General features: G+C 64.5%; 56 protein-coding genes (2 of these 56 only partly in view). 31 read left to right on the top strand and 25 right to left on the bottom strand.

All coding sequences use genetic code 11. The features are described from left to right. The 6 genes in view from lptM to FZZ93_RS12945 are tightly spaced (at most 36 nt apart) and all read left to right on the top strand, a layout consistent with a single transcriptional unit that may run on beyond the window. On the top strand, positions 1-64 hold the 3' end of the coding sequence (gene lptM, locus FZZ93_RS12970; protein ID WP_246146217.1) for an LPS translocon maturation chaperone LptM. 110 nt of this gene lie to the left of the window's left edge; the window shows 64 of its 174 coding nt (coding positions 111-174); its start codon lies off the left edge, out of view; it ends in the stop codon at positions 62-64. A 2-nt stretch (positions 65-66) separates the two neighbouring features. Continuing rightward, positions 67-1,356 carry a diaminopimelate decarboxylase gene (lysA, locus tag FZZ93_RS12965; RefSeq protein WP_149322740.1) on the top strand — a complete coding sequence of 430 codons (1,290 nt, stop codon included), beginning with the start codon at positions 67-69 and terminating at the stop codon, positions 1,354-1,356. Then, positions 1,356-2,189, top strand: coding sequence for a diaminopimelate epimerase (gene dapF, locus FZZ93_RS12960; RefSeq protein WP_149322739.1), 834 nt, complete (start codon positions 1,356-1,358; stop codon positions 2,187-2,189). The genes lysA and dapF overlap by 1 nt, the downstream gene beginning before the upstream one ends. 36 nt (positions 2,190-2,225) lie before the next feature. Continuing rightward, the gene (locus FZZ93_RS12955; protein WP_149322738.1) at positions 2,226-2,945 is read left to right on the top strand and encodes a DUF484 family protein; all 720 of its coding nucleotides are present in this window, start codon (positions 2,226-2,228) and stop codon (positions 2,943-2,945) included. Further along, entirely contained in the window at positions 2,938-3,864 is a 927-nt protein-coding gene (locus FZZ93_RS12950; RefSeq protein ID WP_149322737.1) for a tyrosine recombinase XerC, read from the top strand. Before FZZ93_RS12955 ends, FZZ93_RS12950 begins: the two co-directional genes overlap by 8 nt. Continuing rightward, complete coding sequence (locus FZZ93_RS12945) at positions 3,861-4,613, top strand: HAD family hydrolase (RefSeq protein ID WP_149322736.1); 753 nt, start codon at positions 3,861-3,863, stop codon at positions 4,611-4,613. The genes FZZ93_RS12950 and FZZ93_RS12945 overlap by 4 nt, the downstream gene beginning before the upstream one ends. Before the next feature lie 182 nt (positions 4,614-4,795). Here FZZ93_RS12945 and yihA read toward each other — a convergent pair whose 3' ends face one another. Further along, positions 4,796-5,416, bottom strand: coding sequence for a ribosome biogenesis GTP-binding protein YihA/YsxC (gene yihA / locus FZZ93_RS12940; protein WP_149322735.1), 621 nt, complete (start codon positions 5,414-5,416; stop codon positions 4,796-4,798). Positions 5,417-5,586: 170 nt separating this feature from the next. Here yihA and FZZ93_RS12935 point away from each other — a divergent pair, with 170 nt between their 5' ends. The 10 genes from FZZ93_RS12935 (at position 5,587) to FZZ93_RS12890 (ending at position 15,368) form a co-directional block, all read left to right on the top strand. Continuing rightward, a complete protein-coding gene (locus tag FZZ93_RS12935; RefSeq protein WP_149322734.1) occupies positions 5,587-6,207 on the top strand; it encodes a c-type cytochrome in 621 nt (206 codons plus the stop codon). A 136-nt stretch (positions 6,208-6,343) separates the two neighbouring features. Next, entirely contained in the window at positions 6,344-6,976 is a 633-nt protein-coding gene (locus FZZ93_RS12930; RefSeq protein ID WP_149322733.1) for a thiol:disulfide interchange protein DsbA/DsbL, read from the top strand. Position 6,977: 1 nt separating this feature from the next. Further along, on the top strand, positions 6,978-7,799 hold the full coding sequence (locus FZZ93_RS12925) for an endonuclease/exonuclease/phosphatase family protein (RefSeq protein ID WP_149322732.1): 822 nt from the start codon (positions 6,978-6,980) through the stop codon (positions 7,797-7,799). A gap of 167 nt (positions 7,800-7,966) precedes the next feature. Next, positions 7,967-8,527 (top strand): TRAP transporter small permease subunit, encoded by a 561-nt coding sequence (locus FZZ93_RS12920; protein ID WP_149322731.1) that lies wholly within the window; start codon positions 7,967-7,969, stop codon positions 8,525-8,527. Then, entirely contained in the window at positions 8,527-9,930 is a 1,404-nt protein-coding gene (locus FZZ93_RS12915) for a TRAP transporter large permease (protein WP_149322730.1), read from the top strand. Before FZZ93_RS12920 ends, FZZ93_RS12915 begins: the two co-directional genes overlap by 1 nt. Positions 9,931-10,164: 234 nt before the next feature. Next, positions 10,165-11,229: a TRAP transporter substrate-binding protein gene (locus FZZ93_RS12910; RefSeq protein ID WP_407650279.1), complete on the top strand. Its 1,065-nt coding sequence runs from the start codon at positions 10,165-10,167 to the stop codon at positions 11,227-11,229. A gap of 121 nt (positions 11,230-11,350) precedes the next feature. After that, positions 11,351-12,181 (top strand): bifunctional hydroxymethylpyrimidine kinase/phosphomethylpyrimidine kinase, encoded by an 831-nt coding sequence (gene thiD / locus FZZ93_RS12905; protein ID WP_149322728.1) that lies wholly within the window; start codon positions 11,351-11,353, stop codon positions 12,179-12,181. A 72-nt stretch (positions 12,182-12,253) separates the two neighbouring features. Next, positions 12,254-13,099, top strand: a complete 846-nt coding sequence (locus FZZ93_RS12900) for a universal stress protein (protein ID WP_149322727.1) — start codon at positions 12,254-12,256, stop codon at positions 13,097-13,099. 109 nt (positions 13,100-13,208) lie between these two features. Continuing rightward, the gene (dtd, locus tag FZZ93_RS12895; RefSeq protein WP_149322726.1) at positions 13,209-13,649 is read left to right on the top strand and encodes a D-aminoacyl-tRNA deacylase; all 441 of its coding nucleotides are present in this window, start codon (positions 13,209-13,211) and stop codon (positions 13,647-13,649) included. Positions 13,650-13,949: 300 nt separating this feature from the next. Next, complete coding sequence (locus FZZ93_RS12890) at positions 13,950-15,368, top strand: uracil-xanthine permease family protein (protein ID WP_149322725.1); 1,419 nt, start codon at positions 13,950-13,952, stop codon at positions 15,366-15,368. 21 nt (positions 15,369-15,389) lie between these two features. Here the strand turns inward: FZZ93_RS12890 and FZZ93_RS12885 are convergent, their stop codons facing one another. Next, the gene (locus tag FZZ93_RS12885; RefSeq protein WP_149322724.1) at positions 15,390-17,333 is read right to left on the bottom strand and encodes an ATP-binding cassette domain-containing protein; all 1,944 of its coding nucleotides are present in this window, start codon (positions 17,331-17,333) and stop codon (positions 15,390-15,392) included. A gap of 54 nt (positions 17,334-17,387) precedes the next feature. On the opposite strand from FZZ93_RS12885, the gene FZZ93_RS12880 reads away from it, so the two are divergent. The 6 genes from FZZ93_RS12880 (at position 17,388) to bamJ (ending at position 22,487) form a co-directional block, all read left to right on the top strand. Continuing rightward, positions 17,388-17,906 (top strand): TIGR02444 family protein, encoded by a 519-nt coding sequence (locus FZZ93_RS12880; RefSeq protein WP_246146219.1) that lies wholly within the window; start codon positions 17,388-17,390, stop codon positions 17,904-17,906. 114 nt (positions 17,907-18,020) lie between these two features. Then, entirely contained in the window at positions 18,021-19,064 is a 1,044-nt protein-coding gene (locus tag FZZ93_RS12875) for a TRAP transporter substrate-binding protein (RefSeq protein WP_149322722.1), read from the top strand. Positions 19,065-19,245: 181 nt separating this feature from the next. Continuing rightward, positions 19,246-19,827, top strand: a complete 582-nt coding sequence (locus FZZ93_RS12870) for a TRAP transporter small permease (protein ID WP_149322721.1) — start codon at positions 19,246-19,248, stop codon at positions 19,825-19,827. Positions 19,828-19,857: 30 nt separating this feature from the next. After that, complete coding sequence (locus FZZ93_RS12865; protein ID WP_149322720.1) at positions 19,858-21,141, top strand: TRAP transporter large permease; 1,284 nt, start codon at positions 19,858-19,860, stop codon at positions 21,139-21,141. A gap of 37 nt (positions 21,142-21,178) precedes the next feature. Next, positions 21,179-21,622, top strand: coding sequence for a universal stress protein (locus FZZ93_RS12860; RefSeq protein WP_149322719.1), 444 nt, complete (start codon positions 21,179-21,181; stop codon positions 21,620-21,622). A gap of 133 nt (positions 21,623-21,755) precedes the next feature. Further along, positions 21,756-22,487: a BamJ family beta-barrel-assembly machinery protein gene (bamJ, locus tag FZZ93_RS12855; RefSeq protein ID WP_149322718.1), complete on the top strand. Its 732-nt coding sequence runs from the start codon at positions 21,756-21,758 to the stop codon at positions 22,485-22,487. A 74-nt stretch (positions 22,488-22,561) separates the two neighbouring features. Here the strand turns inward: bamJ and FZZ93_RS12850 are convergent, their stop codons facing one another. Continuing rightward, positions 22,562-23,158: an SCO family protein gene (locus tag FZZ93_RS12850; protein WP_149322717.1), complete on the bottom strand. Its 597-nt coding sequence runs from the start codon at positions 23,156-23,158 to the stop codon at positions 22,562-22,564. A 181-nt stretch (positions 23,159-23,339) separates the two neighbouring features. On the opposite strand from FZZ93_RS12850, the gene FZZ93_RS12845 reads away from it, so the two are divergent. Further along, positions 23,340-24,254, top strand: a complete 915-nt coding sequence (locus FZZ93_RS12845) for an AEC family transporter (RefSeq protein WP_149322716.1) — start codon at positions 23,340-23,342, stop codon at positions 24,252-24,254. A gap of 237 nt (positions 24,255-24,491) precedes the next feature. On the opposite strand, the gene FZZ93_RS12840 is transcribed toward FZZ93_RS12845, so the two are convergent. Then, complete coding sequence (locus FZZ93_RS12840) at positions 24,492-25,376, bottom strand: LysR substrate-binding domain-containing protein (protein WP_149322715.1); 885 nt, start codon at positions 25,374-25,376, stop codon at positions 24,492-24,494. A gap of 136 nt (positions 25,377-25,512) precedes the next feature. On the opposite strand from FZZ93_RS12840, the gene FZZ93_RS12835 reads away from it, so the two are divergent. Then, positions 25,513-26,640 carry a DMT family transporter gene (locus tag FZZ93_RS12835; protein ID WP_149322714.1) on the top strand — a complete coding sequence of 376 codons (1,128 nt, stop codon included), beginning with the start codon at positions 25,513-25,515 and terminating at the stop codon, positions 26,638-26,640. Here FZZ93_RS12835 and trmB read toward each other — a convergent pair. From trmB to thiS, 3 genes are all read right to left on the bottom strand, one after another. Next, positions 26,564-27,295 carry a tRNA (guanosine(46)-N7)-methyltransferase TrmB gene (gene trmB, locus FZZ93_RS12830; RefSeq protein ID WP_149322713.1) on the bottom strand — a complete coding sequence of 244 codons (732 nt, stop codon included), beginning with the start codon at positions 27,293-27,295 and terminating at the stop codon, positions 26,564-26,566. The two genes, FZZ93_RS12835 and trmB, sit on opposite strands and share 77 nt — an antisense overlap. Positions 27,296-27,379: 84 nt before the next feature. Further along, on the bottom strand, positions 27,380-28,177 hold the full coding sequence (locus FZZ93_RS12825; RefSeq protein WP_149322712.1) for a thiazole synthase: 798 nt from the start codon (positions 28,175-28,177) through the stop codon (positions 27,380-27,382). A gap of 174 nt (positions 28,178-28,351) precedes the next feature. Continuing rightward, entirely contained in the window at positions 28,352-28,552 is a 201-nt protein-coding gene (thiS, locus tag FZZ93_RS12820) for a sulfur carrier protein ThiS (protein WP_149322711.1), read from the bottom strand. A gap of 101 nt (positions 28,553-28,653) precedes the next feature. On the opposite strand from thiS, the gene FZZ93_RS12815 reads away from it, so the two are divergent. Continuing rightward, positions 28,654-29,037 (top strand): DUF423 domain-containing protein, encoded by a 384-nt coding sequence (locus FZZ93_RS12815; RefSeq protein ID WP_149322710.1) that lies wholly within the window; start codon positions 28,654-28,656, stop codon positions 29,035-29,037. A 16-nt stretch (positions 29,038-29,053) separates the two neighbouring features. On the opposite strand, the gene FZZ93_RS12810 is transcribed toward FZZ93_RS12815, so the two are convergent. Together FZZ93_RS12810 and FZZ93_RS12805 are read right to left on the bottom strand one after the other, a co-directional pair. Next, positions 29,054-29,467, bottom strand: a complete 414-nt coding sequence (locus FZZ93_RS12810) for a PaaI family thioesterase (protein WP_013334041.1) — start codon at positions 29,465-29,467, stop codon at positions 29,054-29,056. A gap of 70 nt (positions 29,468-29,537) precedes the next feature. Then, the gene (locus tag FZZ93_RS12805) at positions 29,538-31,712 is read right to left on the bottom strand and encodes a malate synthase G (protein WP_149322709.1); all 2,175 of its coding nucleotides are present in this window, start codon (positions 31,710-31,712) and stop codon (positions 29,538-29,540) included. 239 nt (positions 31,713-31,951) lie between these two features. On the opposite strand from FZZ93_RS12805, the gene FZZ93_RS12800 reads away from it, so the two are divergent. Next, the gene (locus FZZ93_RS12800) at positions 31,952-32,932 is read left to right on the top strand and encodes an alpha/beta hydrolase (RefSeq protein WP_149322708.1); all 981 of its coding nucleotides are present in this window, start codon (positions 31,952-31,954) and stop codon (positions 32,930-32,932) included. Beyond that, entirely contained in the window at positions 32,929-33,411 is a 483-nt protein-coding gene (locus FZZ93_RS12795) for a hypothetical protein (RefSeq protein WP_149322707.1), read from the top strand. Before FZZ93_RS12800 ends, FZZ93_RS12795 begins: the two co-directional genes overlap by 4 nt. 76 nt (positions 33,412-33,487) lie before the next feature. On the opposite strand, the gene FZZ93_RS12790 is transcribed toward FZZ93_RS12795, so the two are convergent. Both FZZ93_RS12790 and FZZ93_RS12785 read right to left on the bottom strand, forming a co-directional pair. After that, positions 33,488-34,993, bottom strand: a complete 1,506-nt coding sequence (locus tag FZZ93_RS12790) for a YifB family Mg chelatase-like AAA ATPase (protein ID WP_149322706.1) — start codon at positions 34,991-34,993, stop codon at positions 33,488-33,490. A 92-nt stretch (positions 34,994-35,085) separates the two neighbouring features. After that, positions 35,086-35,430, bottom strand: a complete 345-nt coding sequence (locus FZZ93_RS12785; protein ID WP_149322705.1) for an accessory factor UbiK family protein — start codon at positions 35,428-35,430, stop codon at positions 35,086-35,088. A 292-nt stretch (positions 35,431-35,722) separates the two neighbouring features. On the opposite strand from FZZ93_RS12785, the gene FZZ93_RS12780 reads away from it, so the two are divergent. The 3 genes from FZZ93_RS12780 (at position 35,723) to glnK (ending at position 37,841) form a co-directional block, all read left to right on the top strand. Beyond that, positions 35,723-36,061: a P-II family nitrogen regulator gene (locus FZZ93_RS12780; protein WP_149322704.1), complete on the top strand. Its 339-nt coding sequence runs from the start codon at positions 35,723-35,725 to the stop codon at positions 36,059-36,061. Positions 36,062-36,106: 45 nt separating this feature from the next. Then, positions 36,107-37,348, top strand: coding sequence for an ammonium transporter (locus tag FZZ93_RS12775; protein WP_149322703.1), 1,242 nt, complete (start codon positions 36,107-36,109; stop codon positions 37,346-37,348). Positions 37,349-37,502: 154 nt separating this feature from the next. Further along, positions 37,503-37,841 carry a P-II family nitrogen regulator gene (glnK, locus tag FZZ93_RS12770; protein ID WP_013330856.1) on the top strand — a complete coding sequence of 113 codons (339 nt, stop codon included), beginning with the start codon at positions 37,503-37,505 and terminating at the stop codon, positions 37,839-37,841. Between the two features lie 208 nt (positions 37,842-38,049). On the opposite strand, the gene FZZ93_RS12765 is transcribed toward glnK, so the two are convergent. From FZZ93_RS12765 to FZZ93_RS12755, 3 genes are read right to left on the bottom strand one after another with little or no spacing between them, the layout of a single operon-like run. Beyond that, on the bottom strand, positions 38,050-40,419 hold the full coding sequence (locus FZZ93_RS12765) for a glycoside hydrolase family 31 protein (protein ID WP_149322702.1): 2,370 nt from the start codon (positions 40,417-40,419) through the stop codon (positions 38,050-38,052). A gap of 23 nt (positions 40,420-40,442) precedes the next feature. Further along, on the bottom strand, positions 40,443-41,741 hold the full coding sequence (locus tag FZZ93_RS12760) for a TRAP transporter large permease (RefSeq protein ID WP_149322701.1): 1,299 nt from the start codon (positions 41,739-41,741) through the stop codon (positions 40,443-40,445). Continuing rightward, entirely contained in the window at positions 41,738-42,262 is a 525-nt protein-coding gene (locus tag FZZ93_RS12755; RefSeq protein ID WP_149322700.1) for a TRAP transporter small permease, read from the bottom strand. The genes FZZ93_RS12760 and FZZ93_RS12755 overlap by 4 nt, the downstream gene beginning before the upstream one ends. Before the next feature lie 146 nt (positions 42,263-42,408). Here FZZ93_RS12755 and FZZ93_RS12750 point away from each other — a divergent pair, with 146 nt between their 5' ends. Further along, a complete protein-coding gene (locus tag FZZ93_RS12750; RefSeq protein WP_149322699.1) occupies positions 42,409-43,404 on the top strand; it encodes a TRAP transporter substrate-binding protein in 996 nt (331 codons plus the stop codon). Between the two features lie 210 nt (positions 43,405-43,614). Here the strand turns inward: FZZ93_RS12750 and FZZ93_RS12745 are convergent, their stop codons facing one another. The 11 genes from FZZ93_RS12745 to FZZ93_RS12695 all read right to left on the bottom strand — a co-directional run. Continuing rightward, entirely contained in the window at positions 43,615-44,829 is a 1,215-nt protein-coding gene (locus tag FZZ93_RS12745) for a DcaP family trimeric outer membrane transporter (RefSeq protein ID WP_149322698.1), read from the bottom strand. 171 nt (positions 44,830-45,000) lie between these two features. Next, complete coding sequence (locus FZZ93_RS12740) at positions 45,001-46,635, bottom strand: thiamine pyrophosphate-binding protein (protein WP_149322697.1); 1,635 nt, start codon at positions 46,633-46,635, stop codon at positions 45,001-45,003. 27 nt (positions 46,636-46,662) lie between these two features. Further along, positions 46,663-48,129: an aldehyde dehydrogenase gene (locus tag FZZ93_RS12735; protein WP_149322696.1), complete on the bottom strand. Its 1,467-nt coding sequence runs from the start codon at positions 48,127-48,129 to the stop codon at positions 46,663-46,665. Positions 48,130-48,142: 13 nt separating this feature from the next. Then, the gene (locus FZZ93_RS12730; protein WP_149322695.1) at positions 48,143-48,937 is read right to left on the bottom strand and encodes an aspartate dehydrogenase; all 795 of its coding nucleotides are present in this window, start codon (positions 48,935-48,937) and stop codon (positions 48,143-48,145) included. A gap of 17 nt (positions 48,938-48,954) precedes the next feature. After that, positions 48,955-49,749, bottom strand: coding sequence for an SDR family oxidoreductase (locus FZZ93_RS12725; protein WP_149322694.1), 795 nt, complete (start codon positions 49,747-49,749; stop codon positions 48,955-48,957). Next, entirely contained in the window at positions 49,746-50,594 is an 849-nt protein-coding gene (locus FZZ93_RS12720) for an alpha/beta fold hydrolase (RefSeq protein WP_246146213.1), read from the bottom strand. Before FZZ93_RS12720 ends, FZZ93_RS12725 begins: the two co-directional genes overlap by 4 nt. 14 nt (positions 50,595-50,608) lie before the next feature. Beyond that, a complete protein-coding gene (locus FZZ93_RS12715; protein ID WP_149322693.1) occupies positions 50,609-51,130 on the bottom strand; it encodes a cupin domain-containing protein in 522 nt (173 codons plus the stop codon). Between the two features lie 175 nt (positions 51,131-51,305). Beyond that, positions 51,306-52,235 (bottom strand): VOC family protein, encoded by a 930-nt coding sequence (locus FZZ93_RS12710; RefSeq protein ID WP_149322692.1) that lies wholly within the window; start codon positions 52,233-52,235, stop codon positions 51,306-51,308. 164 nt (positions 52,236-52,399) lie between these two features. Next, positions 52,400-53,212 carry an IclR family transcriptional regulator gene (locus tag FZZ93_RS12705; RefSeq protein ID WP_149322691.1) on the bottom strand — a complete coding sequence of 271 codons (813 nt, stop codon included), beginning with the start codon at positions 53,210-53,212 and terminating at the stop codon, positions 52,400-52,402. A 311-nt stretch (positions 53,213-53,523) separates the two neighbouring features. Further along, entirely contained in the window at positions 53,524-55,098 is a 1,575-nt protein-coding gene (locus FZZ93_RS12700) for a sulfatase family protein (protein WP_149322690.1), read from the bottom strand. A 57-nt stretch (positions 55,099-55,155) separates the two neighbouring features. Next, positions 55,156-55,757, bottom strand: partial view of a TRAP transporter large permease gene (locus FZZ93_RS12695; RefSeq protein WP_149322689.1) — the end only. 715 nt of this gene lie beyond the right edge of the window; only the last 602 of its 1,317 coding nucleotides appear in the window; its start codon lies beyond the right edge, outside the window; it ends in the stop codon at positions 55,156-55,158.

Below are 55,757 nucleotides of genomic sequence, written 5' to 3'. Positions count from 1 at the left end.
GGCCACCAGCGAACGCGACGACGCCACCCCGCCCGAAGGGGCCGCCGACGAGGAAGGCGACTAGACATGGATCATTTTGACTACCGGGACGGTGTCCTGCACGGCGAGGATGTCGACCTCACCAGCGTCGCCGACGCCTTCGGCACGCCCTGCTACGTCTATTCCAAAGCTACCCTGGCGCGCCACTTTCGCGCCTACACCGAAGCGCTGGGCGGCCACCCGCACCTGATCTGTTATGCGGTCAAGGCCAACGCCAACCTGGCGGTGCTGGGGCTGCTGGCCCGCCTCGGCGCCGGCTTCGACATCGTCTCGGTGGGCGAGCTGGAGCGCGTGCTGGTTGCCGGCGGTGATCCCGCCAAGATCGTTTTCTCCGGCGTCGCCAAGCAGGAAAACGAGATGGCTCGTGCCCTCGAGGTCGGCATCAAGTGCTTCAACGTCGAATCCCGCGCCGAGCTGGAGCGCCTCGATGCCGTGGCTCGGGGGCTCGGCAAGGTGGCGTCGGTGTCGCTGCGCGTCAACCCGGATGTCGATGCCGGCACCCACCCCTACATTTCCACCGGCCTGAAGGACAACAAGTTCGGCATCCCAGTGGACGAGGCCTTCGAGGTCTACCGCCAGGCCGCCGGCATGGACAACGTGCGCGTCGCCGGGCTGGATTGCCATATCGGCTCCCAGCTCACCGAGCTCTCGCCCTTCCTCGATGCCCTGGATCGCCTGCTGGCCCTGCTCGAGCAACTGCGCGACGCCGGCATCGAGGTCGAACATCTCGACCTGGGCGGCGGCCTGGGCGTTCCCTATCAGGACGAGAACCCGCCCCAGCCCTTCGACTACGCCACCGCGCTGCTCGAGCGGCTGTCGCGCTGGCCCGGCAGCGAGCGATTGACGCTGCTGTTCGAGCCGGGACGCTCCATCGCCGCCAACGCCGGTGTGCTGCTGACTCGCGTGGAATTTCTCAAGCCCGGTGAGACCAAGAACTTCGCCATTGTCGATGCCGCCATGAACGACCTGATTCGCCCGGCGCTCTACCAGGCCTGGCAGGCGATCCTCCCGGTGGATACCCGCCAACCTCGCGAGACCGATACCTACGACGTAGTCGGCCCGGTCTGCGAGACCGGCGACTTCCTCGGCAAGCAGCGCCGGCTCGCCATTGCCGCCGGCGACCTGCTGGCTGTACGCTCCGCCGGCGCCTACGGTTTCGTCATGGCCTCGAACTACAACAGCCGCCCGCGGCCTCCAGAGGTCATGGTCGACGGTGATCGCATGCATCTGGTACGTCGTCGCGAACGCCTCGAGGATCTGTGGGCGGGCGAGGCGACACTGCCGGACGACGCGATGGTCGGGGGAGATACGTCCTGATGTTGCTGCAGTTCACCAAGATGCACGGCCTGGGCAACGATTTCATGGTCGTCGACCTGGTCACCCAGCGCGCCAGGTTGCGCGACGAGCAGATCCGCGCCTTGGCCGACCGGCGCTTCGGCATCGGTTTCGACCAGTTGCTGGTGGTCGAGCCGCCCCGCGACCCGGACATGGACTTCCGCTACCGGATCTACAACGCTGATGGCAGCGAAGTGGAGAATTGCGGCAACGGCGCCCGCTGCTTTGCACGCTTCGTGCTCGACCAGCGCTTGACCCACAAGCGGGAGATTCACGTCGAGACCACCGGCGGCCCGCTGACCCTGACCGTCGGGGATGACGACCACGTCAGCGTGGACATGGGCAAGCCACGCTTCGCACCACAGGACCTGCCCTTCGAGGCTGACGGCGATCGCCCCCTGCACGATCTGGAAGTGAACGGACAGCAGCTCTCGGTCGGTGTGGCCTCGCTGGGCAACCCTCATGCCGTGCTGCGCGTGGATGACGTGGCGACCGCGCCGGTGGCGACCCTGGGGCCGGCCATCGAGGGCCACCCCCGCTTCCCCAGGCGCGTCAACGCCGGTTTCATGCAGATCGTGTCCGCGCACGAGATCCGCTTGAGGGTCTACGAACGTGGCGCTGGCGAAACCCTGGCCTGCGGCACCGGTGCCTGCGCCGCCGTGGCCTGCGGCATTCGCCAGGGCCTGCTCGAGAGCCCGGTGACCGTGCACCTGCCCGGCGGCAAGCTGAGGATCGACTGGCCGAACATCGAGGCTAACCTGATCATGACAGGCCCCGCCGAGCGCGTCTTCGAGGGACGCGTGGCCATCAACTGACACCCGGGCCCGACCGCCACATCAAGGAGACCAGCCATGACACGAGCCGCTCCCGAGCCGCGCAAGACCCTGGACCCGGATGTCGTGGCCCAGTGGCTGGCCCGGCATCCCGACTTCTTCGTCGGCCGTGAAGGCCTGCTGCAGCAACTCCGAGTGCCTCATCCCGAGGCCCGGGGCGCTACCTCCCTGCTCGAACGCCTGGTCGCGGACCTGCGCAGCCGCGCCGAACATGCCGAGGGCCGTCTCGAGCAGTTACTGGATTCCGCCCGCCACAACGAGGGCCAGTATCGTCGCACGCGCGAATTGATCCTGGCGCTGCTCGAAGCCGAGGACAGCGATGCCCTCGGCCAGGCGCTGGCCGCCCAGTTGAGCGAACACTTCCAGACACCGGCGGTGGCCCTCTGGTGTCCGCCCAGTCTGACCGACCGCGAACCCCGGCCGCCCCAGCCGCCGCGCCATATCCTCGACGAACACACGGCGCAGCGCCTGTCTGCCCTGCTCGACGACCGCACCAGCCGCTGCACCCGGCTGACGCGCTCCGACTGGCAACGCCTGCTGCCCCACACCACGCTGCCCGAGAAGAGCGGTTCCTGCGCACTGACACGACTCGCCGTGGGTGAGCCGCTGGGCTACCTGATACTGGCCAGCCCCTCTCCGGACCACTTCCGCGCCAGCATGGACACCCTGTTCACCGAATACGTTGGCGATGTGGTGGCCCGGCTGATGGTACGCCTGACGCCAACGGAACATGGCTAGGCTCATCGATACCGCGACGCCGTTCGGCCGCGAGGCGGATGCCTTTCTCGAGGCGCTCGCCCGCACCGCCAGTCCGGCCACGGTGGACGCCTACCGCCGCGACCTGACGGCGCTGCTCGACTTCCTCGACCGCCATGACATCGGCGACCCCGCCGCCCTGGACGCCGCGTTGCTGCGTCGCTTTCTCGGCGGCGAGCGTGCCCGGGGGTTGGCCCCGCGTAGCCTGGCCCGGCGCCGCGCGGCCCTGTCGCGTTTCGCCGAGCATCTGATGGCTCAAGGGTATCTGGACCACAATCCGGTCTCGCTGGTCCGCACTCCGCGCGTGCCTCGCGACCTGCCCCGCCCTGTGGATGTGGATGCCCTGGCGCATTTCCTCGACACGCCCCATGATGGCTCGCCCCTGGCATGCCGCGACCAGGCCATGCTGGAGCTGTTCTATTCCAGCGGCCTGCGTCTGGCCGAACTGGCCGCGCTCGATCTCGACGACATCCACGCCCAGCGGGTTCGTGTGCTCGGCAAGGGCAGCAAGCCCCGCCAGGTACCGGTGGGCCGACGCGCCGACCAGGCGCTCACCACTTGGCTGTCGCTGCGGGGGGCGCTGGCCGCCGACGGCGAGCCGGCCCTGTTCGTCGGCGCCCGGGGCAATCGACTCGGCCATCGGGCGATCCAGCAGCGCCTGCGACAGCTGGCGCTTACACGCGGGCTCGCCGAGCACTTGCATCCGCACCGACTGCGCCATTCCTTCGCCAGCCATCTGCTCGAATCCAGCCAGGATCTGCGCGCCGTCCAGGAACTGCTCGGCCACGCCAATCTTTCCACCACCCAGGTCTACACGCGACTCGACTGGCAACACCTGGCGGCCGGCTACGACGCCGCCCACCCTCGAGCCCGCCGCCGACGCGACACCGACGACACATGACCCGACACGACTCCCGACTCTGCGCCCTGACCTTCGATCTCGACGATACCCTCTGGGACAACCAGGGCGTGATGACCCGCACCGAGCAGGCTCACTACGCCTGGCTCGACGAACAACTGGCCGCCTGGCTCGCCGCCCATGGCGAGGCACCGCGCCATTTCGCCGAGGCCGTGCCGATCACCCGCTACCAGACCCATCGCCGCCACCTCGCCGAGCGCTATCCATTGCGACGCGGCGATTTCACCTGGATACGCGAACGTGCCCTGGTCGAGTTGCTGGAGGAGTTCGGGCTATCGCGCGCTTCAGCCTGGCTGTGGGCCTCGCTCACCATGACGCGCTTCCACGCCCTGCGCCTGGAGGTTTCGCCCTACCCCGAAGCCGAGCCCCTGCTCGAAGCCCTCGCGCGGGATTACCGCCTGGGCGCCATCACCAACGGCAACCTGGCCTTTCATCGACTGGCGCTGTCGCGTCATTTCGAGGTGATCATCGCCGCCGGCGAGATGCCGGCACCCAAGCCCGACGCCCGCCCCTTTCTGGCAGCACTCAGCCGCCTGGGCGCGACACCGGCGCGAGCGCTGCATGTGGGAGATTCATGGCAGGAGGACATTCTGCCGGCAATCCGGCTGGGCATGCGCGCGGCCTGGATCGCCCCGCACGCCCCGGCCGACACGCCGATGCCCAAGGGCGCGTATCGGCTGGCGCATGTCAGGGAACTACCGGACCTGCTGGAGTGGATGGAGCGGGAGTAGCCATCACCACGGGAGACTAACTGGCCGAGGAAAACAGCAGGCCAAAAACGCAACTCCTCTGCACGACACCGACCTCCGGAGGCAGGTGTAGTGAGGGTCATTCGCCATGGATGGCGGATGTAGCGCCCAGGGAAGGGTTCACAGCGCCCTCACGAAAGCCTGCCTCCGGAAGCCCCAATGCACTAGCTGGTAGGTGCTTCACTCAGCAGCCAGTCGTCCAGGCGCGCATGCACCTCCTCGATGCCTTGCTTCTTGAGCGCCGAGAACAACTGGATGGACACCAGGTCCTCCCATTCGCGCAGTTGGGAACGTACCTGCTGCAGCGCATTCTTGGCGGCGCCGCTTTTCAGCTTGTCGGCCTTGGTCAGCAGGATGTGCACAGTCATTTCCTGCTCGTCGGCCCAGCCAAGCATGGTCTGATCGAATTCGGTGAGCGGATGACGCACGTCCATCAGCAACACCAGACCACGCAATGAAGTGCGGCGTTGCAGGTAGTCGGCCAGATGGCGTTGCCACTCCAGCTTGACGGAATCGGGTACCTTGGCATACCCATAACCAGGCAGGTCGACCAGACGCAGCTCGATGTCATCGCCCAGCGTGAAGAAGTTGATCAACTGGGTGCGGCCAGGGGTCTTGGAGGTGCGCGCCAAGGCCTTCTGGCGAGTCAGGACGTTGATGGCGCTGGACTTGCCGGCGTTGGAGCGGCCGGCGAAGGCGACCTCGGCTCCGGTGTCCGCCGGGCATTGCGCCAGGGTCGGGGCACTGGTGAGAAAACGGGCGGCCTGGTAATTGAGTCGCGACATGGCAGATCCTGATGTTGGTCGAGGAAAGCGTGAAACGGTGTCGTTTCCGCATTCCGGGGGCTCCGTTATACTGCAGCATCATGTGTCTGCGACCCGGGCATCGAGAGTATATCACCGGGTCCGCGCCGCCGACGACCGGGACATGGCACGACAACAACAGTGGAACAGCGATGAGACAGCTACTGGCAAGCCTGATCATGCTCATGGCCGCATGGAACGCCGCCGCGGCGGACACTGTCACGCAAGCGGATGTCACCGCCGGTCGCGAGAAGGCGCAACCCTGCGCCGCCTGCCATGGCCAGACCGGCGTCAGCCCCTCCGGCATGTTTCCCAACCTCGCCGGCCAGAAGGCCTCCTACCTGGTCAAGCAGCTCGAGGAGATCCGTGACGGCGGCCGCGATGTGCCGCAGATGACCGGGCAACTAGACAGCTTCTCCGATCAGGACATCCGCAACGTGGCTGCCTTCTACGCCGAGCAGACGCCGGCGTTGGGCCAGGCCGATCCCGACGAGGATCTGGTAGCCCATGGCCGCGAACTCTACCGTGCCGGCGACCTGGAACGCGGGCTACCCGCCTGCAGTGCCTGCCACACGCCCACCGGGGCCGGCATCGGCAGTGCTGCCTATCCAGCGTTGTCGGGCCAAAAGACCGACTATACCATTGCCGCGCTGAGGGCCTTCGCCGAGGGCAATCGCGATAACGATCCCAACGGCATCATGCGCGATATCGCCGCCAAGTTGAACGAACGCGACATGAACGCCCTGGCCAACTACCTACTCGGCCTGCATTGAACCCGATAGCGTTTCGTATCGAGCCGCCTCGACAGCGGCTCACAGGGAACCCCCGCGCTGCATTGCACTCCAATCCGTCGATGCCACACTGGTGGCTCCCCTCGGAATCCGAATCACGCAAGGAGAGATTCGCATCATGCTCAAGCCCCTGATGGTCGCCCTGGCGGGCCTCGGCCTGTCTACCATGGCCATAGCCGCCCCTCTGGTGGAAGGCCAGCATTACAGCACCCTCGACGAGCCGGTGAAGACCCATGTCGAAGACGGCAAGATCGAGGTCACCGAGGCGTTCTGGTACGGCTGCCCGCACTGCTATGACCTGGAAGACACGCTCAATGCCTGGGTCGATGGACTGCCCGACGATGTCGTCTTCGAGCGCATGCCGGCGACCATGGGCGGTGCCTGGAACAAGCATGCCGCTGCCTTCTATGCCGCCAAGGAGCTGGGCATCCAGCAAGACCTGCATAGCGACTTCTTCGATGCCATCCATGAGCAGGGGCGCCAGTTGACCGACCCCGACGAGATCGCGTCCTTCTTCAGCGATTACGGCGTCAGCGAGGATGATGCCCTGGAGGCCCTGGACTCCTTCGGCGTGAAGAGTCAGGTCAACCAGGCCCACGCCCGCATGCGCAACATGAAGCTGATGGGCGTGCCCGCCCTCGTCGTCGATGGCCGTTACGTGGTAACACCGAGCAGCGCCGGCAGCCTCGATAACATGACCCGGATCGCCGGCGACCTGGTGGACAAGGTGCGCGAGGAGCGAGCGAACTGAGATGGGCTCATCCCTGGCCGAGGCGCGGTGGCCGACCCTGGAGGATGGCCATCTCAAGCTGCTGACCTTCAACCTCCAGGTAGGCATCCAGACCTCGGCCTATCATCATTATCTCACGCGGAGCTGGCAGCACCTGCTGCCCCACCCGCAGCGCCTCAAGCGCCTTGATATGATCGGCGAGGTGCTGAGTCGCTTCGACGTCGTCGGTCTGCAAGAGGTCGACGGCGGCAGCTTCCGCTCGAGCCGGGTCAATCAGATCGAGTACCTGGCCAGTCACGCTGGCTTTCCCCACCACTTCCAGCAGCTCAACCGCAACCTGGGCCAACTCGCTCAGCACAGCAATGGCCTACTCTCGAAGCTTGCGCCCCGCAGCATCGAAGAGCACAGCCTGCCCGGCCCAATGCCCGGCCGGGGCGCCATCCATGCGCGCTTCGGCGACGGCCCGGATGCTCTGCACCTGTTCGTCGCGCATCTGGCCTTGAGCCACCGCGCCCGAGTGCGCCAGCTCGACTATCTCAGCGAGCTGGTCCAGCCATTGCGCCACGTGGTGGTGATGGGGGATCTCAACTGCACACCGGACCAGTTGCACGCCCATGAGCGCTTCCGCAATTCATTGCCGCTGCATCCGGTCCGCCCACCGCTCAGCTACCCATCCTGGCAGCCGCGTCGCGCCCTGGACCACATCCTGCTGTCCGACTCCCTGCAGGCCGACCGCGTCGAAGTACTCGAGCACCTGTTCTCCGACCACCTGCCGGTGGCGATCGATATTCGGGTACCGGATGCCTGCCGCGAAACCCTGCTGGGCCACGACACGCCGGCTTGAGCCTTGCCCCGACACGTCGTCGAGCCACAGATGATTGTTAGACCACGTGTACGACCAATGTTGAGCCGACTCGCCTGACAGAATCTCGCCCTTTCCCGTATAGTCACCGTTGACTGCGCCGGCGCAACGCGCCACTGCAACGCCCATGGCTGCCCAGCGAGAATCCCATGTCCCAAACCAGCGAGTTGCCGCGCCTCCTCGCCCGGCTAGACCACCTCTCCGAATGGCTCGGCAGGAGCCTGTCCTGGCTGATCCTGGCCATGATGCTGATCCAGTTCCTGATCGTGGTACTGCGTTATGCCTTCAGCATCAACAGCATTCCCATGCAGGAATCGGTGATGTATCTGCATGCCACGGTATTCATGCTCGCCGCATCCTACACCCTGCGCCATGACGGTCATGTGCGGGTGGATATCTTCTACCGAGGCATGTCGGCCCGAGGCAAGGCGTTGGTCGATCTGCTCGGCACCCTGCTGTTGCTGATGCCGGTAATGATCTTCGTGATCCTGGTCAGCCTAGGCTATGTGGGCAAGTCCTGGGCGATTCTCGAGGGCTCACCCGATTCCGGCGGCATTCCCGGCGTCTTCCTGCTCAAGACGCTGATCCCGCTGTTCGCCGCCCTGATGATCCTGCAAGGGCTGGTGGAAGCTGGCCGCAATGTCCTCACCCTGACGGGACGACTCGACCCCGAAGCTGACGCGCCGAACCACCACGAGGAGCACCTGTGATGATGGAATTCATGCCACTGGTGCTGTTCGCGGTGATCTGCATCGTGCTGATGTTCGGCTATCCGGTCGCGCTGTCCCTGGCCGGTACCGCCCTGGCTTTCGCCGGCATGGGCTTCGGGCTCGAGTCGCTGGGTATCGATGCCAATTTCGATGGTGGCTATCTGTCCGCCTTCCCCAACCGCCTCTACGGCATCATGTCCAATCAGACCCTGTTGGCGGTGCCGCTTTTCGTGCTGATGGGCGTGCTGCTGGAGAAATCCAAGGTCGCCGAAACGCTGCTCGACGCCATGGCACTGCTGTTCGGTTCGCTGCGCGGGGGGCTCGGTATCTCGGTGACGCTGGTCGGCATGCTGCTGGCGGCCTCCACCGGCATCGTCGGTGCCACCGTGGTGACCATGGGCCTGATGTCGCTACCGACCATGCTCAAGCGACACTACAGTCCGTCACTGGCCACCGGCACCATCTGCGCCACCGGCACCCTGGGGCAAATCATCCCGCCCTCCATCGCCCTGGTCCTGCTCGGCGACGTGCTGTCCTCGGCCTATCAACAGGCCCAGCTTTCCATGGGCATCTTCAGCCCCAAGACGGTATCGGTGGGCGACCTGTTCATGGGAGCCCTGGTGCCGGGCCTGATCCTGGTCGTGCTGTATATCGTCTATGTCACCGTCATCGCCTGGCTCAAGCCCAGCACCGCACCGGCCGCCGACCGCCAGGAGCTGATGGAAGAACTCGGCCACGACAGTGGCCTGGGATGGCTGTTGCTGAAAGGGCTGGTGCCGCCCATCGTACTGATCGTGGTGGTGCTCGGCTCGATCCTCGGCGGCTTTGCCACGCCGACCGAGGCCTCGGCGGTCGGGGCCTTCGGCGCCCTGATGATGGCCCTGGCCTATCGTCGCCTGGATCTCGCCACTCTCCGGGACGTACTGCGCTCCACTGCCAACGTCACCACCATGGTCTTTCTGATCCTGATCGGTGCGGCCCTGTTCTCGCTGGTATTTCGCGCCTACGGCGGCGAGGAACTGGTGACGCATCTGTTCGAGAACATGCCCGGCGGGGTGGTCGGCGCAACACTGGTCGTCATGCTGGTGATCTTCCTGCTCGGCTTCATCCTCGACTTCATCGAGATCACCTTCGTGGTCGTGCCGATCGTCGGCCCGATCCTGCTGGCCATGGGCCTGGACCCGATCTGGCTGGGCATCATGATCGCCATCAACCTGCAAACCTCGTTCCTCACGCCGCCCTTCGGCTTCGCGCTCTTCTACCTGCGCGGCGTGGCACCGGACTCGGTGACGACCTCATCCATCTACCGAGGCGTCATTCCCTTCATCCTGATCCAGTTGGGCATGCTGCTGGCCCTGGCCCTGTTCCCGGAGCTGGCCACCTGGCTGCCCGATCAGTTCTGAGCCATCGACGGGACCGAGCGTGAATAAGTCATCGCCGGTCCAACGCTCGGGGCCGGCTATAGTGTCCCGGGCAAGAGTGTCCCGGGCAAGAGTGTTCCGGATAAAAGCATCCCGGGCAGGTTTCAACGATACGGCAGGGTACGCCCTGCCATGACAATGGCCCATGAGGGCCTCTCCGCAAGGCGAACAACACCAATAATGGGAGCGACTCGTATGCAACCGAAAGTACTCGCCATGGCCATGGCCGGCATTGGACTTAGCCTGGCCGCCGGCACCACCCAGGCTCAGGAAACCTTCGAGTGGAAGCTGGTGACCTCCTGGCCGAAGAACTTTCCCGGCGTCGGCCAGGGCCCCGAGCGCCTCGCCAAGCTGGTCGAGGAAATGTCCGACGGCCGGCTGCAAATCGAAGTGTTCGGCGCCGGCCAACTGGTGCCCGGTTTCGAGGTCTTCGATGCTGTCTCCGAGGGTACCGCCGAAATCGGCCATTCCGCCTCCTACTACTGGAAAGGCAAGGCGCCGGCCGCCCAGTTCTTCGCCGCCGTGCCCTTCGGCATGAATGCCCAGGAGATGAACGCCTGGCTGCACTACGGCGACGGCCTGGAGCTGTGGAACGAGCTGTACGATGACTTCGGGATCGATGTCATGGCCGCCGGCGCCTCCGGGGTGCAGATGGGCGGCTGGTACAACAAAGAGATCAACTCGGTCGACGACCTGGACGGCCTGAAGATGCGCATGCCGGGCCTGGGCGGTGAGGTCATGAGCCGCATGGGCGTGGCCATCGTCAACATGCCCGGCGGCGAGATCTTCACCTCGCTGCAATCCGGTGCCATCGACGCCACCGAGTGGATCGGCCCCTACAATGACCTGGCCTTCGGCCTGCATCAGGCCGCCGACTATTACTACTACCCGGGCTGGCATGAGCCGACGGTGATGTTCGAGGCCATCGTCAACGAGGAGGCCATGGCCTCGCTGCCGGCGGACCTGCAAGCGATTTTGCGCACCGCGGTGCGCGACGTGAACCAGGACGTGCTCGACGAGTACACGGCGCGCAACAACGACGCCCTGCAGACACTGATCAACGAGCATGACGTCGAACTGCGCCGCCTACCTGACGACGTGCTGGCCGAGGCCAAGGAAATCTCCGCCGACGTGGTCGCCGAGCTGGCCGAGTCCAGCGACATGGCAAGCAAGATCTACGATTCCTACCGCGCCTTCCAGGACAAGGTGGTGAACTACCACGCCATCTCCGAGCAGGCCTACTACAACGCCCGCAACCCCGACGGCGACACCACTCAGTAACGACCCTACGGGCCACCTTCGGGTGGCCCGCTGCGTCGGCATGGCCGGCCCCGTCCTCTTGCAGTATGCTGAACGCCGCCTCCGGCGATTCATGACAGCACGACGACAAGATGATGCGACCATGCCAGCCTCGAATACCATACCTCACACCCTGACCATCGCCGGCTCCGACCCCTCCGGTGGTGCCGGCCTGCAGGGCGACCTCAAGACGCTCTCCTCCCTGGGTACCTATGCCACCAACGTCATTACCGCGGTGATCGCCCAGAACACCCAGGGGGTGGCGCATGTGCACCCCGTGTCCGCCGAGGCAATTCGCGAGCAACTGGACAACCTGCTCGACGATGTACACATCGACGCCGTGAAGATAGGCATGGTGGCCAGCCGCGAGGTGGCCGAGACGATCGGCGAGGCACTAAGCCGCCACCGCCCGCGCTGGATCGTGCTCGACCCGGTGATGGTCGCCAAGAGTGGCGACGTGCTGGTGGACAACGCCGGCATCGCCGCGGTGCGCGACATTCTGGTACCACTGGCCGACGTGATCACACCCAACCTGCCGGAAGCCGCCGTGCTGCTCGACACCGAAGCACCCCGCAGCCCCGATGCCATGGAAGCCATGCTGCCCGGCCTGCAGGCGCTGTCGGCGCCCTATGTGCTGCTCAAGGGTGGACATCTGCCAGGCGAAGCCTGCCCCGACCTGCTGGCCACGCCCACCGACAGCGCCTGGCTGCCAGCCCCGCGCATCGACACCGACAACCTGCACGGCACTGGCTGCGCGCTCTCCTCCGCCATCACCGCACACCTGGCGCACCTGCCGGAGGACGCCGGCCACGCCGAGATCGTCGATGCCATCGGCACGGCCAAGCAATGGTTGCACCGCGCCCTGGACGCCAGCCATCGCCTCTCGGTAGGTCACGGTCGAGGCCCGGTACACCACTTCCACGCCTGGTGGTAACGCCTGTCACTTGCACAGGACGCCGGTGCCACCCATCCTGAAGGTCTCTCCCGGCATCAAGAGGGCTGTGCCATGACCCGCACCCTGCTGTTCGCCTGCGACCTCTCCGCCGAGAACCGTGCAGCCTTCGCCAGGGCCATTCGCCTGGCCGGCGAAAGTGGCGCGCGACTCGATATCGTCCACGTGCTCGATCCCTACCTGCCGAGGCGAGTACTGCACGACCTGGAAGAAGCCGTGGTGACGGATATCGGAACGACCCTCACCGATATCCGCGAGGACTATGCCCTGGCCGAGCCGACCAGCCTGATCCAGACCGTGACCGGCGAGCCCTATGCCGAGATCATTCGCGAGGCCCATGAGCGCGAGGCGGACATGATCATTCTCGGTGCCCACCGCAAGCGCGGCCAGCCCGACCTCGTGCACGGCACCACCCTGGCCAGGGTCCTGCGCAGCGCGCCCTGCCCGGTGCTTTCCGTCAGCCAGCCTGCCAATCACGACTGGTACGACATCCTTGTCCCGGTGGACTTCTCGCTGACCTCGCGGCATACCCTGCGCGAGACCCTCAAGCGCTTCCCCGAGGGGCGCCTGACACTGCTGCACGCCTGGAACATTCCCGGAGAACGGGAGCTTGGCTCCGGTACCGGCTATGCACGCTGGCGAGACCGCGAGGTCGAACGGCTCAGACGCCACCTGGAGCAGGAAACCGAACAGCTGATGGCCGAGCTCGACGACGTGCCGGAACTCAGCCTCGAACTGCAACAGGGCGAGCCACTGGACGTGCTGATGACGCAGCTGCGACGCCAGCCCCCGGATCTGCTGGCGCTGGGCAGCCGCGGCCAACTGGGTCGTCACAGCCAGATTACCGAGCATCTGCTGGCCGAACCCCACTGCGATATCATGCTGTGCCGTTCCTGGTGAGCCGTTTCTGGTAAGCCCCGAATAACGGGCTGTGGACGCTCGCTAGGCCAAGGAAATGAGGCCATGCTACGCTGCGGGCGATTCACCACAGCCGCTCGGAGTGCCTCCCATGAAAGCCTTGATCCAGCGTGTCAGCCAGGCCAGTGTCAGCGTCGACGATGAGTGTGTCGGCGCCATCGAGCACGGCCTGCTGGCCTTGATCGGCGTGGAGCGGGAAGACAACGAGGCCCGGGCCGAACGGCTCCTGCACAAGCTGCTGCATTATCGCGTCTTCGCCGACGCAATGGGCCGCATGAACCACAACCTGCAGCAGGCCGACGGCGGCCTGTTACTGATTTCGCAATTCACGCTTGCCGCCGACACCCGCAAGGGGCTGCGCCCCGGCTTTTCCAGTGCCGCACCACCGGACGACGGCGAGCGTCTCTTCAACTACCTCGTCGAACAGGCCCGCAACGCCTGGCCCCGCGTGGCCACCGGACGCTTCGGCGCCAATATGCAGGTGTCGCTGGTCAACGATGGCCCCGTGACCTTCCTGCTCGAGAGTCACTGACCCTTCCGGCACCACCATCCGTCAAGCATCTGCAACCACCGAGCGGGCCGTTCGAGAGCGCTTGGTGGCGCCTTCCGGGTTGCCCTTTCCGTCACATGCTATCTCGTGTTGCGGTCACCTCGAGTTTCTCTCACCTCAAGTTCTCCCGCCTCAAGTTCTCTCACCACAGAAACGCCCGGTGGGCGGCTCTTCTATATAGCCCCCTCCGATAGTTGTATACATATTTTATGGAAATATATTGCACAAAGTGGACAATGGCTCGAGATGAATTGTGTACAATAACAAGTGGTGATTGTCCTCATGACAGATTCCGGCCGCAGCACTTCCGTCTTCGAGTTCCGGGGACATCCTCCCCTGACTCGCGCCCTGCCACTTTCCCTGCAGCATATCCTGGCGATGATCATGGGCACGGTCACCGTCCCCATCATCGTCGCCGGCACCGTGGGGGCGACCCTCGAGGAAAAGATGCTGCTGATCCAGATCTCGCTGCTCGCCTCCGGGGTCTCGACACTGCTGCAGCTCTACGGCATCCGCCGCTTCGGCGCCCGGCTGCCAACCATCTTCGGCGTCGGCTTCGCCTATGTACCGACCCTGACAGCGGTGGGCGCCCAGTACGGCCTGGAAGGTATCCTTGGTGCCCAGATCATCGGTGGCGGGGCCATGATCCTGGTGGGGCTGTTCATTCAGCGCATCCGCCACTTCTTTCCGCCGGTCGTGGCCGGCACCGTGGTCCTGGTGATCGGTCTGTCGCTTTATGATATTGCCATCAACTACATGGCGGGGGGCATGGGCCAAGCCGGCTTCGGCGAGCCACGCCAATGGCTGATCGCGCTTCTCACCCTGGCAGTGGTGCTGGTCGTTTCGCAGTTCGCCCGCGGCTTTCTCAAGCTGTCAGCGATCATCTGCGGCATTCTGGTGGGCTATGTCCTGGCATTAGCGATGGGCATGGTCGACTTTTCCCCGGTCCGCGAGGCCAGCTGGTTCAGCGCGCCGACGCTGCTGCCCTTCGAACTGGCCTTCCACCCGGCAGCCATTCTCTCCATGGTGATCATCTGCGTGATCAACTCGGTACAGACCATCGGCGACCTCTCGGCCACCACCGTGGGCGGCATGGACCGCGAACTGGATCGCAAGGAGCTCGCCGGCGGGCTGCTCGGCAACGGCCTGTGCACCGCCGTGGGTTCGGTGTTCGGTGCCCTGCCGACCGCCTCGTTCAGCCAGAACGTCGGCATTGTGGCGATGACCAAGGTGATCAGCCGCACGGTGCTCGCCCTCGCCGCCGTCTTCATCCTGCTGGCCGGCCTGATGCCCAAGTTCGGCGCCCTGATGACCACCATTCCCTACCCGGTGCTGGGCGGCTCCACCATCACCGTCTTCGGCATGATCACCATGACTGGCATCCAGTTGCTGATCCGTGACGAGCTGTCATCGCGCAACATCACCATCGTCAGCCTGGCCCTGGCACTGAGCCTGGGCATCTATGCCGCGCCGGACGCCATCGGCGGCCTGCCGCAGATGCTGCAACTGGTGCTGGGCGGCTCGCCCATCGTAGTGGCGGCCGTGGTCTCGATCACCCTGAACCTGATCCTGCCGCGACGTAGCCTCGACGACGAGCGCCGCGAGCGAGAAACGATCGCCGAACAGATGCGCGACAAACCCGCTCGGCACGAAGACGACGCCCCGCTCCGTCGTGAAGCCGACCATCCCCCTTCTTCCTGAAACACCTGAATCGAGGAGCGGTCAGGAGGCCTGCAGCTCGGCCTCTAGCCGCTCCAGGGCCTCCTCGGCGGCCAGCCATTGCTGCTCGAGCTCCTCGAGACGCGTCGCCAGCTCACCACGTCGCGCCAGCTGCGCATTCAATTCGTCCTTGCGAGCCTCGTCGGTGTACAGGTCGGCATCGCCCAAGGCCGCCTCGACCTCGTCCAGCGTCGCCTGGGTCTTCTCCATGTCACGCTCCGCCCGGTCGCGATCGCGCTTGAGCGGTCGCAGCTTGTCGCGCAGCTCGGCGGCGGCACGACGCGAGGCCTTGCGGTCTTCCTTCGACCCGGCATCATCGCCCTGGCGTTCAGCCTTGTCGGCACGAGCCTCGCGACGCTGCTCCTCCAGCCGCGACTTGAGCCAGGCGCGATAATCGTCCAGGTCGCCATCGAAGGGCGTCACGCGGTGATCCGCCACTCGCCAGAACTCATCCACCGTGGCCCGCAGCAAGTGACGGTCGTGGGACACCACGATCACCGCCCCCTCGAAGCTGGCCAGGGCTTCGGTCAGGGCCTCGCGCATCTCCAGATCGAGGTGGTTGGTCGGCTCATCCAGCAGCAGCAGATTGGGGCGCTGCCAGGCGACCAGGGCCAGCGCCAGCCGCGCCTTCTCGCCTCCCGAGAAGCGCTCGACCTCAGCGAAGACATCATCGCCATGAAAGCCGAAACCGCCCAGGAAACGCCGAATCTCCGCATCGGCCACCGTGGGCGAGAGGCGCTGAACGTGGAGAAAGGGCGTGGCCGACAGGTCCAGCCCTTCGAGCTGGTGCTGGGCAAAATAGCCGATGGACAGATGCTCGCCGGCCACCCGATGCCCGGCCAATAGCGGCAGCTCGGTGGTCAGCGACTTGATCAGGGTCGACTTGCCCGCCCCGTTGGGACCCAGCAGGCCGATCCGCTGCCCCGGCTGCAGCGCCAGGTTCACGCCCTCGAGCTGTCGCGTCTCGCCCGTGGCATCGCGATACCCCAGCGCGGCGTCGTCCAGCACGAGCAGGGGATGCGAGACCTTGTCCGCGGCAGGAATGCTGAAGTGGAAGGGCGAATCGGCATGCGCCACGGCGATGTCGCCCATGCGCTCGAGCATCTTCAGACGGCTCTGCGCCTGGCGCGCCTTGGTGGCCTTGTAGCGAAAGCGCGCCACGAAGCGCTCGATCTCCGCCTTGCGCGCCTGCTGCTTGGCGGCCTCAGCCTGTTGCAGGGCCAGCTTCTCGGCCCGGGTACGCTCGAAGGTGGTGTAGTTACCCCGATAGAGCACCAGGGAACGCTGGTCGAAATGCACGATGTGGTCGCACACCGCATCGAGGAAGTCGCGATCGTGGGAGATCAACAGCAGGGTGCCGGGATAGCGGGACAGCCACTGTTCGAGCCACAGCAGGGCATCCAGATCCAGGTGGTTGGTCGGCTCGTCGAGCAGCAGCACATCGGACGGCGTGAACAAGGTACGCGCCAGATTGACGCGCATCCGCCATCCCCCGGAGAAGGCCGCCAGGGGGCGATCCAGATCGGCCTGGCCGAAACCCAGGCCGACCAGCAACTGGGCGGCGCGGGCCGGCGCGCTGTAACCGTCCAGCGACTCGATAGTACCGTGCAGCTCGGCCTCGCGGTGCGCATTGCCCCGCGCCTGGGCCTCGGCCAGGGCCGCCTCGGCGTCGCGCAGTGCCCGATCGCCATCGAGCACATAATCGACGATGCTCCGCTCGAGCGCCTCCACCTCCTGGGCCATGTGGGCGATACGCTGACCACCGCTCATTTCCAGCTCGCCGCGATCCGGCGACAGCTCGCCCAGCAGCAACCCGAACAGGCTCGACTTGCCCGTGCCGTTGGCACCGACAATGCCGGCCTTGTAGCCGGCGTGCAGGGTCAGGTCAGCCGCATCGAGCAGGCTCTGAGTGCCGCGTTGCAGGGATACTTGGCGCAATGCGATCATGCGGACTCCATTCGTCTGCGTGAGATCACCGCCTTGGGCGGCCACCATGTCGTGATGAACGACGATTCTACCGAATTATCCGCGCACTTGCGGTCACGTCTCGCTGGCGAGTCGCTCTGGGACTTCGCGCTCAACCTCTATGCTCGCGACGGTATCGAGCAGGCCTGCCTGACGCTGCAGGACGAAGCGGGTGTCGACGTCACCGAGCTGTTGTGGCGCTGCTGGTTGTACCGATACAACCTGCGTGCCGGCGCCACACCTCCCGATGTGCGGCAGTGGCAGCACGATGTCATCTCGCCCCTGCGACGCTTGCGCCGAGGCCTCAAACCAGCCGCACGGGAACGATCGAACGTGGCCAGCCTCCGGCAGCGCATCAAGCAAGCCGAACTGGACGCCGAGCGCGAGTGCCTGCTTCGCCTGGAAGCCCACAGTGGCACTGGCCGCGTCCCTCTTTTCGAGATTTTCCGCCCCGACTCGACCCTGGAAAAAGTTTTGCCGTTCGGCCCTCAACTGCAGAAAAAATCACATCTTTTGGCCTTGGGAACGCTGCAAAGCCAGCTTGACCCCTTATGACCCCCACGCTAGCCTGAAATCAACTGCGTAAATGGTGAGAAAACGACACTTCTGATTTTTCGCCAGTCGATGAGTCATTGATTTCCCGGCAAAACCTGCAGAGGAACCACAAGAATGAAGGCATACAAACTACTGACTACCGCGAGCATCGGCGCCCTGATGCTCGGCATGTCCACCGCCGCCTATTCCGACAACTGGCGTTATGCCCATGAGGAATACGAGGGCGACGTTCAGGATGTCTTCGCTCAGGCTTTCAAGGGTTATGTCGAAGATAATTCTGACCACACCGTGCAGGTCTATCGCTTCGGTGAACTGGGTGAGTCCGACGACATCATGGAGCAGACCCAGAACGGCATCCTGCAGTTCGTCAACCAGTCGCCCGGCTTCACCGGCTCGCTCATTCCTTCGGCGCAGATCTTCTTCATTCCCTACCTGATGCCCACGGACATGGACACCGTCCTGGAGTTCTTCGACGAGAGCAAGGCCATCAACGAGATGTTCCCGAAGCTCTACGCCGAACACGGGCTGGAACTGCTCAAGATGTACCCGGAAGGCGAAATGGTGGTGACTGCCGACGAGCCGATCACCTCGCCTGAGGACTTCGACAACAAGAAGATCCGCACCATGACCAACCCGCTGCTGGCCGAGACCTACAGCGCCTTCGGCGCCACGCCGACGCCGCTGCCCTGGGGCGAGGTCTACGGTGGCCTGCAGACCGGCATCATCGACGGTCAGGAAAACCCGATCTTCTGGATCGAGTCCGGCGGCCTCTACGAGGTCTCGCCGCACCTGACCTTCACCAGCCATGGCTGGTTCACCACCGCCATGATGGCCAACCAGGACTTCTACGAAGGTCTCTCCGAAGAAGACCAGCAGCTGGTACAGGACGCCTCCGAGGCGGCCTACGACCACACCATCGAGCACATCCAGGGCCTGTCCGAGGAGTCCCTCGAGAAGATCAAGACCGCCTCCGATGAAGTCACCGTCACTCGTCTGAACGATGAGCAGATCCAGGCCTTCAAGGAACGCGCTCCCCAGGTCGAGGAAAAGTTCATCGAAATGACCGGCGAGCAGGGCCAGGAGCTGCTCGACCAGTTCAAGGCCGATCTCAAGGCCGTGCAAAAGGATGAAGGCGGGGAAAGCCAGGACGAAGGCTGATCACGCGCTTCACCCGCATCCATCGGGGGCAGCCAGGCTGCCCCCGAATTGTTTCCGACCTTCTCGGCTGACGCCAGTGCCAGCGTTCACCCAACGTTGATCTGCACGCCACTAACAGCCATTACCATGCTGAGAGGGTCATCCCAATTTTCGCCATGTGTCTGCTGAGGGGAGCGCGACCATGACCGACGAAGAAGAAGCCGAAAAACACTACCATTCCGGCTTGCCCGGCATACTGGGCACCATCGACACCCTGATCAGCAAGCTGGAGGCGATCATCCTCGCCCTCGGCGTGCTGCTGATGGCCACCAATACCGTCGCCAATGTCATCGGACGCTTCGTGCTCGGCGAGAGTCTGTTCTTCACCGGCGAAGTCAATCGCATCCTGATCATCATGATCACCTTCGCGGGCATCGGCTACGCGGCACGTCATGGTCGCCACATCCGCATGTCGGCGATCTACGATGCCTTGCCGGTGGGCGGCCGTCGCGCCCTGATGATAGTGATCTCGCTGTTCACTTCTCTGGTGATGTTCTTCCTGATGTACTACTCGGTCCTCTACGTCCTTGACCTATACGACAAGGGGCGCATCCTGCCGGCGCTCGGCGCCCCCATCTTCATCATCTACGTCTGGGTGCCACTGGGCTTTCTGATCACCGGCATCCAGTACCTGTTCACGGCCATCAAGAACCTGACGTCGCGCGATGTCTACCTGTCGACCTCGGTGGTCGACGGTTACAAGGATACGGAAACGGAAGTCTGACGCAGGGCGCCTCGCCCGGGGGAATGCAAGATGACGACAATAATGGTTGCGACCATGATCGGCCTGCTGTTGCTGGGCTTTCCCATGATGATCCCGCTGGCGACTGCAGCGATCATCGGGTTTTTCATGATGTTCGGCGGGCTGGGCCAGATGGAGACCCTGATCCAGCAACTGATGGCCGGCATACGGCCGGCATCGCTGATCGCGGTGCCCATGTTCATCCTCGCCGCGGATATCATGACGCGCGGTCAGTCGGCCAATCGACTGATCAATATGGTGATGGCCTTCATCGGCCACATAAAGGGCGGTCTCGCCGTCAGTACGGCAGCTTCCTGCACGTTGTTCGGGGCCGTCTCCGGTTCCACCCAGGCCACCGTAGTGGCGGTCGGCTCTCCGCTGCGCCCGCGCATGCTCAAGGCCGGCTATTCGGATTCCTTCAGCCTGGCGCTGATCATCAACTCCAGTGACATCGCCTTCCTGATCCCGCCCAGCATCGGCATGATCATCTACGGGATCATCTCCGGCACCTCCATCGGTGAGCTGTTCATCGCCGGAATCGGCCCGGGCCTGATGATCCTGGCCATGTTCGCTACCTACTGCGTGATCTATGCCATCGTCCGTGGCGTGCCCACCGAACCCAAGGCGAGCTGGGGAGAACGTTTCTCGGCCGTGCGCCTGGCCCTGTGGCCGCTGGGCTTTCCGGTGATCATCATCGGCGGTATCTACGGCGGTATCTTCAGCCCGACCGAAGCGGCAGCGGCCTGTGTGCTCTATGCGATCCTGCTGGAATTCGTGGTCTTCCGCTCGCTGAAGATCAACGACATCTACACCATCGCCAAGTCCACCGGCTTGATCACCGCCGTGGTGTTCATCCTGGTGGCGGTCGGCAACAGCTTCTCGTGGATCATCTCCTTCGCCCAGATTCCCCAGGCTATCCTTGAGGCCGTGGGCATCAATGAGGCAGGGCCGACCGGGGTGCTGATCGCCATCTGCGTCGCCTTCTTCGTTGCCTGCATGTTCGTCGATCCCATCGTGGTGATCCTGGTACTGACGCCGGTCTTCGCGCCGGCCATCGAGGCGACCGGCCTCGACCCGGTACTCGTCGGTATCCTGATCACGCTGCAGGTAGCCATCGGCTCGGCGACACCGCCCTTCGGTTGCGACATCTTCACCGCCATTGCCATCTTCAAGCGCCCTTACCTGGACGTGATCAAGGGTACGCCGCCCTTCATCTTCATGCTGGTGCTGGCGGCCGCATTACTGATCCTGTTCCCGCAGATCGCCTTGTTCCTGCGCGATCTCGCCTTCAGGTAAGTGGCTTCGGCTTTATCCGAACAAGGAGTAAGGTGAGATGTTCAATCGGATCATGGTGCCGGTCGACGGCTCCAAGGGCGCCGTCAAGGCGCTGGAAAAGGGCATCGGCCTGCAACAGTTGACCGGCGCCGAACTCTATATTCTCTGCGTGTTCAAGCACCATAGTCTGCTCGAGGCCTCACTATCGATGGTCCGCCCCGAGAGACTGGATATCCCGGACGACGCCCTCAAGGATTACGCCACCGAGATCGCCGTCCAGGCCAAGACCCGCGCCACCGAACTGGGCGTTCCGGCCGACAAGGTGCGCGCCTTCGTAAAGGGCGGGCGCCCCTCGCGCACTATCGTGCGCTTCGCCCGCAAGCGAGAGTGCGATCTGGTCGTGATCGGCGCTCAGGGCACCAACGGCGACAAGAGCCTGCTGTTGGGCAGTGTCGCCCAGCGTGTCGCCGGCTCGGCCCACTGCCCTGTCATGGTCGTCTGACGCCGGGCCTGTGCCGTGTTACCGGGCAAGGAGCCGTATCCGAAGCATGGGTGCGGAACCTGTCCGGCCCTGTTAGAGTCCCATGGGTTTCATACACTCATGGCGCCAAGGCGCCGGACCACAAGGCTTTTTCATGAAGACACTGCTGACTTCCGCGTCACTGGCGGCCCTGTTGACTGCCGCTCCCTTGGCACTGGCCGCTCCCGAATCCGATCAGGAACGACTGGGCTACAGCCTTGGCGTGACCTTGGGGCAGAGCATCCAGCAGGATGTCTCCGATCTCGACATCGACGCTTTCACCCAGGCCATCCGCGACGTCTACGCCGATGACGAGCTGGCCATGACCGACCAGGAAATGGCCGACACCCTGGCCCAGTTCCAGCAGCAGGCCCAGGAGAAGCGCGCCGCCGAGGCCGAGAAGCGTGCCGAGGACAACAAGGCCGAAGGCGAGGCCTACCTCGAGGAAAACGCAGAAAAGGACGGCGTCACGGTCACCGACTCGGGCCTGCAGTATCGTGAGCTGGAATCCGGCGACGGCGCCACGCCGAATGCTGAAGACACCGTCAAGGTCAACTATGAAGGCAAGCTGATCGATGGCACCGTCTTCGACAGCTCCTACGAACGCGGCGAGCCAGTAAGCTTCCGTGTCGGCCAGGTCATCGACGGCTGGCAGGAAGCCCTGCAGCTGATGAGCGTGGGCGACACCTGGGAAATCGCGATTCCCTCCGAGCTGGCCTACGGCGCCCAGGGGCAAGGCCCGATCGGCCCCCACGAGACCCTGATCTTCAAGGTCGAGCTGCTCGACGTCACGCCCGCCGACGCGGCCGATAACGCCGATACTGGAAGCGACGACACTTCAGAGTAACGCTTCGGCATTATGTCTCGCACACGGCCGGCTCCATGAGCCGGCCGTTTGTCATTCAGAGCCAAAAATACCGCTTACATGGCATCAAGCGCCTCGTCCAGCGCTGCCTCGAGTGGAGCCGATGTTGGCGAGTGCAGTACACGCCGCCGAATCTCGCCATGCCGGTCCACCAGATAGAGCGAGGCGGTGTGGTCGACGGTATAGTCCACAGCCGAGTCCGGCGCTTCTACCTTGCGCCACACCACGCCATACCGCTCGGCGATCTCCTCAAGCTGCTCTACACTGCCGGTCGCCCCGATGAAGTCCTCGCCGAAGGAGGCGAGATACGCCTCGAGTCGTGCCAGGGTATCGCGCTCGGGATCGACGGAAATCATCACCGGCACCACTCGATCACGATGCTCGGCGGGAAGCCGCTGGCGCGCCTGACGCACCACCGCCAGGCTCATGGGACAGACATCCGGGCACCAGGTATAGCCGAAGAAGATCACCGCGAGCTGGTCCTCGTCCAGTTGGGAGAGCGCGAACTCCCCATGGGTCGATGGCAGTGCAATGGGGCCGCCCTCCAGCCTCTCCTCGCCCTCTCCCTGCCACCACTGATGGGCCAGCAGGGCGATCGCCACCAACAGCACAACTCCCACTACCGCCAAATATCGCCAACGCCGTGTCATCATGACCTGCTCCTTATCGGACTCGACGCCACACCCGCATCACGATCGCTCGAACTTGGCGATGAAGTCACGCCGCCGATGATGGCAAGATAGCCCCTTGGGACAGTCCCTTGGAAGAGGCGAATCCAAGCCATTTCCCAACGCATCCTGGGCTTTCGCGGGCCCGAACCAACGAGGAGATGTCATGGAAGGCGTGGCGGGAGCTCTGGGCCCTCTCTTTCTGTTGATCCTGCTGGGCGCCTTGCTCGGCCGTCTCGACCAGCCGGGGGGAGATTTCTGGCCACGGATGGAACAGCTGATCTATTTCCTGCTGTTCCCCGCCATGCTGGTCTCGACCCTGGCCAGCGCCGATATCCAGCAAGTGCCGGTAGGCCGCATGGCCCTGGTCCTGCTCGGTGCCATGAGCTTGCTCGGCGCGGTACTGTGGATCGCGAACCGCCGGTTGGGTCTGACGGCGCCGGCCTTCACCTCAGTATTCCAGGGCGCCCTGCGCTTCAATACCTATGTCGGCGTGGCCGGTGCCGCCGCCTTGCATGGCGAAGCCGGTGCCACCGTCGCAGCGGTGGCCGTAGCCCTGATGGTACCGGTCGTAAACGTCCTGTGCGTCGCCAGCTTCATCGCCGCCGGCACGCTCGGCACCGGCGGCATGCGCGCGAGCCTCGCCGCCCTGGCGCGCAATCCCCTGATCCTGGCTTGCCTGCTGGGTATCGTCCTGAATCTCAGCGGCATCGGGCTGCCGGGGTGGAGTGCTCCTGCTGTGGAACTGCTCGGTCGGGCCGCCCTGCCGCTCGGCCTGGTGGCAGTCGGCGTTGCCCTGCGACCACGAGCACTGCTACGACTCGACCTCGGCGTCTGGGCCGCCAACCTGGCCAAGCTGGTCCTGATGCCGACCTTGGTACTCGGCTTCGCCCTGGTCCTGCGCCTGGATCCGGTCAGTCGAGATATCGCCCTGTTGTTCGCCGCCCTGCCCACCGCCACTTCCGCTTACATCCTGGCCCGTCAGCTCGGTGGCGATGCCGAACTGATGGCCGCGCTGATCACCGGCCAGACCCTGATCGCCATGGCCTCGCTGCCCCTTTGGCTACGCCTGGTCGGCTGATAGGGCTCGTCTCCGAAACGTAATAAAAAAAATTCTCGTTTGCGTTGACGGATCAAATGAGAATGATTTACTCTACAAACATGGCGTTGATGAGGCGCCATGCCTGGTCAAGGTTCTTGCCAGTCTCTTGCCCAGGTTTCTCCTCCTCATTGCTAGTCACGGTCTTTTGCCGCCCCGCCCAGGGCGGCTTTCTTTTTTTACCCCGCTTCTTTCATTCGCATCCGCTGCCGATACGCTTCATTCCCGCTGCCCAAGCTGCCGCTTGACCAACTCGCCCAACGCCTCCACCGCCGGCCAGGACGTAGCGGAAACCTGACGCCCGTAGTGAAGCTGCGCCTCGCAGCCTCGCAGCACCGGCAGGCCTTCCGCTTCGCCCAGTTCCCGCATGGCTGGCGTCAGACGATCACGCTCGAGGATGCTCACCGCCAGGCCCGACTCCACCGCGGTTTCCACCGCGTGGATACTGGTGCTGGTGAAGACCGCGTGCCAGGGACGATCTATCGCCCCCAGCGCCTCGACCCCCAGCTGCCGATAGGGACAATCCTCGGGGTGGAGCGCCAACGGCAGGGGTTGATCGGCCGTCAACACGAGTTCCCGTGCCCCGGCCCAGACCGGCGTGGAGCGCCATAGCGGCTCGCCGCCACTGAGCCGATGGGGCCGATCGAGGGCCACGATCAGTGACAGCTCGCCCCGCTCGAGACGACGCGCCAGTTCGCCACTGGGCGCCGTGACCGCCTCCAGCACCACGTCCGGATGCCGTGCCAGGAAATCCGGCAGCAGGCGTCCAACCAGGCGACTGGCGTAATCTTCCGGCATGCCGAAACGCACCTGCCCGCTCAGCCCACGCCCACTGATCCTCGCGACCAGGCCATCGTGTCGGCGCAGCAGTTCCCGCGCTTCGCCCAGCAAGGCCTCGCCATTGGGCGTCGGTGTGACGCCCCGCGCACCGCGGATCAGCAGCGTGGTATCCAGCCGCGCCTCCAGCCGCTTGATCTGCATGCTCAGCGCACTGACGGTGCGATGGCGTTGCTCGGCCGCCGCCGCCAGGGTGCCCAACCGTGCGACCGTCACAAAGCTGCGCAGCGCCTCGAGATCCAGTGAGTCCGACAAGACTTCAGCCATATTGAATGCTCGGTCCAATAAGTTTCGATTCACGAAACACTTTAGACCCGTCAGTCTATCCAGACCAGAGATTCAGGCCAGCTATCCAGATCAGCTATCCAGATCAACCACCCCAGGCGCCAAGTCCGGAGGTATCATGACGGGCACCACACATCGACTTCGACATATCGCGCCATCACGCTTTTCACCGGGCCTGGGCGGCCTGGCCGTGGCCGTCGGTTTCGTGGTGTGCTGGAGCAGTGGCTTCGTGGGCAGCCGGCTGGCGGTCGCCATCGACACGCCGGTCCTGGCGCTCTATGCCTGGCGCTTCGCCCTGGCCACGCTGCTGGCGGGGGGCTGGTGGTGGTGGCGATCCCGCCGGCGCACCGAGCGCGGTCTGAATCGCCGGGCACTGGCGCACGAGGCACTGGTCGGCAGCCTGACCGTGGGTGGTTACTTGCTGACCATGCTGCTGGCGGTCAAGGCGGGCGTCAGCGCCGAGGTGGCGGCATTGATCGGCGCCCTGCAACCACTGGCCGCCATCACCTTGGCCAGTAGCTGGCTCGGCGAACACACTCGCCCCTTGCAGTGGCTGGGTATGACGGTGGCGACCCTGGGCGCCGCACTGAGCGTGATGGATGACCTGCAAGGCGTCGGCGGCGCACCGCTCTGGGCTTACGGCATGCCGTTGCTGGCCGTGGCCTGCGTGACCCTGGGCAGCGCTCTCACGGCGCGGCAACCGGTGGCGCTACCGCTGGAAGCTCGCCTGACGGCGCAACTGACGGCCGCCACCGGCGTCTTCTTCCTCGCCGCCCTGGGCATGGGCAGCTCCCTGGCGCCACCGGCACCGAGCCTGGACACCCTGACGGCCCTGGCCTGGCTGATCGTACTAGCCACCTTCGGCGGTTACGGTTTCTTCGTGGAGAGCCTGCGGCGCTTCGGCGTGGGACACAGTGCTGGCTTGATCGCGCTGACACCAGCAGTGACGCTCGCCTGGACGGCGCTGATGTTTGGCGAGCTTCCGGGCACGCAGGGGGCCGCCGGCATGCTGCTCGGGCTCATCGGCGCCAGCGCTGCCCTGTATGCCGGCCGCCAGCGGGGGCGTGGCGCGGGAGGACATGGCGACACGGCGAGCCCGGCCGGTCGCCGGAGCGGGCGGCCTGCCATTCGGCCTACCGCCCCGGCATCGACCCTCGACCGCAGTGGCGTCAGCCGTCGTCGCGACAGTGAATCAGATCCCAGACACCATGTCCCAAGCGCTCCCCGCGGGCCTCGAACTTGGTGAGCGGCCGATAAGCAGGGCGCGGCACATAGGGCGCGGTGTCCGCATCAGCGGTATTGGCATAGCCTGGCGCCTCCGCCATCACCTCGGCCATCCACTCCGCGTAGGCTTCCCAGTCGGTGGCCATGTGCAGGGTACCGCCCGGCTTGAGGCGGGTGCGCACCAGCTCGACGAAGGCCGGTTGGACGATGCGCCGCTTGTGGTGCTTCTTCTTCGGCCAAGGGTCGGGAAAGAAGAGCTGGACGGTGTCCAGGCTGGACTCGGGCAAGCAGCGTTCGAGCACCGCCAGGGCATCCTCGCGATAGACCCGCAGATTGGTGAGGCCGCGCTTGTCGGCCTCGTCGAGCAACTTGCCGACACCGGGGGCATGCACCTCAATACCGATGAAGTCGGTGTCGGGATGCGATTCGGCCTGTTCGATCAGCGACGCGCCCATGCCGAAACCGACCTCCACCACACGCGGCGCCCGGCGCCCGAACAAGGCATCCAGATCCTGGCGCCCCGCATCGAGCGTCATGCCCAGGCGTGGCCAGACCTCCTCGAGGCCGCGGGTCTGGGCAACGGTCATACGACCGGCACGCAGCACATAACTCTTGATGCCGCGACGATGCAGCGGGGCGTCCGGGCTCTCGGGACCGGTGGTATCGGGTTCGTTCATGCGCGGTTCACTATCGGGTCACTGGGTCGAAAAACGTTATCGGAAAACCCCTCCGGCAACGCCGGCACGGGCAAGCGGCAGCGGTCAGGCGTTGATGCGGCCACTCATCGGCGAAGACGCCTCGGCCTCCTGGCGACGCGGCATGCGGCCGGCCAGGAAGGCCTCGCGCCCGGCGCTCACCGCCTGTCGCATGGCACTGGCCATCAGCACCGGCTGCCGGGCATGGGCAATGGCGGAATTCATCAGCACACCGTCACAGCCCAGCTCCATGGCCTGAGCAGCCTCGGAGGCAGTGCCGATGCCGGCGTCGATCAGGACCGGCACGCTGGCCTGTTCGATGATCAGGCGAGTGTTGTAAGGGTTCTGGATGCCATGGCCGGAGCCGATCAGCGAACCGAGCGGCATCACCGCACAGCAGCCCAGGCGCTCGAGTTCACGGGCGACGATGGGGTCGTCGCTGGTGTACACCATGACATCGAAGCCGTCGTTGACCAGCGTCTCGGCGGCGGACAGGGTCTCCACGACATTGGGATAGAGGGTCGACTCGTCACCCAGCACCTCGAGCTTGACCAGGTTGTGGCCATCCAGCAGCTCCCGAGCCAGACGGCAGGTACGCACCGCGTCCTTGGCGGTGAAACAGCCGGCGGTATTGGGCAGCAGGGTATAACGCTCCGGGGACACCACATCGAGCAGATTGGGCGCCGACGCATCCTGCCCCAGGTTAGTGCGCCGGACCGCGAAGGTCACCACCTCAGCCCCGCTGGCAGCGATCGCCGCGCCGGCCTCATCGAAATCGCGATACTTGCCGGTACCCACCAGCAACCGCGAACTGAATTCACGGCCGGCGACCCGCAGCGGCGCATCCTGAATGGAATCGGTCATGCGTGTATTTCTCCTATGGCTCAAGGAAAACTATGGCTCAGGGAAGCTATGGCTCAGGGAAGCTATGGCTCAGGGAAACTATGGCTCAGGGAAAAGCGCTGATTTGTATGGCGAGCGAAGGGGAGACAATTTTTAACGCCGTATTAACCGAGCGCAGGCACTTCCCCGACAGGCCTAGCCGCCGCCGATCGCATGAACAATCTCCACCCGATCCCCATCGGCCAGGCACGTATCACCATGGACGCTCTTCGGCACGATCTCCTCGTTGACCTCCACGGCGATGCGCCGGCCGGTCAGGCCGAGGGTCTCGACCAGTTGCGCGACCGAAATCTCGCTGTCCAGATGTTTTGCTTCGCCATTGAGATGAATCTGCATGGCACCCTCTTGCATCTCGTCGGTGGCTTTCGCGGGGCACTATTGTAGCGCCTCAGTCGCGCGGCGGGTACGGTAAGCGCGTCACCGATGGAGGATCCACGATGCACGACCGACCCTGGTGGTTGATGACGGCGCTGTCCGGCGCCCTGATGGTGGTGTTCGGCGCCTTCGGCGCCCACGTCCTGGCGAACGAACTGACACCGCGCGCGATGGCCGCCTTCGAGACCGGCGTACGCTATCAGGCCTGGCACACCCTGGCGATGCTCGGCGTGCTGGCCTGGCGCGCGGCCGTGCCACTGCCCGGCCAGCGCCTGGTACTGGCCCTCTGGGCGGGCGGCATGCTGCTGTTCTGCGGGTCGCTGTACGGCCTGACACTCTCCGGCCAGAGCTGGCTCGGGCCGATCACTCCGCTGGGTGGCCTGCTGCTGATCCTGGGATGGCTAGCCCTGGCCGGCGTCGTGCTACGGGCTCGCCCGGGCGCATGATGCCAAGCAGAAAGCTTCAGTCGCTATCGGGCAGAGCATAGGTCGCGGTCACCAGTGCCACCGGCGCGTCGTCGCCGGCGGAAAACAGCTGCACCTCGCCGACGGCCAGGCGGCTGCCCAGCTTGACGAGTCGTGCATTGGCGATGAGATCGCGGTCGCCCCGAGCCCGCCGCAGGAAGCGGCAATGCAGATCACTGGTGACCGCCATCGGCTCCGGGCCGATCTGCGCCAGGATCGCCACATAGAGGCAGACATCGGCCAGCCCCATCATGGTCGGCCCGGAGACACAGGCTCCGGGCCGCAGGTGCTCGTCCTCGATGGCCAAACTCATGGTGGCACACATCTCGTCGACGCCTTCGATGGTGCCGGCTCGTTGCGGAAAGACCTCGTCGAGAAACTCCTCGATGGCGGCGGCGGTCATCACGGTCATGGGGCTCTCCCTGCGGCTATTGATCGGACATTGCCCCAAGATAGCCCAGCAGGCCGCCGCCCGCCGCCGATCAAGCTTCCTTGTGAACGGCGCGCCAGTGGTGCAGCAGCGGCTCGGTGTAGCCCGCAGGCTGCTCGAGCCCCTTGAAGATCAGATCAGAGGCGGCCTGGAAGGCATGGGAGGCCGAGAAGTCGGCGCTCATCGCCGTATACTCCGGATCTCCGGCGTTCTGCTCGTCGACGACCTTGGCCATGCGCTCCAGGGTATCCCGCACCCGGGCCTCGTCCACCACGCCATGGTGCAACCAGTTAGCCACGTGCTGACTGGAGATCCGCAGGGTCGCGCGGTCTTCCATCAAGCCGACGTCATGGATGTCCGGCACCTTCGAGCACCCCACGCCATGCTCGACCCAGCGCACCACATAGCCGAGGATCCCCTGGCAGTTGTTGTCGAGCTCCTGCTGAATCTCGTCGTCGCTCCAGTCCGGGCGCTCGGCCACCGGCACAGTCAGCAGTTCGTCCAGGCAATCGGGTACCCCCTGGGTCTCGAGCTCGCGCTGCACCTCGGCCACGCTGACCTGGTGATAATGCAGCGCGTGCAGGGTGGCCGCCGTGGGAGATGGCACCCAGGCAGTATTGGCGCCGGCCTTGGGATGGCCGATCTTCTGCTCGAGCATCGCCGCCATCAGATCCGGCATGGCCCACATGCCCTTGCCGATCTGGGCATGGCCCCGCAGCCCGCAGGCCAGGCCGGTCTGGACGTTGCTTCGCTCGTAGGCACCGATCCAGGCACTGTTCTTCATATCACCCTTGCGGATCATCGGGCCGGCTTCCATGGCGGAGTGCATCTCGTCGCCGGTACGGTCGAGGAAGCCGGTATTGATGAACACCACGCGCGAAGTGGCCTCGGCAATACATGCCTTGAGGTTCACCGAGGTCCGACGCTCCTCGTCCATGATGCCCATCTTCAGGGTGTCGCGGGTCATGCCCAGCAGGTCCTCGACGCGCTCGAAGAGCGTATCGGCGAAGGCGACTTCCTTCGGGCCATGCATCTTGGGCTTGACGATGTACACCGAACCCTCGCGGGAGTTACGCGGCTCGCCCTCGCCCTTGGCCAGGTCGTGCAGGGCGATCAGGCTGGTGACGACGGCATCGAGGATGCCCTCCGGCAGTTCATTGCCTTCGGCATCGAGTACCGCCGGCGTGGTCATGAGATGGCCGACATTGCGCACGAACAGCAATGAGCGTCCCGGCAGGGTCACTTCGCCGCCTGCGGGGTTGCGCCAGGTACGATCGTCGTTGAGACGGCGCGTGTAGGTCTTGCCGCCCTTGTCGATCTGGGATTCCAGGTCGCCCTTCATCAGGCCCAGCCAATTGGCGTAGACCTCGACCTTGTCTTCGGCGTCCACCGCGGCCACGGAGTCCTCGCAGTCCATGATGGAAGTCAGTGCTGCCTCGACGACCACGTCCTTGACCCCGGCGGGATCGGTCTTGCCGATGGGATGGCCGGCATCGATCTGGATCTCCAGATGCAGGTCGTGATTGGCCAGCAGAACCGCATCGGGCGCCTCGGCTTCCCCCTGGAAACCCACCAGCTTGCCGGGTTCCTTGAGGCCGGTCTCGCGGCCGCCCTCCAGGGTAACGACGAGATGGCCGTCGCGCAGGGCGTACTTGACCGCCTCGCCATGAGAGCCGGTGGCCAGGGGGGCGGCTCGATCCAGCACGCCTCGAGCATAGGCGATGACCTTCTCGGCACGCTTGGGATTGAAGCTCTCGCCACGCTCGGCGCCTTGCGTATCGGCGATGACGTCGGTGCCATACAGGGCGTCATACAGGCTGCCCCAGCGCGCATTGGCAGCATTCAGGGCATAACGGGCATTGTTGACCGGCACCACCAGCTGCGGCCCAGCCTGCACGGCGATCTCGCGATCCACGTTGGTGGTGGTGACCTCGACATTCGCCGGTGCCTCGACCAGATAACCGATCTTCTCGAGGAAGGCGCGATAAGCCGCCATGTCACGCACCGGCCCCGCCTGGTCACGATGCCAGGTATCGAGCTCGGCCTGCAGGCGCTCCCGCTCGGCGAGCAATTCGCGGTTCTTCGGTGTCAGATCATGAAAGAGGGCGTCCACGCCGGCCCAGAAGGCTTCGGGATCGACACCGGTTCCCGGCAGGGCCTGCTCGTTGATGAAACGGTCCAGCTCGGCGGCCACTTGAAGGCGATGGCGAGTAATGCGTTGGGTCATGGGTCGTTCTCCTTATGCGTGGCAGTTCGGCGCCCCCTGGCACCGAGCGGCCGGACAGCGAAGGGTGACTGCTCGCTAATAATTTTGTGGAAAATCATTCCACATGTAAAGCCAGAGAAGGCGCGTCCCGCCGCGATATCGACCAAATGACGAGACGCGGCCGCCACTTTTCCCTCGATATCATGTCTGGCCCCATCGCTGCCATGACGCTAGCATGGGCGGGCACAGCAGAGGATGCGATGAGCGACTTCACTCCCCTACAGGAACTCGGCCCCCTGGCACCGGTCGAGCAGGCCAGCCAGGCCCTGAAACACTACCTGGACCATTATGGCCTGAGCCCATTGCTCGCCGGGACGATGGACCTGCACGTGGGCTATGTAGATGCTCACGGCTTCCGGCTCTGGACCCAGGTATGGACCCCCCGGGACCCTATTGGCACGGTCTGGGTCGTGCATGGCTACTACGATCACCTGGGGCTCTATCGCCATCTGCTCGAATGCCTGCTGGAACGCAACTGGCGCGTGGTGCTGTGGGACCTCCCCGGTCATGGCCTTTCCAGCGGCCCACGTGCCTCCATCGGCGACTTCGACGAATACGGCGCCTGCCTGAACGACCTGCGTCATGAGCTCGAAGCGCGCGAGCTGGTCGCCCCTCCCTGGGTCGGGATCGGCCAGAGCACTGGAGCGGCGATCCTCGCCACCGACGCCCTCACGCGAGGCGATAACGGCTACTGGCAGGGCCTCGCCCTGCTGGCCCCGTTGGTGCGCCCCTGGGGCTGGTCCCAGTCCAGCTGGTTGCACCGGCTGGTGGGCCCTTTCGTGCGCTCGGTGCCACGCCGCTTCCGCGAGAACTCCACCGATAGCGACTTCGCCGCCTTCCTGCGTGAAGGCGACCCACTGCAGCCGGACCGGCTGGCCATGGAATGGGTCGATGCCATGCGTCGCTGGATGCCGCGCCTGCTGGCCTTGCCGCCCAGCCGCGTGCCGACCCTCATCCTTCAAGGCGAACAGGATTCAACCGTGGACTGGGAATGGAACCTCGACGTGCTCGACCGCAAGTTCCCCAACGCCGAAATATGCCGCCATCCCGAGGCTCGCCACCACCTGGTCAACGAAGCCGAATCGATACGCCGCGCCCTGTTCGCGGATCTGGCGCGCTTCCTCGCCGATCTGGAGGAAGGTTTCGAGGCCCTGCCTCCCGAAAGGCGTCACTGCTTATGAACGTACGCACCCTGGCGCTTCTGGTACTGTTGTTCGTCATCGCCGGCTGCGCCGCCGCCCCGGAACGCCCCAAGACCGTGCGACAGGCGCTATTCGGGCTCAGCGAGCGCGCCGCTGAGCAGGTGGCCGCCTCACCGAACCTGCCCACACCCGCCACCGACCAGGTACTGCTGCTGGCCATGCCGGAGATCGACCCCGACCTGGGCCTCTCCGATGAGCGGCTGATGGAAAGCCTGACCCGCGCCCTGCTCGGGCTCGACGACGGTCCCCAGGTGCTTGACTGGCGCCCCGCCCTGGCCGACGCAGGGCGCAACCAATGGCGCCTGGACAGTCGCCTGAACGCCTCGGCGCCACGCCTGCAACTCTCCGACCGCGTACTGCTGCCCTACCGCTTGACCCTGACCCTGCGCCGCCCCGGCAGTGAACAGGCGCTATGGCAAGCCCATATCGACGGCGCCCTCGACGCTACCGCGTTATAAACAGCCGCACGAAATGAGCACTTCGAGCCGAATTTCAACGCCGTATGAGCGAGCACCGTAATTTGTAAATACCCTCTCAACTGCCCTTGAGCAAACGGTCGAGCTGCCGATACCCAATGGCCTCGATGAGATGGTCGCGGCCCGGCTTGGGCGCACCGGCCAGGTCGGCGAGGGTCAGGGCCACCCGGAGCACGCGATGGAAGGCACGTGCCGAAAGCTGCAGTCGCTCCAGCACTTCGGCGAGCCAGGCGCGGTCATCGGCACCCAGCGCGCAAGCGGCCTCCAGGTCGGGGCCCGCCAGGTAGGCGTTGAGCGCTCCTCTCGACCATTGGCGCTCACGCGCCGCCAGGACCCGTTCGCGTACCGTCGCCGAATCCTCTCCCGACTCCCGCGAGGTCAACTGTTCCGCCGGCAGGGCCGGCACTTCCACCTGCAGGTCGATGCGATCCAGCAAGGGGCCCGACAGTCGCGCCTGATAGCGCTGGATCTGGGCGGCCGTGCAATGGCAGGCCTGGCGCGGATCGCCGAGATGACCACAGGGGCAGGGATTCATTGCCGCCACTAGCTGGAAGCGCGCCGGGTAGCGACGCTCGTGGTTGGCGCGGGCAATATGGATCTGTCCGGACTCCATGGGCTCGCGCATCACTTCCAGAACCTGCCGCGAGAACTCCGGCAGTTCGTCGAGAAACAACACGCCATGATGCGCCAGGGAGATCTCCCCCGGCTTGGGGCGTGAGCCGCCGCCGACCAGGGCTACGGCACTCGCAGTGTGATGTGGGGTTCGAAAGGGACGACGCCCCCACTGCTCGGCCAGCGGCAATCCACTGACCGAACGTACCGCCGCCACTTCCAGGGCCTCGTCCTCGCCGAGCGGCGGCAGGATGCCGGGCAGACGACTGGCCAGCATGGTCTTGCCGGTGCCGGGCGGGCCGGCAAACAGCAGGTTGTGCCCTCCCGCCGCCGCGATCTCCAGGGCACGACGCGCCTGGTGCTGCCCCCTCACCTCGCGCAGGTCCGGGTCGGCAGTATCGCACCGCGGCGGCGCCTGTAGCCGATGCGCAGCAATGGGTTCCTGCCCGAGAAGATGGGCCACCACCTCCAGCAGATGTTCGGCGGGCAGGACCTCCAGATCACCAGCCAGGGCCGCTTCGTCGGCGTTGGCACGCGGCACGATCAAGCGCCGCCCCGCTTGCCGCGTGGCCATGGCCAGCGGTAGCACCCCGCTCGCGGGGCGCAGGCCGCCATCCAACGCCAGTTCGCCCACGCACTCCACCTCGGCCAGAGCCTCGGGCGGAATCTGTCCAGAAGCGACCAGCAGCCCCAGTGCGATGGGGAGATCAAAGCGACCACCGTCCTTGGGAAGATCAGCGGGCGCCAGATTCAGGGTGATTCGCCGCAGCGGAAACTCGAAGCCGGCATTGACCAGGGCGCTGCGCACCCTCTCCCGGCTTTCCTTGACGGCGGTTTCAGGCAGCCCGACCAGCGTGATGCCGGGCAAGCCGTTGGCCAGGTGTACCTCGACAAGCACCTCGGGCGCCTCCAGGCCAAGGCCCGCCCGGGTGCGAATGATCGCCAGCGTCATCGGCGTTCCCTCGCGCCACTGTGCCTTCTAGGTGAGACTTCCTTGTCTCGCTTTCTCAGGCTAGACCAGTGACACGAAGCACGCCCGGTATTTCACCGTCCGGTCTCTCCGGCGCCGGCGTCTTCCTCGGGGGAGTCGCTGCCCACCTCGGCTTCCCGGACTTCTTCGGCATCTTCATCGGTGACGGCGGCGGAAGCGTCCAGAGCCTCTTCCAGGGCGGCGACCTGTTTCTCGAGGGCTTCGACCCGACCGCGTGTGCGCTGCAGGACATCCATGAGGATGTCGAAATCCTCCCGCGAGACGAGCTCGAGGCGGTCGAAGGCGCCCTTCACCACCTGCTGCACCCCTTTCTGCACCTCTTCCGGGGCCTGGGAGGCACCTTGCAGGCGCTCCCCGATCTGCTGGGCCAAGCGGCTGATGCGGTCCTGGCTGACCATGCTGACTCTCCTGAACGTATTGTGGAAAACCTACCGACAGGATACGCAAGGCGGCTCCTCGCCGCATTCCTTACGCTTGCCACCTTCTGGGGCATGGCGCCGCCACCCAGGCACCAATCCTGTGCATGCGCTGGCCCCGCATTGCACTTTCCTTGCTCAGCGACACCTCACGCCAGGCACAGGTTCATGAAAAATCAGCATTATCCCGCTACCTGGCACGATTCGCGCTTCATCAGGACAACGATGCACCGCGCGGCAACGTGCCGCGTTCACCGAACAAGGGAGAATCGGGATGAAGCTGATCACTGCCGTCATCAAGCCCTTCAAGCTCGACGATGTCCGCGAGGCGCTCGCCGACAACGGCGTTCAGGGCATCACCGTCACCGAGGTCAAGGGCTTCGGTCGCCAGAAGGGTCACACAGAGCTCTATCGCGGCGCCGAGTACGTCGTCGACTTCCTGCCCAAGGTCAAGGTCGAGGTCGCAGTGGACGACGACCGACTGGATACCGTGCTGGAGGCCATCTGCAATGCCGCCAACAGCGGCAAGATCGGCGACGGCAAGGTCTTCGTGACCCCGCTGGAAGACGTCATCCGCATCCGCACCGGCGAGCGTGGCGCCGACGCCGTCTGATCGCCGACCGCCTTCCTGCCTGTTCCCGATACGGAGACATTCGTCATGACAGAGCTTGCTTACGCGCTCGATACTTTCTACTTCCTGGTCTGCGGCGCCCTGGTGATGTGGATGGCCGCCGGTTTCTCGATGCTCGAGGCCGGTCTGGTCCGCTCCAAGAACACCGCCGAGATCCTGACCAAGAACATCGCCCTGTTCGCCATCGCCTGCACCATGTACCTATTGGTGGGCTACTACCTCATGTACTCCAGCAGTGCCGGCGGCATCCTGCCCAGCCTGGGCTTCCTGCTGGGTGGCGAGAACTCCGTGGATGCGGTCATGGCCGGCGGTGATGACGCGCCCTACTATTCCGCCCGCGCCGACTTCTTCTTCCAGGTCGTGTTCGTGGCCACCGCCATGTCGATCGTTTCCGGCGCGGTCGCCGAGCGCATGAAACTGTGGGCCTTCCTGATCTTTGCCGTGATCCTGACTGGCTTCATCTACCCGGTTTCCGGCTACTGGACCTGGGGCGGCGGCTGGCTGGCCGAAATCGGCTTCTCCGACTATGCCGGATCCGGCATCGTGCACATGGCTGGTGCCTCCGCCGCCCTGGCTGGCGTGCTGGTGCTCGGCCCCCGCAAGGGCAAGTACGGCAAGGACGGGGCCATCTACGCCATCCCGGGTGCCAACATGCCACTGGCGACACTGGGTACCTTCATCCTGTGGCTGGGCTGGTTCGGCTTCAACGGCGGCTCCGAGCTGAAGGTGTCCGACGTGACCTCCGCCAACAACATGGCGCAAGTCCTGGTCAACACTAACGCGGCTGCCGCTGGCGGTGTGATCGCCGCCCTGATCCTGGCCAAGGCCTGGTTCCGCAAGGCCGACCTGACCATGGCATTGAACGGCGCCATCGCCGGCCTGGTGTCCATCACCGCCGACCCGCTGTCGCCCAGTGCCCTGGGGGCCACCCTGATCGGTGGCTTCGGTGGCCTGCTGGTCGTCGTCTCCATCGTCTGTCTCGACAAGCTGAAGCTCGACGATCCGGTCGGTGCCATCTCCGCCCACGGCGTGGTCGGCATCTGGGGGGTGCTGGCGGTCCCGCTGTCCAACGGCGACGCCAGCTTCGGCGCCCAGATCATCGGCATCTTCGGTATCTTCGTCTGGGTGTTCGTGGCCAGCCTGATCGTCTGGCTGATCCTCAAGGCCGTGATGGGCATCCGGGTCAGCGAGGAAGAGGAATACGAAGGCGTCGACCTGGCTGAATGCGGTCTCGAGGCTTATCCCGAGTTCAATGTCGCCAAGAAGTGAGGCGACCTCCCGAGTGAGCTGGCGTGCTCCTACTTGGCCCCCGCAAGGGGGCCTTTTTTTATTCTATTCGCTGCGGGTGTATGCTCTGTCACAATGAGGCCAGCAAGGACGGCGCGCGTCGCCGTCGGCACACGAACCATGCGAGGACAAGACCATGAAACTGGTGACCGCCATCATCAAGCCGTTCAAGCTCGACGACGTACGTGAATCGCTCTCCGAGATCGGCGTCCAGGGCATCACCGTCACCGAGGTCAAGGGCTTCGGCCGCCAGAAGGGCCACACCGAGCTCTATCGTGGTGCCGAATACGTGGTCGACTTTCTGCCCAAGGTCAAGCTCGAGGTCGCGGTGGACAACGACATGACCGAACAGGTCATCGACGCCATCACCCAGGTGGCCAATACCGGCAAGATCGGCGACGGCAAGATCTTCGTCACGCCGCTCGAACAAGTCATCCGCATCCGTACCGGCGAAACCGACAAGGACGCGGTGTAAGCGAAAGGCATACGAGCGGCGGGACACGAGATACGAGCGGCAAGCAACGAGTTGCTCGGAACCGGGGTTGATGTTCGTGGCTCGTTTCCCGTATCTCGCAGCTGAGTTGCTTCCAGCGGCGTAGCCGCGTTCTTCAGGCTTCCAGCCCGGACAACGTCCGGGCGTTCTTCCAGCTTACGACTGACAGCTCCCGGCGCACTACCAGACCTCAGAGTGGGCAGCTCTCCCCCGGCGCAACCTTGCAGCCATTGACGTACAGCGGTCGAGGGTCGCCGGAGGGAAGCTCTATACGAAAACCCTGGTAGGCGGGTCGGTAGTCACCCTCATGCTGCCAGTCGAGGCGAATCGCTTTGGCGTCGCAACTGAGCGTGACGTGCGTAACGAGCGTTCCCCCGCCTTCGCCAAGGGTGCTCTCGCCGTCGTCATCGAAGAGAAGCACCGTGCGCGACCCGCTTTCCACGAACGGATAGATCCGAAGCGCCCGTACGTCATCCTGTGCCGGGTCGACGTGAGCAAGCCGGTCGGAGGTAGCAACAATCCCGCCGGCCCGCACGAATAGCGGCAAATGCTCGAGCGGTGCGTCGACGACGAGTTCGCGCCCACCCGCTAGCCAGGCTCCTCCCTCGAAGGCATACCAGCCGCAGCCATTGTCCGGCAGGTGCAGTTGCCGCGTTCGTGCGCCCGGCTCCACCACCGTCGCCACCAGAAGCTCCTCGCCAAGCAGGAACTCGTCGTTTTCCTCGAAAGTCGCTGGATCGTCCTCGTGATCGAGAAAGGTGGGGCGGATCATCGGTTCGAGTTCAGTGTGGGCGCGCCACGCCACGGTGTAGAGATAGGGCAGCAGCCGGTAGCGCAGGCGGATCGCATCGCGAACGGCGTCGAGCACCTCGGGGTACATCCAGGGCTCGTTGACCGTCCCGTCGTCGTTCCAGGAGTGGATGGTGAAGCGTGGATGCATGACCCCATTCTGTACCCAACGCACGAAGAGCTCGGGGTCGGGGCGCGGACCGGAGAACCCGCCCACGTCGTGGCCGACGTTGGAGATGCCGCTCAGCGCAAGTCCGAGTCCCATGCGCTGGTTGTAGCGAAGCGTCGGCCATTCGGTGCGGTTGTCACCGGACCAGGTCTGCGCGTAGCGCTGAAGCCCCGGCCCGCCGGAACGAGTAATCAGAAATGGCCGGCGCGAGGGAGCGTGCGCGAGCTGTGCCTCCTGTGAAGCTCTCACCATCAACAGTGAAAGCACGGGCTTGGCCACCGAAGCCGGAAGCGGGTCACCAAAGCCGTCGAGTCGCGCCTCGCGATCCACGATCTCGAACTCGTTGTTGTCGTTCCAGGTGCTGTCGATGCCGAGCGCGAGGAGTTTTTCGTCCACGTTGCCCTTCCACCAGTCGACCGTCGCCTGTCGGGTGAAGTCCAAGTGCGAACCGTTGGCATCCCAGAACGGTGACACTTCCGCGTCGCCGGTGTCGGAATCGGTGACAAAGAGTCGCCTCTCGGCCGCATCGTCGTACGCTGGGTGATCGGTAAGAAGACACGGCTTGATATTGGCGATCAGGTGCATGCCCGCCTCGCGAAACGCTTTCACCATCGCTGCTGGGTCGGGAACCTTGTCGCGGTTCCAGGTGAATACGTAGCGCTTGTCGCCGATAGAGGAGTAACCCGAGGAGAGCTGAAACGAGTCGCACGGAATATCGTGTTCTCTGCAAAGCGTGATGAACTCCCCGAGTCGCTCCTGTGCATTGGGGGCATCGGTATAGTGCATCGTCGAGCCGGAGTAACCGAAAGACCACTTCGGTCCGAAGGCAACGCCACCGGTGAGCCGGGTAAATTCCTTGACCACGTCTAGCACGCGCTCGCCGAGCATAAACCAGAGATCGAGATCGCCATCCTCGGCACGAAACGCGCGGTAGGGCGCATGGTAGTTGTCGAGTTCGTTACCGAGATCGATCCGCGAAGTGGCAAGATTGTCGTAGAAGAGCCCGTAGGCGAGGCCGTCACCGCGCCGGGTAATGGTGAATGGTACGTGCTTATAGAGTGGGTCAGTGGTCTCGGCGCGATATCCCATGGCGTCGAGAGTGCGCATTTCAAAGCGCCGCTCCGAGCGCTCCAGATCGCCGCTCTTCTCGCCGAGCCCGTAGTAGCGCTCGTCGTCGTAGCGTCTCAGATAGTGCTCGACACCGTTACCGCGCCGCGCCACTGCCACGCCGCCGGTGGGACGATCCTCGGCGATCGGTGTCCACTCGCCGTCGGTTAGCGCGTACCAGCTCAGCTTGAACGGCCGAGCGATGACGAGCTTCAGACGCTCGCTCTCCACACTGATGCCGTCCTCATGCTCCGTCAGACGCCACGCCGGAGGCGTGAAGCCCTCGCCCGAGAGGCGCTCGCGCCCTTCCCAGGCGAGCGTACCGTCTGGGTCGATCGACCAGGTACGCGTGGGGCGAGGCATGTCGTGACGGTAAACGAAGATACGAAAGAGCGTCTCGCCGAACACGAAGACGACGACTTTCCGGTCGCCAGCATTCAGCACGAGCCTGTCAGGGTCGACCGCTTCCAGCGACCAATCGGAGAGAAAACGCATGCAGACCTCGGTGTTGGGGCGACTCAATCGCCGAGCAGCAGATTGGGAAGAAAGAGACTGATCTGGGGCAGGTAGGTAATCGCCATCAGCATCAAGAAGAGCGCGACGAACATCGGTAATAGCGGGACCACCACACGACTGATGGAGACACCGGCGATGGAGCTGCCGACAAAAAGCGCACTACCCACTGGCGGGGTACAGATGCCGATACACAGATTGAACGCCATCAGCACACCGAAGTGAACCGGATCCATGCCGAACTGCGTGACGATAGGCAGAAAGATCGGCGTGAAGATCAGCAGTGCCGGCGTGATGTCCATGAACATGCCGATAGCGAGCAGGATCAGGTTGATCAGCAGGAGGATGACCAGCGGATTATCGGAGAGCGAGAGCAGCGCTTCAGAAATCTGTTGCGGGATGCTCTCCAGCGACATCGCCCACGACATCGCGCCGGAAACCGAGATGAGCGGCAGCACGATGGCAGTGGTCATCGCCGCTTCCAGCACAATCGCCGGGAGCGCCCTGAAAGTGATTGTGCGGTAGATCGCCATGGTGAGAATCAAGGTGTAGATCACCGCGATCGCCGAGGCTTCCGTAGCCGTGAAGATGCCCGCGACGATACCGCCGATGACGATCACCATCAGCAGAACCGAAGGCAGGGCGTGGAGCAGCGTGGGCAGGATCGGCTGGCGCTCCGCCACATCCGCGCTATAGCCCCGCCACTTGGCGATGATCCCTGCGACGAGCATGAGCCCGAGCCCCATCATCAGTCCCGGCAAGTAGCCCGCAAGGAAGAGCGCGGCAATGGAGGTGCCGCCGGAGACGAGCGAGTAGACGATGAAAGTCGAGCTCGGTGGAATCAGCAGTCCCGCCGGGCTCGACGCGATGTTGACCGCGGCGGCGTAGCCCCGATCGTAGCCCTCGCGCCTCTGAAGCGGCGTCATGACGCTCCCCACCGCCGCGCACGAGGCAACAGCAGAGCCGGAGATCGCGCCGAACAGCATGTTCGCCACCACATTGCAGTGGGCAAGACTCCCGGGCAGCCGCCCGACGATCAAGCGCGCCAGGTCTATCAGGCGAATGGCAATGCCACCGCGGTTCATCAACGCCCCCGCGAGAATGAAGAAAGCAATCGCCAGCAGGGTGAAACTGTCGAGCCCGCTCAGCATCCGCTGGGAGACAATGAGGGCAGCGTCATGCAGGGCAAAGCTGGTCGCGATCGAGACGAGCGAGGCGATACCGATAGCGAAGACAATGGGCAAGCCGAGCGCGAGAAGCAGAAAGAACGTGCCGAACAGAACGGCGCTGTCGATCAGTGTCATACGTCGTCTCCCGACAGGTGAGGCTTACGAGCGAGCGCCACGATCTCGAGTAGGGAAAAGAAGGCGATGAACGCTCCCGACAGTGGCAGCGCTAGATAGACCCAACCCATGGCGATGCCGAGCATCGGCGTCGTCTGGCCGTTGGCGAGCGTTTGGCGAACCAACTCCCCGCCGCCGAACATCATGACGTAGCCGGCAAACAGAAGAACAATGGCCTGGAGCGCCATCTTGAGCCATCGGCGGGCGCTATCCGGCAGTCGCTCGGGGAGGAAGTCGATCGCCAGGTGACGCATCGCGCCGGAAGCGTAAGCCGCTCCCAGCAGGCCGAGCCATATCAACAGAAAGCGTGCGATCTCGTCGGTGATGATTGTCGGCGAGTCGGTGAGATAGCGGCTCAGCACCTGAACCGTGACCACCGCCACGAGCAAGGCGAAAATCACCAGAAGCAGTATCGCCAACACTCGGTTGGCGGCCTCTCGCGATCTGACTATCAGACTGCGACTGTGCTGGACGCTGGGCATCGCTCCCACCTTGTCTGACATATGATGTTTGATTTAACGTCCAGACTCGCAGCCCGATAGCAGGCTTGCAATATCGACCAAGGTCGGTTTGACGCCTCTCGTCGAACCTGATGCTCTAAATTAATTTTCGATGATAAGGGCGAGCAATGACGACGCGGCGAAGATTCTGTACGTGGGGCGCAGGGACGCTTCTGCTGGCGGGGCTTGGAGTTCCCAGCGCGTTTGCCGCAGAGGCTCGCACTCTACGACTCAGTCACAACCTAACCACGGCCCACTCGGTACATAAGGCCATGCAGGTCATGCGTGATCGTGTCCTGGAGCTCACCGATGGCACCCTGTCGATCGATATCTATCCCAATGCCCAGCTCGGCAACCAGCGGGAATCCGTCGAACTGGTCCAGGCGGGTATTCTCGACATGGCCAAGACCAACGCCAGCGAACTGGAAGCGTTCGACCCAATCTTCTCGCTGCTCAACATTCCCTATCTCTTCGAGAGCGGCGCGCACTACTACCGCGTACTTGAGGGCGATATCGGTCGCGACATACTCGGCGCGACGGCAGGCAAGGGGTTTCGGGGGCTGACCTACTACGACTCCGGCGCAAGAGGCTTCTACGCCACGCGCCCCATCGAATCGCCGGCAGACCTGAAGAATCTGAAGATACGCGTGCAGCCGAGTCCAACGGCTATCGAAATGGTCGAGCTCATGGGCGCAAGCCCAACGCCGCTGGCGTTCGGCGAACTCTATACAGCACTTCAGCAGGGTGTCGTCGACGGCGCGGAGAACAACCCTACAGCGTTGGTCACCGCGAGACACGGCGAGGTTGCCAAGTTCTTCACCCTCGACGAGCACACTCGGATTCCCGACATGCTGGTAATCTCGGAGGCGAGTTGGCGGAGCCTATCCAACGCGCATAGACGTGCGCTGCGTCTCGCCGCCGCCGAGTCCATGGCGAGCCAGAAGGCAGCCTGGCAGCGCGCCAGCGACGCTGCAGTCTCGACAGCCAAGGAGGAAATGGGCGTCGAATTCATAGAGGTCGACATGGCCGCGTTTGCCGAACGCACGCGGCCGATCCGCGACCGGGTCGCCTCACAGTCTTCGCGTGCCCGGCGCTGGATCGAAGCGATCGAGGCGCAGGCGTAAGCCGTTTCGGCCCCGACAGGCTCGCGTCAAACCAACAGCGCATGAGACCACGTTCAAGCGTGACGTCACTGAGGTGACCGAACTCGTCGATGACGAGCCGTAAGTGCAAATTCCAGCCTACCAGCAGAAGTAGAAAACCCCATCTGGCACCTGCAAATGGGGTTTTCTCATAGCTTGGAATTTACCGCTTCCGAATGCAGTTCAGGGCGCTCAAAACTGGAACTGGGCACTGGCCTGGAGACGATTGGCGTCCACCGTCTCGCCACTGACCCTTTCGAGATCGACGTACTGGTATTCCATGCCCACGGCCAGACGCTCGGTCACGTCCCAGATCAGGTTCACATGGGAAAACTGGACGGTATCGGTCATCCCCTGGAAGGCCGGCGCCTCATCCGGCAAATCCTGGTGAACCAGAGAAGTGCCGATGGAACTCGACCAGTCGCTGTTCCAACGATGCTCCAGGGAAACGCCATAGCTGCGCATGTCGACGGTCTCGAGTGATCCGTCAGCGGCCATGTAGGCATCGGGCGCTCGGTACTTGGCGCCGGACGCCGGCACATAATCCAGATAACTGCCCAGGCCACTACCCACCATCAGGTTGCCCTTGAGCGTCGTGCGGCCCATCGGCAAGGCCGCCTGTGCCGCCACTCCGTAACCAGTGACGCTCTCGTCCTGCCCGCTGACGGCCGAATCGGTGGAGATCTGACGCACCACGCCAGAAACACCGACGTTGCGCTTGTAGCGATAGCGCAGCGTCAGGTCCGGCAACTCGGTATTTTCGTCGACGGCGCCGCCGGGGCCCAGATCGGACACCGAGTACTCGGGATTCTCGAGGGCCACCGCAAAGGTGTTGCCACCCGACTCATGGGTATAGCGCACCTGCTCGGGGCGGCCGGTGGCATAGCCGATCGGGCCGCCCAGCTTGAGGATGCGCGGCGTGCCCAGAAAGAACATGAAGTTGGTCCAGGTCTGACCGGCCAGAAAGCCATTGTACTCGCCATAGGCGTGCCGCAGATTGAACTTGTTGTCGGGCGCGAAATGACCTTCGAAATAGGTCCTCAGCATGCCGTGTCCGGTCTGCGTCTGAGTACGGAAGTTGAGTCGCGATTCCTGGGCAGTGAAGGTCGTCTTGCCGTCGGTGGCCTTGTCTTCGCTGGCGGCTGCCAGGGGATCGGTAATCTCGCCCAGGTCGTAATCGGCATCATAGAGCGCATCGAACTTGATATAGCCACCGAACGCAATGTCGGTGTTCGTGCCGGGAATGTTGAAGGTGCTGCGGTGGTTCCAGGGGGCACCGACGCGGCTCGGCTCCCCCGTGACGACGGGCTCGCCGGCCGGCACCACATCGAAAGCCAGGGATGTTGTGGCACTCGTCAGCCCTGCCGGCAGCAATGCCACCAGCATCAGTGTCTTTTTATATGTCATGAAAAAAGTCTCGTTTGTTGTGATTGTATGTCGTTGGCAAGTTGACTCGGGATGCAGTCGCTAAATAAGTTAATCGCTAAATAAGTGAGTTGCTCTTAACCTCCTTTATTTCCCATAAATGAATAAATAACCCGGCCATCTCCTGAAAAACCGCAAAGTGCTTCGGTCGATTCAATAAAGCGTCTTCTGGGGAGGCCCGGAGAACTCGAGCGGCCCTACCCTGGCCATGTCCACCTCGACCACTGCCGGGCCATCCTTGCCCACGGCCTCGGTCAGCACGGCGTGGAAGTCCTCGCTGCGCTCGACTTTCCAGTGCGGTAGCGACAGGGCTTTCGCGAAGGACTGGAAGTCCGGTGTCTCGAGGTCGTTGTAATACTGGCGCCCCTCGAAGTACTTGTCCTGAATGCCGCGCATCACGCCATAGCCGCCGTCGTTCATGACGAGCAGCGTCATGTCGATGTCTTCCTGAGCCAGAGTGGCCAGCTCGCCGACCATCAGCATCAGGCCACCATCGCCGACCAGGGTGACGACCTTGCGCCCCTGCCCCCCCACGGCGCAGCCAATGCCGGTGGCCAACCCCTGACCGATGGCGCCGGCGAGTGAGTGGATATTGCTCAAGGGCCGTTCGATGGGCAGCAGGCGGCTTCCCCAGGTGCTGCCGGAAACAGTGATATCGCGCACGAAGATGCCGTCTTCGGGCAGCGCTGCGCGTACCGCGTCCGACAGTGCGGCATACTCTCCCACCTGGGTGCGCAGCGCCTTCTCGGCATCGCGGACGGCCTGGGCGATGTCACGATCGTAATCCTCGTCGGGCGCGCGCTGGCCCTCGAGGCGATCGGCGAGTCGCGAGAGCACGTCGTTGCACTCGCCGCACAGGAAGGCATCGGCCGAATAGTTGCGGTGTGCCGCCGCCGGGTCGACATCGACCTGCACCAGCGGCCGAGGCAGGGCCACCGAGTAGGTGCGGGTCTCGTTGCTGCGCAGCCGCGAGCCAGCCACCAGCATCAAGTCGCTGCCGGCGAACAGTTCCTCCACTGCCGGGGCGCTGTGGAAAGCCCGCAGACTGCGCGGATGGCTATCGGGCAGTACCCCGCGGGCGTGGGTGCTGGACACCACCGGGATACCGGCATCGGCCAGACGGCGCACGGCCTCGCCCGCCTCCAGGCAGCCACCACCGATCCACAGAACCGGCCGCCTGGCCGCCAGCACGCGCTCGGCCAGTGCCTCGATCTCGGCCTCCGCGACCGGTGCCGGACCGGCCGGCACCGATGGGGCGGTCTCGACCCAATCGACCTGGCTGGCCTGAATATCGATGGGAATCTCCAGGCTCACCGGCCCCCGGGGCAGGGTCATGGCCTCCTGGATGGCACGATGCAGCAAGGGCACCACCTGCTCGGGCGTACAGGCGCGATAGGCACGCTTGGAACAGGCTTGCAGAAAGCCCATCTGATCGCGGGTCTCGTGGATGAAGCCGGCGTCGCGGTCCAGGTAGGCCTTCTCGACCTGGCCTGTGATGTGCAGCAGCGGCGTACCGGCGTTCAGTGCCTCGAGCATGGCGCCCACGGCGTTGCCGGCACCGGCTCCCGTGCTGGTCAGCGCCACGCCCAGGCTACCCACGCGGGTATGACCGTCAGCCATGGTGACGGCACCGGCCTCGCCGCGTGACGGCACGAAACGCACCTGCCCGCGCTGGCCGATAGCGTCGGCAATCGGCAGGTTGTGGATGGAAATCACGCCATAGACGGCCGATACCGCGTAGGCTTCCAGCGTGCGGGCGACGGCTTCGCCCACGGTAATAGTGGTCATGTTCGATTCCTTGTTGGCCGTGGGAACTCAGTCGCTCCAGGCGATGGGCTCGTGGTCGAGCCCCAGGTAGAGGCTCTTCTGCTGCATATAGGCTTGAATGCCCTGCCGGCCCTTCTCGCGGCCCAGGCCGCTTTCCTTGTAGCCACCGAATGGCGTCGAAATGGAGAACTTCTTGTAGGTATTGATCCACACCGTGCCGGCCTCGAGCTTGTCGGCCAGACGCAGGGCGCGGCGGTAGTCGGCGCTCCAGATACCGGCCGCCAGGCCATAGGCGTTATCGTTGGCCAGGCCCACCAGTTCGTCTTCGTCGTCGTAGGGCAAGGCCACCAGCACCGGGCCGAAGATTTCCTCCTGGCAGACCGCACTGTCGTGGGGCAGACCGTCAATCAGGGTCGGCGGATAGTAGCTGCCGGCAGCCAGTTCACCCTCGGTGGGAATCGTCCCGCCGACGCGAATGCGACCGCCCTCTTCCCGAGCCCGCTCGACATAGGCCGCCACGCCGTCACGATGGGACTCGCTGATCAGCGGTCCCAGGTGGATGCCGGCCGTCTCCGGGTGTCCGACCCGCAGCCCACCGGCGATCTCTTCGAGACGCGCCATGACCTCGTCATAGCGACGGCGATGGATGAACAGCCGCGAGCCGGCGATGCAGGCCTGGCCGGCGGAGCTGAAGATGCCGTAGGCCACGCCCTTGGCCGCCTGCTCCAGATCGGCGTCCTCACAGATGATGGTCGGCGACTTGCCGCCCAGCTCCAGAGAGGTGCCGATCAGCTTGTCGGCAGCCACGTGAGCCAGGTGGCGGCCGGTGTTGGTACCGCCGGTGAAGGAGATCTTGCGCACCCTGGGGTGACGCGCGATGGCCTCGCCGATCACGCTGCCACGACCCGGCAGCACACTGAGCAGCCCCTTGGGCAACCCGGCCTCCTCGAACAGCTCGGCAAGCTTCAAGGCCATCAGCGGCGTGGCCTCGGCCGGCTTCAGTACCACGGCGTTGCCACCGGCCAGCGCCGGGGCGACCTTCTGCATCTCGCTGGCAATCGGCGAGTTCCAGGGCGTGATGGCGGCGATCACTCCGAGCGGCTCGTAGCGGCTCAGCGTCATGAAGTCGGCATTACGCTGGGTAGGCAATTCGCCCTCTAGCGTCTCGCAGGCCGCCGCAAAGTAACGCGCAGTGCCGGCGGCGCTGGCCACCAGGCCACGAGCCTCGGACAGCGGCTTGCCGTTGTCGCGTGTCTGCAGGGCCGCCAGTTCCTCCTGGCGAGACTTGATCAGCTCGCTGACACGGTAGAGCACCTCGGCCCGCTCATGGGGCTGGCGGCCTCGCCAGCTTGGGGCGCGCCAGGCCACCTCGGCGGCCGCAACGGCGTCCTCGACATCGGCCAGGCCGGCCGCGTTGAATTCGGCATTGATAGAGCCGTCGGCGGGGAAGCGCGACACCATGGGATCGCCACGGCCCTCTCGCCATTCGCCGGCGACGAAAATCTGTTGAGTCATCGGGTCACCTCCCTTAGAACGAAACCGGCTCGAGCGCCTGGCGACAGGCGCGTACCACCGACAGGGCGGCGAGAGTCGAGGTCTTGGGATTGCTTTCCAGGGGATAGCCGTTGAGCTCGATATCGAACTCGCCGAAACGCCCCCTGGCATGGATGCGATGGGTATTGCGCGTGGTCGACGGATCCACGGTCAGCCTGACCCGCGTGTCACGCATTCCCACGCCCGCCAGCGCTATCGTGGCGGCGACATTGGAGTTGGCCGGGAAGAGACGAGCCGCCTCGCCGGCGTCGCCCTCGAAGAACACCGTCCTCTCGGCGACGGCATCGAGATCAACGAGTTGCTCGGCATGGCTGCCCTTCCAGCTACGCGGCGCCTTGCAAGCCTCGTAGGTGACCTCGTCGAGACCGCCCTCGCGGGCCGCCGTCAGGCCGTCCATGCCGGCCACGGCGCCGGACAGCAACTGCATGCGGCCGTTGCCCTCGCGAGCCGCGGTGGTGAGCCGCGCGTACAGCGCCTCATCGGCCAGGGCACCGGTGGCGACCACCGCCAGCGTCCAGCCGCGACGCAGTACCGCCTCGCCGTGCTCGGCGAGCCCCGGCTGTCCGGCGCATTCCACCACCAGATCGGGCGCCTCGGCACACTGGTCGATGGCCGTCAGCACCTCGGCACGACCGGCCAAGCGGTCGCGGACCTCGACGGCGAAGGCCTCCGGCACCACGACCCAGCCCAATGTCATGCCGTCGGGCAACAGCCGATGCACTTCGCTGCCCATGGCGCCATAGCCGATCATCAGTAGTCGTTTCGACATGGTGATACTCCGTCGTGTCACAGGTGGCGATTGAAGCCACCGGAGACGTCCAGGGCGGCGCCGGTGGTGAAGGAAGCCATCGGCGAGGCCAGGAATACCAGGGCGCGAGCCGGCTCTTCCGGACGCCCCAGGCGGCCCATGGGAATCCCGCGCTTGGCGGCGATGGCGCCGATCCACTCCTCCCAGCTTTGGCTCGGGTCGTCGCGCTGCTCGAAGCGGCGCCGCCACTGGCCGGACTCGACCATGCCGAGCAGGATGGCGTTGACGCGGATGCCCTCATCGATCAGTTCGTGCGCCAGCGAGTGGGTCATGTTGAGCAAGGCCGCCCGTGCCGCCGAGGTGGCGATCATGTGCGGCTCCGGTTGCAACGCCAGCAAGGAGTTGACGCAGGTCAGCGAACCGATGTCCGAGGCCACCAGTTGTTCGCGGAAGGCGCCCAGCGGATTGATGACCCCGAACAGCTTGAGATTGGCCTCGGACAGCCAGGCATCGCGCGGGGTGTCATCGAAATGGGCCACGTAGCCCTGACCGGCGTTGGCGATCAGCATGTCGGTGCCACCGAAGCGTTCCTGCACCACGGCGGCAAAGGCCTGGCAGGAAGCCTCATCGAGCACGTCGCAGGTCTCGGCCAGCAGCTCGGCCTGGGGAAACTCCTGGGTGAGCGCGACGCGCGCCCCCTCGAGGCGTTCGGAATTGCGGCCACACAGCGCCACCCTGGCGCCGTGGGTCAGCAGCAGGCGCACGGTCTCGAGGCCGATCCCCGAGGAACCGCCGGTGACCACCGCCACCCGGTCTTCGATCATAAAACTCATGGTGTCGTCCTCTTTCGGTTCCCCGGGGATAGCGCCAGCAGGGGCCGGGCAAAGGTATCGACAGCCGCGGCAAAGGCGCCGGGGGCGTCGATGTAACTGGCGTGCCCGGCCCGCGGGATAGCGTGATAGCTCAGCCCCAGGCGCTCGGCCAGGTCGCGTGATGATTCGGGGGTGGTGATGGCATCTTCGGTACCGCACAGCACCGTGGCCGGCACCGGCAGCCCCTCGGGCACATAGCCCTCGAGATCGTCGTTGGCCAGCATCCAGCTCGCCTGGGCGAACCCTTCGATATGAAGACGACGCATGCCCTCACGCACCCGGTCGATATCGGCCGGGTCGGCATCGTCACGCAGCAAGCGTGGTGCGCGCGCCTCGGCATAGGCGTCGTGGCCCTGCTCGGCCAGCAGAGTCCAGCGGCTGCGATAGACCTCGTCACGCTTGGCATCATCGGCATCGCGATACCCCAGCGCCGGGTCGGCCAGCACCACCCCGGCCAGTCGCCCGGGCCGGCGGGCCGTCAAGGCAGTGGCCATCATTGCCCCGAGCGAATGGCCGACCAGCACGCAGCGTTCGACGCCGAGGGCGTCGAGCCAGGCATCGAGGCGCGCCGCATAGTCGGCCGCCATGGGTTCGGCCTCGGCCAACGATTGGCTGTCGCCATAACCGGGGGCATCCCAGGCCAGCAGGCGATAACCGGGCAGGTGCGCCACCAGCGGCTCCCAGGACGCCGCGCCGGAGCTGATGCCATGCAGCAGCACGATGGCCTCGCCCTCGCCACTCTCGCGGTAGGCCTGGGGGCCGGTGTCGAGCGTCAGGCACTTGGGGTTCATCGCCCAGGGTGTCATGGCCGCCTCCGTCATCAGTTGCGCTTGACCTTGGAAAGCGGGTGATCGTCCGGGTAGGTCGGGATCTGCGGCGTGGGCGTGCCCAGCATTACGCACATCAGCGCCTCTTCCTCGCTCTCGTTGAGCAGGCCGCGATAGATGCCCGGCGGCACGGAGACCACGTCACGCTCCTCGAGCACGGTCTCGGTATAGTGATCACCATCCTTGAGGAACAGGCGGATCGAGCCCTTGAGCACGAAGAACACTTCCTCGACGTCGTCATGCACGTGCAACGGCCCCTCGCACTTGGAGGGCAGCACCATGGTCGAGAAGGTGAAGTGCTCGGCCGGGATGGTGTTGGTGTCATTGGCCACGCCGGTGGCCCCGGTACCGATGTAGCGCATCTGGGCGCGGCGATACTTGGGATCGTAATCGGCCTGGAACTTCAGGGCGTTCCAGTCATACTTGCGGCCCTTGAAGCGCGCGATGCGGGACTCGATCCAGTCGTTGAAGGATAGATCGTCGGGTTTTTTCCAGGTTTCGAACTGTGCGGACATGGTATGTCTCCTCGGGTAGTGCGGTTGTCGTCGGTGTCCGGAAGATGCCTTCTTGCATGCGCTCCGACGGCTCCATGCCGAACGTCGGGACAAAGGCTCCCCGGACCGGTCGCCCGCAGGCGATCGGCTCTGGTTCTCGACTGTCGACTGCCGGGCCGTCATGGCCCGGCCGGAATCAGGCTTCGGGCTTCTTCTGGCGTCGGGTATCGGCGTCGATACCCCCCTCGATGGCCCATTCGGTGAAGGACTCCAGGGAGTGCTGCATCTCTCTCGGTTCCCAGGCCTCGGTCAGATAGTCTTCGTTGGTGTAATACTCGAAAGCGCCGCCCAGCGGGCTGTTGAAGTACCAGAAGTAGGCGGAGGAAACCGGGTGACGCCCCGGGCCGATGAAGGTGCTCCACTGGCGCCGGTTCATGGCCAGGCCACCGCCGATCACCTCATGGATGTCGCGCACCGTGAAGGCCACGTGATTGAGCCCCGCACCGCGATGCGGCAGCTTCAGGAGAAAGAGGTTGTGGTGCCCGCCACGCGCCTGCATGCGCAGGAAGACGGCACGATCGATATAGCGGTCGGAGACGGAGAACCCCAGCAAGTCACGATAGAAGTGTTCACTGGCCTCCAGGTCGTCGACGAAGAAGACCGCATGGCCGATGCTGGCCGGCGTGGCGCGTTCATAGACCGGGCTCGGCTGGTCGACCCGACGCATGTCGCCCCATTGGTTGATCGGCGTCACTTCCAGTTCCACATCACGCAGCGAGGTGGGCTGAATGCGCACGGCCAGGCCGTTGGGGTCGCGGCACTCGAGGCTGTCGCCATGGTCGACGAAGCCCGGCTGATCGCGCAGGCGTTCACGCAATGCCGCCAGCGCCTCGGCACCCGCCACGCCCCAGGTCATGCGGCGCAGGGTCGAACCTGCCTCGAACGCCTCGGGAAGCGTCGGATCATCGATGCCACGGACCGCCAGGCGGGCGCCGTTGAGCGCTTCGAAGGTCGCCCCCTCGGCGCCTTCCTCGATGCAGGTCAGGCCGAAATCCTCGGCGAACCGCTTGCCGGTCTCGATGTCTTCGGCGCCGAACTCCAGCGCTTCGATACCCACGATACTCATGTCGATCTCCTGCTGACGTGACCTCGAGCGTCACTCTTGTTGGATGTTTCAGACACACGAAGCCCCTCTTCGCGGCGCCTGGGCATCGCGACGACTGCGTGGTGATCTGTGGTTCTGGCCGGACACGGACTCGATGGGCATCCGGCAATGGAGTCAGACTGTCGTCATGTCATCTGACTGCGCTCCCCGGGATGGCCCTGATATCCCAGTAGATTCGAAATGTTGTCGGCCGCTTCGGCGACGCTGTGACGCAGGCGCTCGCGATCGCCTTCCGGGATCTCGTGCACCGGCACCATGATGCTGACCACGCCTTCGACCTCGCCGTCGTGATTGAACAGCGGATAGACGATGGAGGAGATGCCGAACTGGAAGAAGGACTCCCCGATCACATAGCCGCGCTGGCGATCCTCCTGGACCAGTTGCCACAGCGCCTCCCGATCCGCCGGCGCGCCGGGCTCATTGTCCGGCAGCGCCTCCTCGGGATAGAGCTCCTCGAATGCCTCACGGCTCAGGCCGGTCAGCAGCATCCTCCCCAGGGAGGTACGGTGAACCGGCAACCGGGTACCGACGCTGACTCGCCGAATCGTGGCGTTGGCCGCACTGACCCTGGCCACGTAGATGACATCGCGTCCATCGCGAATGGCGATGTGACTCGAACAGCCGGTCTGGTCCCGCAGCGACTCGATCACCGGCTGGCCGACCTGGACGACATCCAGGGACGCGACATACTCGAAACCCAGGCGCAGCACGTTGACGCCGAGCGTATACAGGCCGGTAGAGGGATGGCGCCGAATGAACCCCATGTACTCGAGGGTCTGGATCGCACGATAGGCCGTTGCCTTGGGAATATCGACGCGCTTGACGATCTCGGCGAAGCTCATCTCCCGATGGTTGCGACTCAGCTCCATCAGGATGATCAAACCGCGCTCCAGGCCCGGAATCATGTATTTGCGTGCATCCTTTTCACTATCGTTCATTGCATCCTCGTCGCTTGGTGTCGGGATCGTTCGCGCCAACCTGTCCATTCATGCAAGGCGTGTGGCGCCCCTGAGCCCAAGATACCGGATCGCAACCCGCGAGCCGATGCACTGCTTGTCCGATGCCGATCCTTAATGGATCATATTTGAAACCATATTTCTTATTTGATACAACTCAAAAATAGCCGTCGATGCCTGCTTTGTCAAGGCACGTTTCCGGGCTGTCGGAACAACCAGTAACTACCTGAATTAAAAGAAAATATATGGCGTCTCAATGCTTACTGGCACGCCTCGAATCGGCGGTCCGCACGTCAGGCTCTGGCCGATGCCGAAAGGCGCTTGTCACGCAGCTCGGCCATGCGTCGAACCAGGCACTCGAGCAGGCTCGCCTTGCGCGACTGGCTGTCCGGATCCTCCCAGAGATTGCGCGTCTCATGCGGATCCTCGGCCAGGTGATAGAGCTCACCGCCCGGCGCACCTTCGAAAAGGCTGAGCCGCCACTCATCCGTCACCAGGGTGGTGATGCCACGCCCCGCATCGCCATCGCGAAACACCTCGATACCAGCATCCTCGATGAGCACCGGGTCGGCGGGCGCTCCATCGAAGAGATCACGCCCCTGCATGCCGATCGGAATACGCAGACCGGCCCGCTGCAGCAGGGTCGGAGCCAGATCGATGGCGCTGCCCAGGCGACGGGACACGCACCCGCCCGCCCCGGGAGCATGCGGGTCGCGCCAGATCAAGGGCACGCGCACGACACTCTGGAAGTGCAGGCCGAGCTTGAGCACGGTGCCGTGATCGCCCATGTAATCGCCATGGTCGGACGTGAAGGCCACCACGGTATCGTCGTTCAGCCCCAACGCCTCAAGGCGTGTCATCACCTCGCCCACGGCGTCATCGATCATGCTGATGCTGCCGTAGTTGAGGGCGATGATTTCCCGGATCTGCCGCTCGGAAAGCGTCAGCGGCCAATGGCTGTCCGGCTCGTCCAGGCCCCAGCGATAGGCCGTCAGCGCCGAGGCGGGCAGCCCGGGAATCCCTGCGACGGACTCGCCGGCATTGGGAGGCAACACGACATCGTCGGGGTCATACATTGACCAGTAACGTCCCGGAGGCGTGAAGGGATGATGTGGGTCGGGAAAGGACACCACCAGCGCAAAGGGGGTGTCGGCCTGCTGTTGTTCGAGGAAATCGCAGGCCTGCTCGGCGACATAACGAGTCGGATAATCGGCCTCCGGCAGTGCCGTACGCCAGCATTGCGGGGCCGTGATGCCCGCATCCGGCAGGGCATTCTCCGGGCCGCGCAGACTCTCGGAATCCCCCCGACGCGCGCGCAGCCAGGCCGTATAGTGCCCCTCCACCTGATCGCCATGGCCGATACACAGGCGCACGTGGTCGAAGCCGTAATAAGGGGTCGGCAGTTCCAGGTCGGGATTATCCGCCCAGCGGCGGCGTACTTCCCAGCGATAGGCATCCCCCGTTCGCTGTCGGCGCAGGCTATGGCCCAGCGCGTCGGGCAAGGACTCTCCCTTCCCCTTCTGGCGACGCTCGGGCGCCGCAATGTCGGTGACGTTCTGGAAGTGGGCCTTGCCGATATAGCCGGTGTTGTAGCCGGCATCGCGCAACACGTCGGCGAAGGTGACGCTGTCCAGATCCAGCGGAATCCCGTTCTGACGGACGCCGTTGACCGAGGGTTGCTGTCCGGTGACCAGACAGGCCCGATTGGGCTGGCAGATTGGCGTGGCGACATGGAAACGCTCGAAGCGCACGCCTTCGGCGGCCAGGCCATCCAGGTTAGGCGTCCTCACGGTGGGATCCCCATAGCATCCCAGATGCTCGGCGCGCTGCTGGTCGGTGACGAAGATGACGAAATTCGGGCGTCGCATGATGGCTTCCTCAGGGATGTCCGGCGTCGCTCGCCGGGCACCGGCTCAATCGAACACTCAGTCGAACATCAGGGCGACCGGCCAGGTGACGATCTCGGGAAAGGCGAAAACGATACCGATGGCCAGGAAGTCGCAGGCCAGGAAAGGCAACGCCGACTTGTAGATGCTGCCCATTCGCGTGCCCTCGGGCGCCACCGCCTTCATCACGAACAGCGCCGCACCCAGCGGCGGCGAGGTGGAGCCAGTCTCGATGGCGATCAGGAAAAGGACGGCGAACCACAGGGGGTCGAAACCGAACTGTTCCACCACCGGCACGAAGATCGGCAGGGTGATCATCATGATCGGCAAGGGCCCCATGAACATGCCGAGCACCACGATAGTCAGCACCATGGCCAGCACGATGGTCTTGTTGCCGAAGGGCAGTCCGAGCACGGCATCCATCAGGCCGAAGGTCGCCCCGGTGAAGGACAGCAGCTGGGTAAAGGCGATGGCGCCGGCGACGATCAACAGCACCATCACCGAGATGGCGGCGCTTTCGAACATCGAGCTCTTGAAGATATCGAGGCTCAGGCGGCGCTTGAACAGCGCCAGCAACACCGTCGCCACGGCGCCCGAGGCGGCCGCCTCGGTGGGCGTGGCCAGGCCCAGGAAGATCACAC

Origin of the sequence: Halomonas eurihalina, from assembly GCF_008274785.1 — a bacterium.
Taxonomy (GTDB): Bacteria; Pseudomonadota; Gammaproteobacteria; order Pseudomonadales; family Halomonadaceae; genus Halomonas; species Halomonas eurihalina.
The sequence above is the reverse complement of the archived record's forward strand: the minus strand, read 5'-3'. Positions and strand labels throughout refer to the sequence as shown.

Coding starts and splice junctions, on each gene's coding strand:
- lysA (WP_149322740.1), top strand. CDS start 67: ATGGATCATTTTGACTACCGGGACGGTGTCCTGCACGGCGAGGATGTC.
- dapF (WP_149322739.1), top strand. CDS start 1,356: ATGTTGCTGCAGTTCACCAAGATGCACGGCCTGGGCAACGATTTCATG.
- FZZ93_RS12955 (WP_149322738.1), top strand. CDS start 2,226: ATGACACGAGCCGCTCCCGAGCCGCGCAAGACCCTGGACCCGGATGTC.
- FZZ93_RS12950 (WP_149322737.1), top strand. CDS start 2,938: ATGGCTAGGCTCATCGATACCGCGACGCCGTTCGGCCGCGAGGCGGAT.
- FZZ93_RS12945 (WP_149322736.1), top strand. CDS start 3,861: ATGACCCGACACGACTCCCGACTCTGCGCCCTGACCTTCGATCTCGAC.
- yihA (WP_149322735.1), bottom strand. CDS start 5,416: ATGTCGCGACTCAATTACCAGGCCGCCCGTTTTCTCACCAGTGCCCCG.
- FZZ93_RS12935 (WP_149322734.1), top strand. CDS start 5,587: ATGAGACAGCTACTGGCAAGCCTGATCATGCTCATGGCCGCATGGAAC.
- FZZ93_RS12930 (WP_149322733.1), top strand. CDS start 6,344: ATGCTCAAGCCCCTGATGGTCGCCCTGGCGGGCCTCGGCCTGTCTACC.
- FZZ93_RS12925 (WP_149322732.1), top strand. CDS start 6,978: ATGGGCTCATCCCTGGCCGAGGCGCGGTGGCCGACCCTGGAGGATGGC.
- FZZ93_RS12920 (WP_149322731.1), top strand. CDS start 7,967: ATGTCCCAAACCAGCGAGTTGCCGCGCCTCCTCGCCCGGCTAGACCAC.
- FZZ93_RS12915 (WP_149322730.1), top strand. CDS start 8,527: ATGATGGAATTCATGCCACTGGTGCTGTTCGCGGTGATCTGCATCGTG.
- FZZ93_RS12910 (WP_407650279.1), top strand. CDS start 10,165: ATGGCCATGGCCGGCATTGGACTTAGCCTGGCCGCCGGCACCACCCAG.
- thiD (WP_149322728.1), top strand. CDS start 11,351: ATGCCAGCCTCGAATACCATACCTCACACCCTGACCATCGCCGGCTCC.
- FZZ93_RS12900 (WP_149322727.1), top strand. CDS start 12,254: ATGACCCGCACCCTGCTGTTCGCCTGCGACCTCTCCGCCGAGAACCGT.
- dtd (WP_149322726.1), top strand. CDS start 13,209: ATGAAAGCCTTGATCCAGCGTGTCAGCCAGGCCAGTGTCAGCGTCGAC.
- FZZ93_RS12890 (WP_149322725.1), top strand. CDS start 13,950: ATGACAGATTCCGGCCGCAGCACTTCCGTCTTCGAGTTCCGGGGACAT.
- FZZ93_RS12885 (WP_149322724.1), bottom strand. CDS start 17,333: ATGATCGCATTGCGCCAAGTATCCCTGCAACGCGGCACTCAGAGCCTG.
- FZZ93_RS12880 (WP_246146219.1), top strand. CDS start 17,388: ATGAACGACGATTCTACCGAATTATCCGCGCACTTGCGGTCACGTCTC.
- FZZ93_RS12875 (WP_149322722.1), top strand. CDS start 18,021: ATGAAGGCATACAAACTACTGACTACCGCGAGCATCGGCGCCCTGATG.
- FZZ93_RS12870 (WP_149322721.1), top strand. CDS start 19,246: ATGACCGACGAAGAAGAAGCCGAAAAACACTACCATTCCGGCTTGCCC.
- FZZ93_RS12865 (WP_149322720.1), top strand. CDS start 19,858: ATGACGACAATAATGGTTGCGACCATGATCGGCCTGCTGTTGCTGGGC.
- FZZ93_RS12860 (WP_149322719.1), top strand. CDS start 21,179: ATGTTCAATCGGATCATGGTGCCGGTCGACGGCTCCAAGGGCGCCGTC.
- bamJ (WP_149322718.1), top strand. CDS start 21,756: ATGAAGACACTGCTGACTTCCGCGTCACTGGCGGCCCTGTTGACTGCC.
- FZZ93_RS12850 (WP_149322717.1), bottom strand. CDS start 23,158: ATGATGACACGGCGTTGGCGATATTTGGCGGTAGTGGGAGTTGTGCTG.
- FZZ93_RS12845 (WP_149322716.1), top strand. CDS start 23,340: ATGGAAGGCGTGGCGGGAGCTCTGGGCCCTCTCTTTCTGTTGATCCTG.
- FZZ93_RS12840 (WP_149322715.1), bottom strand. CDS start 25,376: ATGGCTGAAGTCTTGTCGGACTCACTGGATCTCGAGGCGCTGCGCAGC.
- FZZ93_RS12835 (WP_149322714.1), top strand. CDS start 25,513: ATGACGGGCACCACACATCGACTTCGACATATCGCGCCATCACGCTTT.
- trmB (WP_149322713.1), bottom strand. CDS start 27,295: ATGAACGAACCCGATACCACCGGTCCCGAGAGCCCGGACGCCCCGCTG.
- FZZ93_RS12825 (WP_149322712.1), bottom strand. CDS start 28,177: ATGACCGATTCCATTCAGGATGCGCCGCTGCGGGTCGCCGGCCGTGAA.
- thiS (WP_149322711.1), bottom strand. CDS start 28,552: ATGCAGATTCATCTCAATGGCGAAGCAAAACATCTGGACAGCGAGATT.
- FZZ93_RS12815 (WP_149322710.1), top strand. CDS start 28,654: ATGCACGACCGACCCTGGTGGTTGATGACGGCGCTGTCCGGCGCCCTG.
- FZZ93_RS12810 (WP_013334041.1), bottom strand. CDS start 29,467: ATGACCGTGATGACCGCCGCCGCCATCGAGGAGTTTCTCGACGAGGTC.
- FZZ93_RS12805 (WP_149322709.1), bottom strand. CDS start 31,712: ATGACCCAACGCATTACTCGCCATCGCCTTCAAGTGGCCGCCGAGCTG.
- FZZ93_RS12800 (WP_149322708.1), top strand. CDS start 31,952: ATGAGCGACTTCACTCCCCTACAGGAACTCGGCCCCCTGGCACCGGTC.
- FZZ93_RS12795 (WP_149322707.1), top strand. CDS start 32,929: ATGAACGTACGCACCCTGGCGCTTCTGGTACTGTTGTTCGTCATCGCC.
- FZZ93_RS12790 (WP_149322706.1), bottom strand. CDS start 34,993: ATGACGCTGGCGATCATTCGCACCCGGGCGGGCCTTGGCCTGGAGGCG.
- FZZ93_RS12785 (WP_149322705.1), bottom strand. CDS start 35,430: ATGGTCAGCCAGGACCGCATCAGCCGCTTGGCCCAGCAGATCGGGGAG.
- FZZ93_RS12780 (WP_149322704.1), top strand. CDS start 35,723: ATGAAGCTGATCACTGCCGTCATCAAGCCCTTCAAGCTCGACGATGTC.
- FZZ93_RS12775 (WP_149322703.1), top strand. CDS start 36,107: ATGACAGAGCTTGCTTACGCGCTCGATACTTTCTACTTCCTGGTCTGC.
- glnK (WP_013330856.1), top strand. CDS start 37,503: ATGAAACTGGTGACCGCCATCATCAAGCCGTTCAAGCTCGACGACGTA.
- FZZ93_RS12765 (WP_149322702.1), bottom strand. CDS start 40,419: ATGCGTTTTCTCTCCGATTGGTCGCTGGAAGCGGTCGACCCTGACAGG.
- FZZ93_RS12760 (WP_149322701.1), bottom strand. CDS start 41,741: ATGACACTGATCGACAGCGCCGTTCTGTTCGGCACGTTCTTTCTGCTT.
- FZZ93_RS12755 (WP_149322700.1), bottom strand. CDS start 42,262: ATGCCCAGCGTCCAGCACAGTCGCAGTCTGATAGTCAGATCGCGAGAG.
- FZZ93_RS12750 (WP_149322699.1), top strand. CDS start 42,409: ATGACGACGCGGCGAAGATTCTGTACGTGGGGCGCAGGGACGCTTCTG.
- FZZ93_RS12745 (WP_149322698.1), bottom strand. CDS start 44,829: ATGACATATAAAAAGACACTGATGCTGGTGGCATTGCTGCCGGCAGGG.
- FZZ93_RS12740 (WP_149322697.1), bottom strand. CDS start 46,635: ATGACCACTATTACCGTGGGCGAAGCCGTCGCCCGCACGCTGGAAGCC.
- FZZ93_RS12735 (WP_149322696.1), bottom strand. CDS start 48,129: ATGACTCAACAGATTTTCGTCGCCGGCGAATGGCGAGAGGGCCGTGGC.
- FZZ93_RS12730 (WP_149322695.1), bottom strand. CDS start 48,937: ATGTCGAAACGACTACTGATGATCGGCTATGGCGCCATGGGCAGCGAA.
- FZZ93_RS12725 (WP_149322694.1), bottom strand. CDS start 49,749: ATGAGTTTTATGATCGAAGACCGGGTGGCGGTGGTCACCGGCGGTTCC.
- FZZ93_RS12720 (WP_246146213.1), bottom strand. CDS start 50,594: ATGACACCCTGGGCGATGAACCCCAAGTGCCTGACGCTCGACACCGGC.
- FZZ93_RS12715 (WP_149322693.1), bottom strand. CDS start 51,130: ATGTCCGCACAGTTCGAAACCTGGAAAAAACCCGACGATCTATCCTTC.
- FZZ93_RS12710 (WP_149322692.1), bottom strand. CDS start 52,235: ATGAGTATCGTGGGTATCGAAGCGCTGGAGTTCGGCGCCGAAGACATC.
- FZZ93_RS12705 (WP_149322691.1), bottom strand. CDS start 53,212: ATGAACGATAGTGAAAAGGATGCACGCAAATACATGATTCCGGGCCTG.
- FZZ93_RS12700 (WP_149322690.1), bottom strand. CDS start 55,098: ATGCGACGCCCGAATTTCGTCATCTTCGTCACCGACCAGCAGCGCGCC.